This window comes from Catalinimonas alkaloidigena (assembly GCF_029504655.1).
In the GTDB taxonomy this organism is placed as follows: domain Bacteria; phylum Bacteroidota; class Bacteroidia; order Cytophagales; family Cyclobacteriaceae; genus Catalinimonas; species Catalinimonas alkaloidigena.
Map to the genome: position 1 here is coordinate 1,043,087 of NZ_JAQFIL010000001.1, position 57,671 is coordinate 1,100,757.

The 57,671-nt window shown below is 41.2% G+C and carries 43 protein-coding genes; 22 read left to right on the plus strand and 21 right to left on the minus strand.

Features of this window, described 5'->3' with window-relative positions:
• Positions 1 to 57 precede the first annotated feature (57 nt).
• Positions 58 to 984, minus strand: coding sequence for a ribokinase (gene rbsK, locus OKW21_RS04425; protein ID WP_277477693.1), 927 nt, complete (start codon positions 982 to 984; stop codon positions 58 to 60).
• Between the two features lie 94 nt (positions 985 to 1,078).
• Here rbsK and OKW21_RS04430 point away from each other — a divergent pair, with 94 nt between their 5' ends.
• The 7 genes from OKW21_RS04430 to OKW21_RS04460 all read left to right on the plus strand — a co-directional run bounded on the left by OKW21_RS04430 (position 1,079) and on the right by OKW21_RS04460 (position 7,564).
• Positions 1,079 to 2,425, plus strand: coding sequence for an MATE family efflux transporter (locus OKW21_RS04430; protein WP_277477695.1), 1,347 nt, complete (start codon positions 1,079 to 1,081; stop codon positions 2,423 to 2,425).
• Between the two features lie 104 nt (positions 2,426 to 2,529).
• Positions 2,530 to 3,132, plus strand: coding sequence for a GTP cyclohydrolase II (gene ribA / locus OKW21_RS04435; RefSeq protein ID WP_277477697.1), 603 nt, complete (start codon positions 2,530 to 2,532; stop codon positions 3,130 to 3,132).
• Positions 3,133 to 3,210: 78 nt separating this feature from the next.
• Positions 3,211 to 4,176, plus strand: coding sequence for a RibD family protein (locus OKW21_RS04440; protein WP_277477699.1), 966 nt, complete (start codon positions 3,211 to 3,213; stop codon positions 4,174 to 4,176).
• Entirely contained in the window at positions 4,169 to 5,188 is a 1,020-nt protein-coding gene (locus OKW21_RS04445; RefSeq protein WP_277477700.1) for a zinc-dependent alcohol dehydrogenase, read from the plus strand. The genes OKW21_RS04440 and OKW21_RS04445 overlap by 8 nt, the downstream gene beginning before the upstream one ends.
• Before the next feature lie 68 nt (positions 5,189 to 5,256).
• Positions 5,257 to 5,637 (plus strand): 6-pyruvoyl trahydropterin synthase family protein, encoded by a 381-nt coding sequence (locus tag OKW21_RS04450; protein WP_277477702.1) that lies wholly within the window; start codon positions 5,257 to 5,259, stop codon positions 5,635 to 5,637.
• A gap of 12 nt (positions 5,638 to 5,649) precedes the next feature.
• Positions 5,650 to 6,684: a glycosyltransferase family 4 protein gene (locus OKW21_RS04455; protein WP_277477704.1), complete on the plus strand. Its 1,035-nt coding sequence runs from the start codon at positions 5,650 to 5,652 to the stop codon at positions 6,682 to 6,684.
• Positions 6,685 to 6,688: 4 nt separating this feature from the next.
• A complete protein-coding gene (locus tag OKW21_RS04460) occupies positions 6,689 to 7,564 on the plus strand; it encodes a hypothetical protein (protein WP_277477706.1) in 876 nt (291 codons plus the stop codon).
• A gap of 3 nt (positions 7,565 to 7,567) precedes the next feature.
• Here OKW21_RS04460 and OKW21_RS04465 read toward each other — a convergent pair whose 3' ends face one another.
• The 6 genes from OKW21_RS04465 to OKW21_RS04490 all read right to left on the minus strand — a co-directional run bounded on the left by OKW21_RS04465 (position 7,568) and on the right by OKW21_RS04490 (position 17,451).
• Positions 7,568 to 8,140 carry a CDP-alcohol phosphatidyltransferase family protein gene (locus OKW21_RS04465; RefSeq protein WP_277477708.1) on the minus strand — a complete coding sequence of 191 codons (573 nt, stop codon included), beginning with the start codon at positions 8,138 to 8,140 and terminating at the stop codon, positions 7,568 to 7,570.
• 351 nt (positions 8,141 to 8,491) lie between these two features.
• A complete protein-coding gene (locus OKW21_RS04470; RefSeq protein ID WP_277477713.1) occupies positions 8,492 to 13,372 on the minus strand; it encodes a DNA repair ATPase in 4,881 nt (1,626 codons plus the stop codon).
• A 96-nt stretch (positions 13,373 to 13,468) separates the two neighbouring features.
• Positions 13,469 to 15,637, minus strand: coding sequence for a flotillin family protein (locus OKW21_RS04475; RefSeq protein WP_277477714.1), 2,169 nt, complete (start codon positions 15,635 to 15,637; stop codon positions 13,469 to 13,471).
• Between the two features lie 32 nt (positions 15,638 to 15,669).
• Positions 15,670 to 16,293, minus strand: a complete 624-nt coding sequence (locus tag OKW21_RS04480; protein WP_277477717.1) for a hypothetical protein — start codon at positions 16,291 to 16,293, stop codon at positions 15,670 to 15,672.
• Between the two features lie 2 nt (positions 16,294 to 16,295).
• Positions 16,296 to 17,009: a PspA/IM30 family protein gene (locus OKW21_RS04485; protein WP_277477719.1), complete on the minus strand. Its 714-nt coding sequence runs from the start codon at positions 17,007 to 17,009 to the stop codon at positions 16,296 to 16,298.
• A 31-nt stretch (positions 17,010 to 17,040) separates the two neighbouring features.
• Entirely contained in the window at positions 17,041 to 17,451 is a 411-nt protein-coding gene (locus OKW21_RS04490) for a YbjN domain-containing protein (RefSeq protein WP_277477720.1), read from the minus strand.
• A gap of 64 nt (positions 17,452 to 17,515) precedes the next feature.
• Between OKW21_RS04490 and OKW21_RS04495 the strand changes: the two genes are divergently transcribed.
• The 4 genes from OKW21_RS04495 to OKW21_RS04510 all read left to right on the plus strand — a co-directional run bounded on the left by OKW21_RS04495 (position 17,516) and on the right by OKW21_RS04510 (position 26,032).
• A complete protein-coding gene (locus OKW21_RS04495) occupies positions 17,516 to 18,292 on the plus strand; it encodes an XRE family transcriptional regulator (protein WP_277477722.1) in 777 nt (258 codons plus the stop codon).
• Between the two features lie 320 nt (positions 18,293 to 18,612).
• Complete coding sequence (locus OKW21_RS04500) at positions 18,613 to 21,723, plus strand: PAS domain-containing hybrid sensor histidine kinase/response regulator (RefSeq protein ID WP_277477724.1); 3,111 nt, start codon at positions 18,613 to 18,615, stop codon at positions 21,721 to 21,723.
• Positions 21,724 to 22,359: 636 nt separating this feature from the next.
• Positions 22,360 to 22,860: an NYN domain-containing protein gene (locus OKW21_RS04505; RefSeq protein ID WP_277477728.1), complete on the plus strand. Its 501-nt coding sequence runs from the start codon at positions 22,360 to 22,362 to the stop codon at positions 22,858 to 22,860.
• Between the two features lie 292 nt (positions 22,861 to 23,152).
• The gene (locus tag OKW21_RS04510) at positions 23,153 to 26,032 is read left to right on the plus strand and encodes a M16 family metallopeptidase (protein ID WP_277477730.1); all 2,880 of its coding nucleotides are present in this window, start codon (positions 23,153 to 23,155) and stop codon (positions 26,030 to 26,032) included.
• 175 nt (positions 26,033 to 26,207) lie between these two features.
• Here the strand turns inward: OKW21_RS04510 and OKW21_RS04515 are convergent, their stop codons facing one another.
• The 3 genes from OKW21_RS04515 to OKW21_RS04520 all read right to left on the minus strand — a co-directional run bounded on the left by OKW21_RS04515 (position 26,208) and on the right by OKW21_RS04520 (position 27,545).
• A complete protein-coding gene (locus tag OKW21_RS04515) occupies positions 26,208 to 26,840 on the minus strand; it encodes an ISAon1 family transposase (protein ID WP_420870093.1) in 633 nt (210 codons plus the stop codon).
• A complete protein-coding gene (locus OKW21_RS32670; RefSeq protein WP_420870092.1) occupies positions 26,813 to 27,121 on the minus strand; it encodes a transposase in 309 nt (102 codons plus the stop codon). Before OKW21_RS32670 ends, OKW21_RS04515 begins: the two co-directional genes overlap by 28 nt.
• Before the next feature lie 61 nt (positions 27,122 to 27,182).
• Positions 27,183 to 27,545, minus strand: a complete 363-nt coding sequence (locus OKW21_RS04520) for an ISAon1 family transposase N-terminal region protein (protein WP_277476278.1) — start codon at positions 27,543 to 27,545, stop codon at positions 27,183 to 27,185.
• Positions 27,546 to 28,570: 1,025 nt separating this feature from the next.
• Between OKW21_RS04520 and OKW21_RS04525 the strand changes: the two genes are divergently transcribed.
• Positions 28,571 to 29,206, plus strand: a complete 636-nt coding sequence (locus OKW21_RS04525; protein WP_277477732.1) for a hypothetical protein — start codon at positions 28,571 to 28,573, stop codon at positions 29,204 to 29,206.
• 506 nt (positions 29,207 to 29,712) lie between these two features.
• Here the strand turns inward: OKW21_RS04525 and rocD are convergent.
• The gene (gene rocD / locus OKW21_RS04530) at positions 29,713 to 30,954 is read right to left on the minus strand and encodes an ornithine--oxo-acid transaminase (protein ID WP_277477734.1); all 1,242 of its coding nucleotides are present in this window, start codon (positions 30,952 to 30,954) and stop codon (positions 29,713 to 29,715) included.
• Between the two features lie 308 nt (positions 30,955 to 31,262).
• On the opposite strand from rocD, the gene rpmB reads away from it, so the two are divergent.
• The 4 genes from rpmB (at position 31,263) to ftsY (ending at position 32,951) form a co-directional block, all read left to right on the plus strand.
• Positions 31,263 to 31,502 (plus strand): 50S ribosomal protein L28, encoded by a 240-nt coding sequence (gene rpmB / locus OKW21_RS04535; RefSeq protein ID WP_277477737.1) that lies wholly within the window; start codon positions 31,263 to 31,265, stop codon positions 31,500 to 31,502.
• Between the two features lie 52 nt (positions 31,503 to 31,554).
• The gene (rpmG, locus tag OKW21_RS04540) at positions 31,555 to 31,743 is read left to right on the plus strand and encodes a 50S ribosomal protein L33 (RefSeq protein WP_277477739.1); all 189 of its coding nucleotides are present in this window, start codon (positions 31,555 to 31,557) and stop codon (positions 31,741 to 31,743) included.
• A gap of 2 nt (positions 31,744 to 31,745) precedes the next feature.
• The gene (locus OKW21_RS04545) at positions 31,746 to 31,901 is read left to right on the plus strand and encodes a DUF4295 domain-containing protein (protein WP_277477740.1); all 156 of its coding nucleotides are present in this window, start codon (positions 31,746 to 31,748) and stop codon (positions 31,899 to 31,901) included.
• An 87-nt stretch (positions 31,902 to 31,988) separates the two neighbouring features.
• A complete protein-coding gene (gene ftsY, locus OKW21_RS04550; RefSeq protein ID WP_277477741.1) occupies positions 31,989 to 32,951 on the plus strand; it encodes a signal recognition particle-docking protein FtsY in 963 nt (320 codons plus the stop codon).
• 9 nt (positions 32,952 to 32,960) lie between these two features.
• On the opposite strand, the gene OKW21_RS04555 is transcribed toward ftsY, so the two are convergent.
• Together OKW21_RS04555 and rpoN are read right to left on the minus strand one after the other, a co-directional pair.
• Complete coding sequence (locus OKW21_RS04555) at positions 32,961 to 33,560, minus strand: phosphatase PAP2 family protein (RefSeq protein ID WP_277477742.1); 600 nt, start codon at positions 33,558 to 33,560, stop codon at positions 32,961 to 32,963.
• Between the two features lie 36 nt (positions 33,561 to 33,596).
• On the minus strand, positions 33,597 to 35,045 hold the full coding sequence (rpoN, locus tag OKW21_RS04560; protein WP_277477743.1) for an RNA polymerase factor sigma-54: 1,449 nt from the start codon (positions 35,043 to 35,045) through the stop codon (positions 33,597 to 33,599).
• 197 nt (positions 35,046 to 35,242) lie between these two features.
• Between rpoN and asnS the strand changes: the two genes are divergently transcribed.
• Together asnS and OKW21_RS04570 are read left to right on the plus strand one after the other, a co-directional pair.
• On the plus strand, positions 35,243 to 36,691 hold the full coding sequence (gene asnS, locus OKW21_RS04565) for an asparagine--tRNA ligase (protein ID WP_277477745.1): 1,449 nt from the start codon (positions 35,243 to 35,245) through the stop codon (positions 36,689 to 36,691).
• A gap of 28 nt (positions 36,692 to 36,719) precedes the next feature.
• Complete coding sequence (locus tag OKW21_RS04570) at positions 36,720 to 38,126, plus strand: ATP-dependent DNA helicase (RefSeq protein WP_277477746.1); 1,407 nt, start codon at positions 36,720 to 36,722, stop codon at positions 38,124 to 38,126.
• 56 nt (positions 38,127 to 38,182) lie between these two features.
• On the opposite strand, the gene OKW21_RS04575 is transcribed toward OKW21_RS04570, so the two are convergent.
• Entirely contained in the window at positions 38,183 to 39,139 is a 957-nt protein-coding gene (locus OKW21_RS04575; protein ID WP_277477747.1) for an FKBP-type peptidyl-prolyl cis-trans isomerase, read from the minus strand.
• A gap of 235 nt (positions 39,140 to 39,374) precedes the next feature.
• On the opposite strand from OKW21_RS04575, the gene OKW21_RS04580 reads away from it, so the two are divergent.
• Positions 39,375 to 39,794, plus strand: a complete 420-nt coding sequence (locus OKW21_RS04580) for a DUF1573 domain-containing protein (protein WP_277477749.1) — start codon at positions 39,375 to 39,377, stop codon at positions 39,792 to 39,794.
• 487 nt (positions 39,795 to 40,281) lie between these two features.
• On the opposite strand, the gene OKW21_RS04585 is transcribed toward OKW21_RS04580, so the two are convergent.
• The 5 genes from OKW21_RS04585 to ruvA all read right to left on the minus strand — a co-directional run bounded on the left by OKW21_RS04585 (position 40,282) and on the right by ruvA (position 49,791).
• Positions 40,282 to 40,956, minus strand: coding sequence for an energy transducer TonB (locus OKW21_RS04585; RefSeq protein ID WP_277477750.1), 675 nt, complete (start codon positions 40,954 to 40,956; stop codon positions 40,282 to 40,284).
• Between the two features lie 92 nt (positions 40,957 to 41,048).
• Positions 41,049 to 41,420 (minus strand): VanZ family protein, encoded by a 372-nt coding sequence (locus OKW21_RS32675; RefSeq protein WP_420870096.1) that lies wholly within the window; start codon positions 41,418 to 41,420, stop codon positions 41,049 to 41,051.
• A 43-nt stretch (positions 41,421 to 41,463) separates the two neighbouring features.
• Positions 41,464 to 41,844 (minus strand): glycine cleavage system protein GcvH, encoded by a 381-nt coding sequence (gcvH, locus tag OKW21_RS04590; protein ID WP_277477752.1) that lies wholly within the window; start codon positions 41,842 to 41,844, stop codon positions 41,464 to 41,466.
• A gap of 102 nt (positions 41,845 to 41,946) precedes the next feature.
• Positions 41,947 to 49,113, minus strand: a complete 7,167-nt coding sequence (sov, locus tag OKW21_RS04595) for a T9SS outer membrane translocon Sov/SprA (protein WP_277477753.1) — start codon at positions 49,111 to 49,113, stop codon at positions 41,947 to 41,949.
• Between the two features lie 27 nt (positions 49,114 to 49,140).
• On the minus strand, positions 49,141 to 49,791 hold the full coding sequence (ruvA, locus tag OKW21_RS04600; protein WP_277477754.1) for a Holliday junction branch migration protein RuvA: 651 nt from the start codon (positions 49,789 to 49,791) through the stop codon (positions 49,141 to 49,143).
• A gap of 262 nt (positions 49,792 to 50,053) precedes the next feature.
• On the opposite strand from ruvA, the gene OKW21_RS04605 reads away from it, so the two are divergent.
• On the plus strand, positions 50,054 to 50,587 hold the full coding sequence (locus OKW21_RS04605; RefSeq protein WP_277477755.1) for a hypothetical protein: 534 nt from the start codon (positions 50,054 to 50,056) through the stop codon (positions 50,585 to 50,587).
• A gap of 108 nt (positions 50,588 to 50,695) precedes the next feature.
• Positions 50,696 to 52,996 (plus strand): tetratricopeptide repeat protein, encoded by a 2,301-nt coding sequence (locus OKW21_RS04610; RefSeq protein ID WP_277477757.1) that lies wholly within the window; start codon positions 50,696 to 50,698, stop codon positions 52,994 to 52,996.
• 56 nt (positions 52,997 to 53,052) lie between these two features.
• On the opposite strand, the gene clpB is transcribed toward OKW21_RS04610, so the two are convergent.
• Positions 53,053 to 55,665 (minus strand): ATP-dependent chaperone ClpB, encoded by a 2,613-nt coding sequence (clpB, locus tag OKW21_RS04615; RefSeq protein WP_277477759.1) that lies wholly within the window; start codon positions 55,663 to 55,665, stop codon positions 53,053 to 53,055.
• A 332-nt stretch (positions 55,666 to 55,997) separates the two neighbouring features.
• Here clpB and OKW21_RS04620 point away from each other — a divergent pair, with 332 nt between their 5' ends.
• Complete coding sequence (locus OKW21_RS04620) at positions 55,998 to 56,996, plus strand: Hint domain-containing protein (RefSeq protein WP_277477761.1); 999 nt, start codon at positions 55,998 to 56,000, stop codon at positions 56,994 to 56,996.
• A gap of 85 nt (positions 56,997 to 57,081) precedes the next feature.
• Here the strand turns inward: OKW21_RS04620 and OKW21_RS04625 are convergent, their stop codons facing one another.
• On the minus strand, positions 57,082 to 57,636 hold the full coding sequence (locus OKW21_RS04625) for an EF-hand domain-containing protein (protein ID WP_277477763.1): 555 nt from the start codon (positions 57,634 to 57,636) through the stop codon (positions 57,082 to 57,084).
• Between the last annotated feature and the right edge of the window lie 35 nt (positions 57,637 to 57,671).

Here is a 57,671-nt window from a genome sequence, read left to right on the forward strand (position 1 = left end):
GGTGAATGATTAATGAGGTTTACCATTTGTCATCAATCTTTCCTTATCCATCATTGGTTAAAACTCATATTGGTCAAGAAAGGCTTTGATTTCCAGCTGAGTGGGTGCCGAAGGTTGTGCCCCCAGCTTGGTCGTAGACAGGGCTGCAGCGGCATTGGCATACTTGATCGCTTCGGCTAACTTCTTGTTTTCTACGAGTTGAGAGGCCAGCACCCCACAAAATACATCTCCGGCAGCAGTAGTATCTACCGGCTTCACCGGATAGGCTTCTATCATCTTTTGCTCTCTTTTGGTCATGTAAAAGACCCCACGGGAGCCCAGGGTGATGACGATCATTTCTGGCCCCATCTCCAGCAGTTTTTTAGCGGCTGCTGTTACCTGCTCTGGTGTTTCTACGGCTAATCCGCTGATCATAGCGGCTTCAGTCTCATTGACTGTCAGGTTGTAGAGCGGCTTCAGATGCTTTCTTTCCAAAGGCAGCGCAGGCGCAGGGTTAAGCATTACCTTTTTTCCCAGGCTGGCCGCCAGATCAATGATATATTCTACTGTTTCAAATGGTATTTCCAGTTGCAGCAGTATAAGCTCAGCAGCTGACAATAGTATTCTGCATTCGTCAATATAAGCAGGGCTCAGCTTATAATTAGCGCCGGGGGCTACGGCTATGCTGTTTTCTCCCTGCTGGTCTACCCAGATCAGTGCGGTGCCGGTAGGCGTGTTTTTGTTCTCCAGTATATAGTCGGTATTGATGCCACTATGCTTAAAATCCTGTATCATACTTTTCCCGAAGGCATCGTCACCGAGGGAAGAAATAAAGCTGACTTCCGCACCTGCCCGTGCTGCTGCCACTGCCTGATTGGCTCCCTTACCTCCATGTGCCTGGCTAAACTCGGCATCGCCTACAGTTTCTCCCGGCTTAGGCAGGTGACTGACTTTGGCAATTAAATCAATGTTAGAACTGCCGACTACGACAACTTGCTTGCCCATGCTATTTCATTTTTAGGTTGTGAGATGGTAGCAAATTAAGAAAATCACTTCAATCATTTAGTCCATTCGTGAGTTTATTGCTTAATTGCATGCCATGTCAGAAGTATTGCAGGGAAATATTGCCACTTATATCCTCAAGCAGTCGGGAGTTTTACTCTTGGGAGTACTGATGATGGCTTCGTTTATGCTGGTAGATGTATATTTTATCAGTCAGTTAGGAAGTGATGCGCTTACTGCCATTAGTTATGCAACACCTGTCATGACTTTACTGGTGAGTATGCTGCTGGGGGTAGGCGCAGGAATGGTGGTAGTGGTTTCTAATGCAGTGGGAAGAAATAAAGCCAATGCCCTGCATTCATTAATCATCAGCTGTTTGACCTTTGCGCTCAGCTTTGGCTTGTTGCTGTGGGGTGTGCTTGTCTTGGGAGATCGCTTACTTTTTGTACAATTAGGTGCCAGAAAAGAAGTGCTCAGACTGCTATTAGCGTATTTTGAGGTACTGATCCCCGGCATGTTTTTCCTTTGCCTGTTGGTCGCTGTAACCAGCCTTGCCCGCGCCTTGGGTAACCATAAGCTGCTAACCTATACCATGCTGGTATTGGTAGCCATCAATGCCCTGCTGGACCCCTTGTTAATTTTTGGTTTTCTGGGTTTTCCCAGGCTGGGAATAGCCGGTGCCGCATGGGCTACCAGTATTGCGGTCTTTATCAGTATGTGGCTGCCAGTACCTTATTTGTGGAAATCACTAAGAGAAGGCAATAACATAGCCTGGAACAAGATACGTAGTTTTCGCTGGAGGCCTATTGTAGTCATGGCTTTTCCTATTGCCCTTACCAATATTATGGTGCCGCTGGGTAATACACTCTTTGTCAAGCTGCTGAGTCATTTTGGTAATGCGGCAGTATCTGCTTATGGTGCAGGCTCAAGGATAGATATGCTGGTGGTACTCTCATTTACCTCATTAACGGCAGTGCTGGCTCCTTTTATTGGGCAGAACCTGGGCGCTGAAAAGACGCAGAGAGCCCATAAGGGTTTGCAGTATGGTATCACTTACGCTTTTATGCTTGGCATAATTGCCGCAGGGCTTATTGGTCTTTTTAAAGAGGACATCAGTGGGGTTTTTGCTACTAATCCTGCTACTTTCAGCGCATTAAATAACTATCTGGCTATTGTTCCCTGGGGGTATGCCGTCAATGGATTTGTCATGATTAGTCTGACAGTGCTCAATGTTTATCAGCGTCCCTGGTGGGCTACAGCTTTAGGCTTGAGCCATTTGTTTTTATTTTATTTACCCATAGCTTATGCGGCAGTACTGATGGATAGCTTTGATCTTGTGCTTGCTGCCTATCCCGTATCCCATGTGTTGGCTACAATAGTATTATATGTTCTTGTCAATAAAGTGAGCGCAGTCAAAATGTTAGAGGTAGAAGTTTCCGGGTAAAGGTATTTAATGTATTTTGGTGAACTTTATGTTCAATATTTGTTAAAATTAAATCATTTGTACTTCTACAGATGTAGTAAGCCCTTGATGAGCTGAGAATCCTTATGACACATAAATTAATAAGACAAGCTGAGACAAATCTACCGACGCGTTTTGGTACTTTCAAAATGATTGGATATGCTGAAGAATCAGATAACCCCATGCCTCACCTGGCAATGGTGAGCACGCAAACAGATCTGACAAAGCCTGTCTTGGTACGCATCCATTCTGAGTGTATGACAGGAGACGTATTTGGTTCTTTACGTTGTGATTGCGGTGAACAGCTGGATCAGTCCATGATGATGACCGGTAAAGACGGTGGGGTAGTGATCTACCTCAGGCAGGAAGGGCGTGGTATTGGGCTGATCAATAAAATGAAAGCCTACAATCTACAGGATCAGGGGCTTAATACTGCTGAAGCCAATGTGCATCTGGGTTTTGAGATAGATGAAAGAGACTACAGCATCGCTATTGAAATTTTAAGGGATCTGGGAGTAACTTCAGTGCTGCTCATGACCAACAATCCTGATAAGCTGGAAAGCCTCAAAAAGTCCGGAGTAGAAGTGTTAGGAAGAGTACCTATTGAGATAAAGCCTCATCAGGAAAATCTGGATTATTTACAGACCAAACAAAATCTTATGGGGCATCTTTTAGATATTAGCAAGTAAGTTTAAAGTTGAAGGTTAAAGGTTGAAAGTTTATAAATCTTCAACCTTTAACTTTTAGCCTCCAACCTTTTACTTAATATGGAAATTGAAGACTATTGGTCAGGTTTACTTTTACTTTCTGAAGCCATCAAAAATTCAGAAGAAACGATTGACTATTGCTTTCTACAGCTGGGTGCTGAACCTGAGGTGCGTATCAATCATCTGCCGGTACCGGTTAAAGGGAGCTTGCTCCTGATGATAATCACTAACCCTGAATTGGAAATCATGCACGAACAAGCCAGTATATTTAAGCTTGATGCCTTCTCTGTACAATTGGTTCAGAATATGGGCCTGCCAGATGATGTCCTTAATTTTATCAATGCCTATTTGCCTTACTGTTTTTTGTCATTACGAGCGAGGCAAATGCAAAGGGCCGTAGCTATTTCACATTTTGCTCAGACACTGGATGGAAAAATCGCTACACTGAGCGGGGACTCCAAGTGGATAGGTAATCAGGAGAACCTGACACATGCCCACCGGATGAGAGCGTTAACTGACAGTATTCTTATAGGAGCCAATACACTGAATTATGATCAGCCGGCGCTCACGGTAAGACTGGTAGAAGGTAAGAATCCTCAGCGAATTGTTATCTGCTCTTCAGATGCTGACTTCAGCAGCTTACAAAAACAATGTAAAGATGATGTCATCATTGTAGGTACCTGCGAAGATCCTCAGATTCCGCAAACTGAATTTTTTGCTTTCAAGGCTAATGCTAATGGCAGAGTAGATTGTCATGAACTGCTTCGTTTCCTTTTCAAACGTGGTATTTACTCTGTCTATATAGAAGGCGGAGCCACAACTACCTCCGGATTCGTAGAAGAGCGGGCTACAGATATCGTTCAGCTTCATATTTCACCCCTGATCTTCGGCTCGGGCATCAACAGCTTCAGCTTGCCGCAGATCGCTCAGGTAGAGGAAGCCATACATTTTGATAGCTTCTTTTTCCGTCCTATGGGTGATACTTTCATGTTCGTAGGAGCAATGAATATCCCAAAACATGGATAAGCCCAGCTTGGATAAGCCCAGCTTGGATAAGCCCAGCTTGGATAAGCCCAGCTTGGATAAGCCCAGCTCGCTATGGCACATCGCTGCTGACCAATCTGTTATTAAGAAGTCAGAATCAATTCCCGATAAGTCTGAATGTGTGATCAAAAGTCTTTACAGCCTTATAAGTACCGGAACGGAACGCCTGGTGGCCAGTGGGAAAGTACCAGTGGGTTTGCAGGAACATATGCAGGTGCCCTATATGGAAGGTAACTTTGGTTTACCGCTTAAATATGGATATTCACTGGTGGGCGAAGTTGTGGAAGGAACAGCTGAATTACAGGGCAAGACTGTGCATCTCATGCATCCTCACCAGGACGTATGTTACGTAAAGGCTGCTGATCTGTGTATTGTTCCTTCTGACATTCCGCCTGTACGTGCTACCCTGGCCAGTAATATGGAAACGGCACTTAATGCAGTCTGGGACTCTGAAGTAAGCATAGGGGATAAGGTGCTACTGGTGGGCTTTGGCATCATCGGTTCACTCACGGCAAGTCTGTTAAAGGACATCCCGGGTGTTGAGCTATCTGTTTTTGATAAAAATCAGCAGAGATGTGAAATGGCAGAGACGATGGGGTTTCGTGTGGCAGATGCTTTCCAGCCTTATGATATCGCTTTTCATTGCAGTGGTAGTGGAGAAGGTCTGCAGCTTTGTATTGATCAGGTGGGCAAAGAAGGAAAAGTCATAGAACTGAGCTGGTATGGTGAGCAGGAGGTCAGGCTTCAACTGGGGAAAAGCTTTCATTATCAACGTAAACAGATTATCAGCTCGCAGGTTTCTCAGATTCCTGTGAAGAAACAACATCGCTGGGATTATCAGAGGCGTAAAGCGGTAGTCATGGAATTACTAAAGAATTCCGAATATGATCAATATATTGGGGCTGTCATAGCTTTTGAAAAAGCTCCTGAGCTATTTGACAAATTAAAAAAAGGTGAACTCAGCGAACTAAGCTGGGCCATTGATTATACATAGCTTATCATCAGCTGAACTCTTTTTTACGAATATAGAACAACTTTTAACTCATAACTTTTAATTTACTCATGTACACTGTCACGATTCGCGACCATATGATGATTGCCCATTCTCTACCTTCCAAAGCCTTTGGGCCTGCCCAGAATCTGCATGGAGCTACCTATGTGGTTGATGCTGAGTTTAAATCTGCGAAACTTGATGAAAACAATATTGTGATAGATATAGATATAGCCACTAAAAAGTTACAAAAAGCTTTGGAGCCTCTGAAATATCAAAATCTTGATGAGTTGCCTCAGTTTCAGGGGAAGCTGACCACTACTGAGTTTCTGGCAAAGTACGTACATGAAGTAATTAGTAGTGAGATCAGAGATAGTTTCAAGGGTAGCCTTAAAATTACACTGGGAGAATCTCATGTAGCATGGGCAGCTTATGAGGGAGAAGTTGTTTAAGCCAATCTCGCTATGGGTGAGCCTCAGCCTTTAAACCAAAGCCTCTATTTTGTGCTCCCTCATGACCGGCATTTGCCGTCCGGGGGTAATGTTTATAATGAACAGCTGATGGCGGCACTTCGAAGGTATGGTCAGGACGTGGAGATTATGGAATTTTCTCATTATCGTAAAGCGATACTTCGTGACCAGGCAGGTTTTTACGCTGTTGACAGTCTTTTTGTAGAAGATATGAAGCCCTTACTGAATCATAATCCTCAGAGGGCTTTTTCTTTTTTTATACTACATCACCTTCAAAGTCTCTTTCCTCCTGCTGACTTAGATGCAGAACAGTATTTTGAAACCTATGAAAAGGAAGTGCTCAACTTCTTCCAGGGCTTTCTGTTGACAAGCGAATACTCCAAAAAATATCTGTTGGACAGAGGAATAAAAGCTCCCCTAATGGTAGTGGAGCCCGCATTAAGTTCATCAGTACAGCCTGCTATTGCGCTGAATTACCCACTCAAAACCCTGATGGTCGCTAATGTAATAGAACGTAAAGGCATACTGGCTTTTCTACAAGCTTTATCTACGCAAGTGAAGGAAGAAGATGAGTTCAAATTACACATCATTGGTCGTACTGATATGGAGCCTGCTTATTATGAAGCTTGTCTGAAGTTAGTAGAGACATCTGAGCTAAGCAATAAGGTTTACTTTTTGGGAGAGATGAGCCATGAAAACACGCTGAAGCAGTATGCGCAACATCATCTGTTCATTTCCGCAGCCCGGATGGAGACTTTTGGAATGGCTATACAGGAAGCCAAAGCTTACGGTCTGCCACTTTTACTGTGTAAAGGAGGAAATACTGAGCAGCATTTGACAAAAAGGGGAGGGATGCTTTGTCCAAATATTTTCAAATTAGCCGGAAATTTCATAGAATTATGTAGGAATGATGCGCTGATGCGTGAATTATGGCAGTCAGCAAAAGCTGAAAAAAATACTACTAATAGGTATACCTGGGATCAGGCAGCTGCTCATTTTTTAAAGTTATTTTCAGATTTTTACATCTAATACTATGCATATCAACTACGACGATCCTATTATGTGGCTGGACCATCGCTATGCATGTGATGCCGAAGCGCGAAACGCCAGTATTGAAAAGAAGTTTCTGGAGTTTTTTACCGAAAAAGAGGCCCTTACTATTCTGGATGCAGGATGTGGTACGGGATCAAACTTTCAATATTATTTTGATAAACTCCCCAGTCAACAGGAGTGGATATTTCTGGACTGTGAAAAAAACCTGCTGGAAGCCTGCCGTTCCAAACTTCATGAATTTGCTAAAAAAAATAAATACCAATACAAAGAACAGAACGGCACTATTCGTATAAAAGCAGGTAAGAAGCAGGCCAACATCCGTACCGTTGATGGGGAGCTTGCAGAGGTTGAGCAACATACAGACCTTAAAGAAACAGATGTCATCACTGCCAACGCACTTTTTGACCTTTTGAGTTATGATCAGTTTGATCATTTTGCCTGTAAGCTCTCTGCTTACAATGTTTGTCTGATGGCAACGCTCAATTATTACGAGACCTCTTTTCTCCCTTACTCCGAAGATGATGGCCGCTTTGTCCGGTATTTTCATACCCATATGACCCGTCCTCAAAAATTTGGTGCGGCTATGGGACCCAATTGTACCGAGGAGATGCTGGATCTGCTGGCTGAACATCAGATGATGATAGAGCAGGAGGGAAGTCAGTGGCATCTGAAGAGGTACGATACTACCATGCACCATTATCTGCTACACTTTTTTGAGCATGCCGTTCGCGATCTTAGCCTAAGCGATACTGAAATTTCAGAACTGGAAGCCTGGCTGGAAAATAAAAAAAGAATGTCACAGGATCATAAACTGGAGATCATTGTAGATCATAGTGATATTTTTGCTTTTCCCTGATGGCTAAGCCTGATAGCGGTTCTTCTTCAGCATTAGGTAAATATCTTTCATGAAAGAATAAGCGAGCATCGTAGTGGCGAAGAGCATCCCGGCGGTATAGACAGGGCGGGGGAGCACAAAACAGCCCATGATGGTGCCCATAAACCACATACCGATAAACCTTCGCCGGTAAGATTTGCTGAGACTGATATTTTCAATGTTAAAAAGATAAAGGATAAGTACAAAAGCATATCGCATGAGCCCGGGTATGATTACCCAGGCACCGGCAAGCGATTGTTCCATCAGAATGATACAAAAGGCCAATACAAAAAAAGCATCAGTCTCTTTGTCAAAAAAATCGCCGAATTCAGAAACTGTATTATGCTTTCGGGCAAAATAACCATCTAACCCATCTGCGATCAGAATCAAGATGCCCAGTACGAAAAAAGCAAGGGCAGGTAAATCATGCTGAAAGAATAGTAACAAAAGTATTCCAATTACTCGTGCAGCGGTGATTTGATTGGCTAGTCCTCCTGCTATTCCTAAGCTTTTCCAGAAAGGTCTGCCACCGTAGATAAAACTAGTGAAAAGCAGCATGCAAAGTACAGTAAATAAAACTACTGATTCCCAATAGAGAAAAAGAGCTACAAAAAGGCAGGCCGCAACAGCAAAGTATCGCGGCCATCGGCTGAAAAAACGATTGGTTAGAAAGTTTAAGCTAGAGTCTGCCTGCATATGTGTTAAGTGTAAACAAACTTAACCAATCAGGCAAATAATTGTGTTGAATGGTTTCTTACTTTATATTTTTGCTCATACAGGTAGGTAAATACTATCTCTCTGTAAAAGTACGGAACTAAGTTCCTCACTAGAGTACTGGGCCTGTTCCTGTGGCGGAACTTAGTTCCATAAATTTCCATACAAGATTTGCGAACTATTCACCGAGTTGTACTACTGCTTTGACAAATACTCGGCAATTGCTTTTAGGCTTTGTGAAATGTCATCCATTTTGGCTACGGCATGACCCATGCCATTATCACCATAGCCTTTACTTTGCTGGTTTTTGAGGAAAATCTTTTTGATCTCCTGCCAGCGTTGTACTTCTTCTTCAGAAATGCGCTTCGTCATTTCTTTGAATTTCAGCAAATTGGCTTCTGCACCAGTGGTGAGTGTCTGTGCTTCATTTTCGTAGTGTGACATGATCAGGGTGTGCAATTCTGAGTCGTTCATGATCGGCTGCACCTTCTCGGCAATTTTGTTCATATCACGATAAGAGCCCTGGAGCTTGAAGGGCGGTTCAGTACGATACGCATCCGCCTGAGCAGCAGAATGTATGTACTCCATATTGACTCGCAGTACCGTATCTCTGACTAGCAAAAGCTTTTTGAGTACAGCTACATACGCATTGACCTCTTCCGCAGCATGATTGGCTTCAAAGCTGATGTCTTCCCGACTGTCGCTTTCAGCAATTTTGATCATGGCATGGATATCTTTCTGGCTTTTACTGGACAGTTTGTGCAAAACGGGATTGGCAGTCAGGCAGTTTTCCACATAACTCAGCTTAAAGTCTTCGGCTGCATCTCCGGTAATATCCCCCAGGTTGTAAATATCAGCCCGGTTGGAAAGCATATCCGGTATCTGAAATTTTTCACCACTTTCAGTATAAGGATTCCCTGCCATCACAACACAGACTTTCTTAGCCCGGAAATCATAGGTTTTGCTTCTGCCTTTATAGACACCTTCTATTTTGCGTTGCGCATCACAGAGAGAAATGAACTTCTGCAGAAACTCTGGATGACAATGCTGTATGTCGTCCAGGTAAATCATCACATTATCTCCCATTTCAAAAGCCAGATTAAGCTTGTGTAACTCTTCTCTGGCAGCCGCATTAGGCGCAGCCTCAGGGTCAACCGATGTCACAGCATGTCCGATGGCCGGTCCGTTGATTTTCATCAAAATGATACCCAAACGATTGGCGATGTATTCCATCAGCGTGGTCTTGCCATAACCTGGAGGAGAGATTAAAAGCAGCATGCCCATACGGTCAGTACGTTTGTTCTCTCCTGCGGCACCGATCTGCTTGGCAAGGTTGGTCCCAATCAATGGAAAGTACACTTTATCAATCAGGCGGTTGCGTACAAAAGAACTCATCACCTTGGGTTTGAAAGATTCCAGTTTCAGCGCTTCTTCAAACTGATGGCTAAGTTGTTTCTTGAGCGTTTGATAATGAGTAAAGGCAGGAACATCTAGGGTGCTAAAGTTTTGCAGCTTTTTCATGAACCGGATGTAGTGCAGATGGTAATTTCCTTGCTCAATCAGGGGATGACTACCTTGCATTTCGCTCAATTCAGTTTCCAGGCTGGCACTTTGAGTTGCATAAGGATGCTTTCCTTCCGCAAACAGCAGATAGGCTGCCTCCTCCGCATAGATTTCAGCGTGCTTGCTGTTCTGGTTCCAGGAAAGTACCCATTTTCGGATCAACTCAAACTGGGTGTAGGGATGATCTTTCAGGCTTTTTACAGAATTACGATAGGCCTCCTGACTTTTGCTTCTTTCAAGGTGTTTGAGAAATGCTTCTTTCTGTGTAGCTGCTTCTTCTACGAAGGTAAACTCATCGTCACTCGCCAGTTCTTCAAACAAATAATGAGCAGCTTCCTCTGACAGACTTATGTCAAACAAGCGGATTTCTTGTATAAACTGGCTGAGTTCGTTAGCGATCAGGGCGATCAGCTCAGCGAAAGCGGAACTGTTGGGAAACACTTTCAAAATGGCACCCGCCCCTTTTAGCTGATGGTTGATAAAATTCTTTTGCTCAGCTTTAAGATAGTAGTTCCAGCACAAGGCAGCACAGATGCGGGCAGGTGAGGCGTAGCGCAACAGTCCCGCCTGTTGGTGGATATTGAGCAAATTTTTGAGCATCAGGCTGGCATCCTGATCATGTATGCCTTTGACATAAGCTTCTTCATAGCGGGAAGTCATGAACTGTTGCACATGGACTTTCAGCTCATCATCAGAAAAAGCAGTGAGTTCGGGGAGAGAAAGCGTCTTCCTTTCCTGGGCTGCTTTGAAAATCTGATATGCCAGATATTCTCCCCGGTACACGCTTTCATTCTCCGATACTAGCGATTGTTCCCAGTAGGGACGGTAACTCAGTAGCTCTTTATTCTCAACTGGCTCATAAAAATTGGTGCCGGTAAGATGGTAAAATAACTTTTCATTTTTGATCAAAGTGGTCAGTGCCAGGCTGGAAGTGGTGACCAGAAAAGTATGGTTGCCAAAACGAATGGTATTACCACCTTCGGCAAAAATCTCCGAACGATCACGAATCTGCCGGATGGTATCTTCTTTCAAGCCTTTGAGTTTACTCTGAATATCCTCTGCCTTGGTGGTATCTTCCAGGGCTTTAAGTTCTTCAATGAGACTGTTCACTTTACCCACCATCAGGTCAGAAGCAAAGTAACCGTTCAATTCATTGACTGAGCCGATATTTTGTGCCCGATTGGCAATGGCTTTCAAAATGCGCTCAGCGGATTGGGCCAGGGCATTGGCTCTTTTGTTTCTGGCTTCTACCAACTGTACTTTACGGGCTTCAAAGGCATTATAAAGTTCTTCTCTAAGGTCATTGATCTGCGCAATGAACTCTTCAAACTCAGCAAACTTCCCCTCCAACTCTTCCAACTGTACCATGAGTTTGTTGAGGTATTCATCACAGCGTGAAGGCGTGTCTGCGACATCCAGATAGCTAAGCATGGCCTGGCTGACCAATTTCTTTTGTGCCTCAAACTCTGCTTTACCTTCTACACTCAGCAGTGCTTTCTTTTTGCGTTTCTGGAAAGCTTTAACCTTGTTAAACTCAGCAAAGAGTACCGAAATACGGTCAATGATCCGGGTGGTGAGTGTGGCATCTTCAATTTTCAGGTTGCTGACAATTTCCACCAGCATCTCCAGGTCGGTAGAGCTTTGCTGAATATCCTGCTCAATCTTGTCGGCATCTACTACTTTGTTGAGATTATCTATCGCCTGCTGTATTTGCTCAATTTTCTTCTGATAGGGAAGCAGGGCGTTTTCTTTGGATAAAAAGCGGATGCAATCATGGGCTACTTTCTCAGTGATTTCCTGAAGTTGAATTTCATATGCTTTGACAACCTTGAGGTCAATAAAGCGCAAATCTGCCAGGGAAACCATTTCACCTCGTACTTGCCGTAGCGCATTCAGATGACTGACAAAATCATTGATATGCTCATAACGGGTGAGCTTTACTTTTTTAAGCAACTGCTCGGTAGCCCGGGCGGTTATTGTAAGCTGCTCATTCGTTTGTCTGCGGATGCTGATGACTTTTTCATATTCCTCAATAGCCGCCGCCGCCGTATCCCTGATCTGACTGATGGGCTCACCCACTTGAAAGGCATCGGCTTTGTCCAGCCAGTAATAGGCTTCCAGAATGGTAGAAGCCTGCTTCTTCAGGTCTACGTAGAGGTTTTCATAGTTTTCTCCTTTGTCTATCAGCTTGATCAGCAACTGGCTTTCGGCCATCAGGCGGACAATATCTTTGTTACCTACTTTGTAGAGGTAGGAATCGTTTTGCTGAGCAATGGCGAAATCCGGTGCTACAAAAGGAGTCTGCCAGATACGGATAGCATGGTGTTTTTTGGGGTCCTGATCCGCATTAAAATAGCACAGCTCACCATTGTCAAAGATGGCGTAGCCGTGGCAGATGATAGGCGTACTGATCTGTTGGGTAATTACGTTGTAAAACAACAGCTGGTAAATGCCCTGTGCCCGATTATAAAAAACGTACAGAAAATCTTCTCCATTGGGCGAAAGAATCTTTTTCTCAAAGCGCAGATTAGTTAGGTCATTTTCAAAGATCCTGATGGCTCCGGTTTGGAGGTAGTAGCCATTAGGAAATAAAATTCCCTGATCATCTGGTAATAACAGGCAGGCATCTTCCAGCGCATCTATTCTTTTGACTTCTTGTAACTTGGCATTGAAGACCAGATAGCGGTACTCTTTTTCCTGATACGGTCTGATTTTGAGCAATACCAGATTCTCGAGTACAGCATAATAAATTTCTACATCATCTAAAGTCTGGTCAGGGTCTTCCACTTCTTCGTGGTAGATACCCTGTCCACTATCGGTATTGTCTTCTACTTTGATGGTAAGATCGCCATGCAGGGTTTCCACAAACACTTTATCCTCAATGGAAATATGGGGGAATTTCCCTTTGCGGTGGGCATCCCGGGAAACGCGTCGCCAGCGAAATTCATGCTGCTCCGCCGGTTTGATCTCCAACTCACTGCGATCATCCAGATACACCAGCTGCCTGCCTTGTATCTGCCACTTGAAAGCTTTAATATCATCCAGCCCCTTGCTGATGCGGAATACCATGTAGAGGTAGGGACCTGATAATACAAAGCGAGTGAAAATGGTATCTTTGTAATACTTATACAGCTTCTGAAAGTCATCTGCAAAGCCTGAGTGATTAATCAAGTCATACCCCTGCTCCTGGAAGCTATGCTCATGATAACTGTAAATACTGAATACATCCGACAGTTCCACATGCGTTTTTAAACCCAGGTGGACATTATATCCGAAAATAAAGTTATCGCCCAAAGCTACCATATCGTGGGGAACACAATTATTAGCAGTATGTATTCGCTCGGTGGTGAGTAGGGTGGTTTCCAATGAGCCGAAAACTTCTTTTCGGGCTTCATTGAGCTGCTCCAGCCTTTTCTGAAGCTCGTTTTTGCTTTGGTTGAGCCGATTTTGCAGTACTTCGTAAGCACCGTTTTCTATCTGGGCTTCTGCTGTAGTAGTTGTAGGGTTTTGCATAACTGGAGCAGTGTTGGTGTACAGGTTAAAGGCTAAAAAAAGTAGAACGACTGATCTCATTTGAGCCTGTCGTTCTACTCACACTTCATTTATGGGTCAGAGCTTAATGCTTTGCACCGGCTGATCGGCCATACCGGCTGATTGAGCTACTGCAAGTAGCTTGCTCAGCTCATCCTTGACACCTGGCTGATCAGCTTTGTTCATCATTTTGTAGAGCAGTGCCGACACCGTCAGGTTTTTCAGGTCTTCTGAGTTCATGCCGAATTGCCCGATGAACTTTCTGAGGTTTTCACCAAAAGAGGTACTTCCGTTACCATTTCCCAGCAGATTATTTTTGAGTCCGGTAAGGGCCTGGCTGTTGCCGATCATGCCGTCAATGGCTTTGCCTTTGGCAATGGAGCCCATGATCTGGTCAAAGAGCATAGTTTCTCCACCGATGATGTCAATCTTAGCGGTTTTTAAAGCATCACCGATGACTTGAGCCTGGGCATCGGCAATGTCTTTCTGTATATTGATCTTCGCCATTTCCAGTATCTTTTCGGTTTCCAGTCTGAGCCTGAATTCCTCATGATCTTTACCGGCACCATCCAGTGCCTGCATGGCTTGTGCTTTTTCTTTGATACCACTCGCTTCGGCTTTCATTTTTTCCTGTAGTACACGTGCTTCCGCCATGCCGTGCTTTTCTTCGGCAGCGGCTTTCTCCTGAATCACATCAGCATCGGACTTGCCTTTTTCACGATTTATTTTGGCGGCAACAAGTCCGAGTTTTTCGTCGGCTTCTGCCTGTGCCTGAGCACGCATGCGTATTCCTTTAGCATCAGCTTCTGCCTGCGCCTCAATGACGCCGGCTTCTGCTTCTCCCTCTTTCTCACGGGCGGCGGCTTTGGCTTCCATGACCTGTGCCTCAGACAAACCAATGGCTGCTTTCTGAGCGGCTTCAGCTTCGGCCATGGTTTTGATGGCCTTCGCTTTATGCGCAGCAGAATCTTCTTCAGCCTGAGCATCAATCATGAGTTGCCTGGCGCGGTGTTCAGATGCCTCCTTGGCCGCTTCAGCAGATTTGATTTCTTTCACCAGCGCTTCCTGAGCGTCACGCTCGGCATTCTTGATGGCTACCAGTTTGTTTCTTTCCGCTTCTGCCATCGCACGGGTGTCTTTGATCTTTTCTTCTTCTTCAACTGTTGCTTTTTCTACGATCACCCGTTCACGAATCACATCCTGAATATTTTTGCGCTCTTCTTCCAGTGCTTTTTCTTTCTCTATTCTGGCCAGTTCTACTACCCGCTCACGCTCAGTAGCCTCCAGCATACGGGCCTGCTCTACCCTTTCCTGTTCTATGGCATCAGCACGTTCTTTGTTGCGCTGGGCAACTAGTATCTGACGTTCTTTATTTTGCTCGGCTACACCGACTTCTTCTTCGGTCAGGATGCGAGCACCTTCAGATTTTTTGTGTTCCTCCTGTCTTACTTTTTCTCTTTCTGCTGCTTCTCTCGCTCTGATATTAGACACCTCACGCTGCTGTCTTTCCTGCTTTTCTATTAACTGCCTTTCTAACTCCAGTATGGTTTCTTCTGCTTCTACATCCTGCTTCTTCAGGGTCTTTCTTTTCTCATTCTCAATCAGGTTGGATTGAACCTTCTGCTGGGCAGTCAAGTCTATGATCTTTTTGATACCTTCAGAGTCCAGGATATTTTCAGCATTCAGATGCTCTATGGGCGTTTGCTCCAGATAGTCTATGGCGCAGTCGTCCAGAATGTAGCCATTTAAGTCGGTGCCAATTTCTTCCAGAATTTTTTCCTTGAATTTGGCACGAGAATTATACAGTTCTACAAATTCAAAGTGCTTTCCTACTGTTTTGAGCGCTTCAGAGAATTTGGCGTCAAACAGCATTTGCAATTGTTCCTGGTCAGAAGCGCGGGCACACCCGATAGACTGTGCCACATGGATTACGTCTTCGGTGGTCTTGTTAACCCGGATGAAAAAGGATACCTTGATGTCGGCACGCAAATTATCTCTGCAAATCAGGCCATCTCTTCCCAAGCGTGATATTTCCATGGCCTTCAGGGTGATGTCCATGAATTCCAGCTTGTGCAGAACTGGCACCACAAAAATACCAGAGAAAGAGACTTTTACGTCACCCAGTCCTGTCCGCACCAGGGCTTCCCCCTGTACGGCTTTGTTGTACATTTTGATGACAAAGGCGATGAGGCCGATGATGAAGACTGCGCCAATAATAAGTAGCGCATAGAGCATTTGTTGTTCCATGATGGTTCGTTTTTAGGGTGTTATGAATAGCGCTAAGCTATATATGGTTCTATGAGGTAGACATTACTATCTGGTATGTATTCTAGTACGATGGCAGTATCTCCGCTAAACAAATTGACACCATCATCGGTAACGACATTCAATAATAGAGGGGCTCCGCTGGTGTTGATTCTGGCTTGTCCGGCTTTGATATTCGTTGCATTGGTCATCAGAGTACAGATTTTACCAATTTGCCTTTCCCCCTGGTCATAATTACTATCCAGATGACTGAAAAGCTTAACAAAAGGCTGGGTAGCAAATTTCGCGATAAACGCACTGACAATCAGTATGGGAACTAAGAGCACAAGTGACAACATGAAAGACTGATTTTCCAGATAGTAGTTAGTCATCACTGAGATAGCCCACATCGGGACGATCAGAAAGGTCATAAAAACCATGAAAGGTAGCTGGCCCAGGTTGAAAAAAGCCAACACATGGTTGAGCCAGGATACCGAAATTTCTCCATCAACGTCCGTCTCCATATCCACATCTATGTCAATGGAATCTACATCTATCGCTCCTAAAATCACTACGATCCAATAGACCAGCACAAAAATGAGCAGGGCAGTCGGGATAATGTTGGGTGCGGCGACAGCGGCGTTGAAAAGATCATTCATGACTAAGGGGTGTTAGGGTTAATACCTAATTTTTGTTTGAGTTCCTGTAATTTCTGCGAAGAACCTGCCTGATCATCACCTATGGCTTTGTCTATTTCATCATCAATAGTCTTAGGTTCGGCAGCGATTTCCCCATAAGACTGTGCCAGAGCTTCTTCCTGTTCGACTTTGTTCTTCATACGCTCCAGCATAGATACAGTACCTGAAGTGTCAATTTTGGCCAGTTGCTTGTTCATCGTCTTGGTGGCAGTACTTACTTTCATGCGTGCTTTAAGTGTGCGCAGTTCATTTTCCCACTGACTGATATTAGATTTGAGCGAATTGATATTATGTTCCAATTTTAGCACGGATTCATCATATTTTTTCTTTTCAGTAGTCAGATTTCTTACCTGCTGCTCAGCCTGTTCTTTTTTATTCAAAGCTTCAGAAGCCAGGCGGTCAGCTTCCTGCTGGTTCAGTTCTCCGCGCTGTGCTTTCTGCAGTAAAAGAATGGCCTTCTTTTCGTACTGGCTGTTGACCTCCTGCTGCTGTGTCAACTCTCTCTGGGTACGAATGGATAAGGCTTTTACTTCAGCTAAAGCGTGCAAAGCTTTATCCAAATCTACTCGCATGTCGCGTATTCCCTGCTCAGTGAGCTTGATTGGGTCTTCCAGTCGATCTATGGCTGAATGAGTTTCAGCTTCTCCTACTTTTAAAATTCTTCTAAAGATGTTCATGTCTATAATGATTAGTGTTAATAATTTTGAGTTACTTTTTTGTTGAAATTTCTATGATTTGCTGCGTAAACTCACTGAGTAAAAGGCCCAGGGAGTTGAAGGTAGATTCCAGTTCATCCAGATCCAGGGTTTCCAGTACCAGCGTGTCACGGAAAATCAGTTTGGTGCCCGAAATATCCAGGGCAAAAGCGCCATGGATAATGTCACGATTCTTCTGCAATAACATGCGGTATGTTTCCAGACTCAGCTGTTTGATTTCGCAGAGATACTGCTCCATAATCAGGATAGGATCTGCGCAGCATAATACCATATGGCTGACTCCTGTATCTTCATTGTCAATGATCAGGATGCCTTCTTTCTCACTTTCCTCAACTATCTCATAGTTAAGTTCGGTCAGGTAGTTTTTAACTTTGGTAAATGAAGGGTTCATTGTATTTGTCATTTACATAGTGTTTACGTATAATTGCTAATAAAGTTAGCATAACTAATATAATTTGCAAAAAAAAATGTCAACGATTGGAAAAAATATTAAAAAGATAAGAGCTGTTAAAAAGATCAGCCAGGCTGCATTCGCGGAAATGTTCAATTTATCTAGAGGGACAGTAGGTTCTTATGAGGAGGAGAGGGCAGAACCTAAAATAGAAACGATTATACAAATTGCTCAAAAATTTGGCTTGTCTATTGATATATTGCTTACCAAAGAATTGACAGTTAATGAGCTCTTTAAATTTGATTTGTTCAAACACGAAAAAAACAATCAAAAAATTCAACTGGAAGTAGATAAAGATGAACAGGAAGAAGCTACACCTTTAGTGAAAAGTGCTCAACGCATTGAATACATAGTTAATTATCAGAATAAGGATTTTATCAATCGTCTCCCTTTTATAAGACTGCCTAACACCAGGCAAAAAAAATCCAGAGCTTTTGAAGTTGGAGGTGATGCCATGAACTGGCTTGATAAAGGTTTGCAAGCCGGTGATATTCTCTCTTGCTACCCCATATCTCAGCCCTTTGGGAAGCAACTGAAGGGGGGATTTGTATATGTTGTGGTCACAGAAAAAGACATTTACATAAGACGTTTTAGCCGGGCTGATAAACAGTTACATTTTAGTCCGGATAACCCTCAGGCAGAAGTTTTGAAGTTAGAAGAAAAAGAAATTCTTGAGCTATGGCAGGTTGAAGGCTTTTATAGTACAATCTTAACTCCCCCTATACTTATTGAGGAACGTATTTCTTTACTGGAAAAAAAGGTAATTGCCATTGAAAGGAAGCTTAACCTTTGAGGTGCATAATTTCCGTGTAACCATAATAACTAAGTATGTATTTTTAAAGCTGTACCTAACCATATTCAGGGTGAAATTACTTTAAATTTGAAGTATTAAGATTTACCCACACCACCGATTACAGTCTTTTGAAGGTATCTGAAGGTTGTAGTTTTGAAAGTATAAAATCTGGATTTTTGGAATCTATTTTGAACTATTACCCTTTTTTTGTTAATAGCTGCTAAGTGATGCTATTTCTAAATTGATATATTAGCCGCATCAAGTAAATGAAAATAAATTTTACCTTTCACATTTTCAGTTCGCATGAAAGATGAGGAATTATGAATAATCAATTTGATCATCTTAATCAACTCTCCAAGAAGCAACTTATCAGCTTACTTCAGCAACAAAAAGAAGCAGCTTCTGCCAAGCTCTCAGAAGGAAAAAATACAGACTTATTTTATCAACAAATCTTTGAAGCCACTCCTGATGCATTATTACTTGTTCTGCAAGAAGACAAGATCATAAAAGAATGCAATGAGCGTGCAGTACGGCTGTTTGAACTGGATTGTAAAACTCAGCTTATTGGTGAACAGGAAAGTTTATTCATTCATAAAAAGCAGCTGATATTTAATGATGAAAGGCCTGAAGAGGTTGAATATCTTAGCAAAAAGAACAACTGCTTTTGGGGCGTCAGAGAAGCAAGAAATATACATCTGCATGGTCAGGATTATCAGCTGGTCAGGATTACCGACATAACAGCAAAAAAAACAGTGGAAAAGGACTTAGCCTTTGATAAAGCAAGGTTAAAGATGCTGATTGAGTACACTGACGATCTGGCTTGGTCAATTGATAAAAATCTCGTTGTCACAGAATTTAATGCCAAAGCAAAGGCAATTGCTCAAAAATTTGCAGAGGTACATCTCCAATTAAATGAAGCTTTTTTCCCTCCCAATACTAAGCAAAGATCAAGAAAAGAGGTATGTTGGCGAAATTATTTTAGCAGAGTATTGTCAGGAGAAAAATTTACGGTACAATATTATTTTCATCATGCAGGCAAAGACCATTATTATGAGTTTCATTTTCATCCTATAAAAAATAAGCAGGAAGTAATTGGTGCTACGATATTTGGTCGGGATATTTCTGAAAGAAAAGAGCAGGAAGAAAGACTCAGGTATACCGAAAATCTGTTCAAAAGTGTTGTAAACACACAGCATGAAATGATTTGTAGGTTCAAACCAGATACTGAAATCACCTTTGTTAATCATGCCTGTGTCAGGCATTTAGGTAAACCGGTGATGCAACTGTTAGGCAAAAAGTTTCTGGAACTGGTACCTGCAGAAGAGCAGCAGACATTTGCCAAAGGGCTAAAGCAAACTGCCAAAGAAGGTAAGCCCTCTTCTTACAAATACATCAAGGAGAGTTCAGAAGGGCAGCGTTGCTGGCACCATTGGACTATTATTCCGGTATACAGTCATGATGGTATTCTTGAAGAATATCAGGCAGCAGGGCTGGATATTACTTCCCGGATGATAGCTGAACATAAACTTAAAGCGAGCGAAGAAAAGTTTCGCACACTCGTACTTGCAGCGCCAGTAGGTATTTTCTTAACTAACAAAAAGGGGTATTGCACCTGGACAAACAAAAGGCTACAGGAAATTGGTGGTTTTTCATTTGAAGACGCGCTAGGTGATGGTATTTTCCAAAATTTGCACCCTGAAGACAAATCACAGATTTTTCGGCTGTGGTATGAGTATAAAGATAATGATGTACTGTTTCATAAAAAGGTAGAATGCAGGTATCTGCATAAATCGGGGGAAATGCGCTGGATATTTGTGACCTTCACACCATTAACCTCAGAAGATGAAAGAGTAATAGGCTTTGTAGGTATAGTAGAAGACTTTACTGATAGAAAGAAATACGAAAATGAGCTGATAAGTACCAAGCGTGAACTTGAAGAAGCACTTAGTGCGAAGGATGAGTTTTTATCTGTGATGAGCCATGAGATAAGAACTCCCCTAAACACGATTATTGGCTTGTCACACCTGCTAAAAGAAAAAGATCACCTGCAATCACAGGAACAAGAGCTTGCTACCCTTAGTTTTTCTGCAGATCACTTGCTTACATTAATCAATGATGTATTAGATTTCTCAAAGCTGAAGGCTGGAAAACTAGTACTCGAAAATATTCCTTATGATATCCATGATCTGGTAAAACAAATAGTACAGCTATTTCAGGTACAGGTTAATGATAAGGCAGTTTCTTTAAATCTTGAGATTGATGAGAAGCTACCTGTAATGATGTCTGGAGACCCTACTCGTATAAGTCAGATCCTCAATAACTTATTAAGTAATGCCGTAAAGTTTACCGAAGAGGGAGAAATCAATGTTCGCTTGAAGAAAAAAAATAATGATAGGTTCAGCATTACAGTACAGGATAGTGGGATCGGTATGTCTGATAAAGAGCAAAGCCAGATATTTGAAGCCTTTACACAGGCAAACTCAGCAACGAACAGAAAATATGGTGGCACAGGCTTGGGTCTCACCATTACAAGAAAACTGATAGCATTACTGGGTGGAAATTTGAGCCTAACCAGTAAGCCTGGAGTCGGTACGACTTTTATTCTTGATTTTCCATTAACCCAGTTGCACTCAAGCAAGATAAGTGATGAAGAGCTGATAGGAGATGAAAAACAATTAAAAGGCTTACGTATTCTGTACGTAGATGACATTCAGGCCAATCAGTTTTTGATGAAAAGCTTTTGTAAACATTGGGGCATTACATTAGTGTTGGCTTCAAGTGGTCATCAGGCAATAGAGATCATGAAGTCAATCCAGAAGTTTGACGTTGTTTTGATGGATATTATGATGCCGCTTATGGATGGTTATGAAACCTCTCAACGAATCAGGAAGATTAATGGGGACTATTTCAAAAACATACCGATTATTGCTGTAACCGCTTCGGTTTCCAATAAAGAGGCAAAAAAATATTTGCGGTTTGGTATGAATGATTTTTTAGAGAAACCAATAAAACCTCGCGACTTACTTAAAAAGCTTAATACAAACCTTCCAAAAGGGGAAAAAAAACTGCCCGATGCCTATGAAAATGGCAATAAAAATATGTTTATGCTGCTGGAAGAGTATCATGCTCAAAACCCTGAAGAGTATGTCAACCTTCTGGAGACTTCACAAAATAACATTCAACACTACCGCAAGCTGATTTTATCTACGCTTGATAAAAAAAGAGAGGAAGAGTTCCGAAATCAAAGTCATAACCTCATCAATTTATTGGCTCCTTTCGGGCAGGATGACTTTATAGCATTGCTAAGAAACAATGCGCATAGAGTTAAAAATGATACTATTAGTTTTAAGGAAGAACTGGAGCAGGCATTTCAGAAATTGTTTATAAACTTGGAGCACAAAAGCCTGAAAAGTAAAAACCTGCTCAAATGAGCAGGTTTTACTCCTAAACTACCTAAACTATGAGAAACAATTCTGTGTGCTCTGTTCATATGGGATATGAACTTGAGTACCTTACAAAGGTGGCTTGGTTTTTAGGAATTTCATATTAACGAAAACACATAATAGCACGAGTGTAAGGCATTGTCGATATTATGTGTTTTTCTAAATGTGACACAAAATTACTGGAATGGAAAATTTCCTATAGGTTCATTAATTGTTCTGCTCTTAGACCGGTTTGAAATTTATTTCGGCTCTTCCTCAATTTTTCTGTACATTTTAAATGGCAAAAACCTGTTTTTTTATCATTGTATTTGACTACAAATTACGCTAAGCTGTTATCAAGGAATAAGTTGAGTTCCTGCTTCATTATAGGTAATTGATGTAATTTTTTGACTGAACGCGTCATTAAATGATGTTTTCGTACAAATGCGCGACTTCGCCATCAATTTAAGGCTCTGTAGCAATGCCAAAGTGGCCCTGTAAATCAAAAAAATTGAATTGGTAAGACTGAAAAGTTTTGCTAACTCTTTCAGTGAGTCGTAGTTATCATACACAAAATCAAATTAATGTTAAACTGTTAAATGAGGTATACAAATCGATTGATTACCTCTTGATAAATTTTTTTAAATGAGTAATATATCAGAAGTCAAAATACATCAATCTGTTGCGATTTTAGTAGATGGGAATAATATTGAAATCAGCTTGCACAAGCTGTTTAAGAGTGATGACATTATGATCAATTTTGACACGCTTATTCCAAAGCTACTGAGTGAGCGCGGTCTCAATCGCTTGATTTACTTTAGAGAAGGAGAGAGTATCTCTTCCAAGCTTGCCGAACGGCTGCATAAATACTACTACGGTTCAGTAGTACCCTGTTATAAGGGAGCCGATATACCATTGAGCATCAAAGCAACACAACTGGCCCATAAAGTGGATACAATAATTATACTTTCCGGAGATGCTGATTTTGTAGAGTTGGTACGACATCTCAAATCTGAAGGCGTGAGGGTAGAAATCGCGGCTGTTGAGCAGACGACTGCGGAAATCCTCATAGAAGAAGCAGATTATTTTACCCCCATCACTAAAGAAGACTGTTTTGAGTATAAACCTTTAGGAAAAAAAGGTTAGCAGATACGTAATGGTCCATGTATGTTTACCAGAAAATTTGATGCATTAATTGGTGAAATAGTATGAGTCATGCTAAATATTAAAATAATGCATCGTTTTATTGTGAAATGCTTATAATAAATTTTATCGTTTTGTATTTTTTATTTCTTCTTTTTAAAGTATCTGGAGTAAGTTTTTTGAAAAAAAATCATCATATTGAATAAGCTTCCTTTCTGACCATTCTATCTGCAAGAAATAAGATTTCGCACTTACAGATTTGAATACATTAACTATACATATTAATTCTATTATCATGAAGCAACGCATTAACCGTAACCCAAGTATTTTGGCCTTGCTCCTGAGTATTATCTGTAGCTACTCATGGGCACAGGAGTTTCCCGACAATATAGAAGCAGACATACCTAATGACTTAAGTACTGAAATACCGCTGGATTCCAAGATCATCAAGGGTAAATTAGATAACGGACTTACCTATTATATCCGTCAAAATAGCCGCCCTGAAAACAGGGTAGAATTAAGGCTGGCAGTTAATGCCGGATCACTGATGGAAGATGATGATCAGTTGGGCCTGGCACACTTCACTGAACATATGGCTTTTAATGGTACAAGGAATTTTGAGAAAAATGAACTGATTAACGTACTGCAAATGGCAGGAGTGAAGTTTGGTGCTCACTTAAATGCCTATACCAGCTTTGACGAAACCGTTTACATGTTGACGGTGCCTACTGCCGATACCACTTTGGAGAAGTCACTTCAGATATTGGAAGATTGGGCAGATGGTATTTCTTTTGAAGACGAGGAAATTGACAAAGAGAGGGGAGTGGTGATTGAAGAGTGGCGCATAGGTCAGGGAGCTCAACGTCGTATGTTAGATGAATACCTACCCGTATTACTTGCCGACTCTCGTTATGCTGAACGTTTGCCTATTGGTACCAAAGAAATATTAGAAAACTTTGATTATCAGACTCTGAAACGCTTCTATGAGGAGTGGTATCGTCCTGATCTCATGGCAGTAGTGGCAGTAGGGGATATAGATCCTGCTGAAATGAAAGCTGAAATTGAGCGTCGTTTTGGTGACCTTAAAGCGCCTGATAAAGAAAGAGCAAGAGAAGTATTTGATGTGCCTGCGCATGAAGATAACAAAGTTGTAGTAGTTACCGATAAAGAAGCAACGTTTAATCAGATTCAACTCTTTTACAAAGAAGAGGGCTTACCTGAACCAGAAGAGACTTTCAGAGATTACCTGGAAATGACTAAGCATAATCTTTTTACCGGCATGTTGAGTCAAAGGTTGAATGAGCTAACGCAAAAAGCTGACCCTCCTTTCATGAACGCCGGGGCCTACTATGGCAATATAATAAGGACGAGTAATGCCTTTCAGCAGTATGCAGTGGTCCCTGAAAATGGAATAGAGCGAGGTTTGCAGGTCTTGTTAGAAGAGAATGAAAAAGTAAAGCGCTTTGGATTTACTGAAACTGAATTTGAGCGTTATAAAAAACGTATGCTCACCAATTATGAAGCTTCATACAAAGAAAGAGAAAAAACTGAATCATCAGGCTATGCTGCTGAGTATGTGCGTAACTTTCTGGAAAATGAACCTGTTCCGGGTATAGCATTTGAATACAAATTCCTCCTGCAGTTTTTATCGGAGATAAGTTTGGATGAAGTAAACGCTTTGGCTGAAGAATGGATGGCAGAGGGTAACATGGTTGCCGTAGTGATGGCTCCTGAAAAAGAAGGTGTTCAGGTGCCGAATGAAGCAGCAATTGAGAATATTATTCAGCAGGTAGCTGAGTCAGAAGTTGAAGCGTATGAAGATGAGGAAATAGCTTCCACACTGATGGAGGATGTACCTGCTCCGGCAGAAATAACCAGCGAAAAAGTAATTGAAGAGATCGACATAACTGAGCTTACTTTTGCAAATGGCGTAAAAGCTGTCGTAAAATCTACCGATTTTAAAGATGATGAGATCTTGATGACAGCTCATAGCCCAGGAGGTCATTCTGTATATAGTGATGAAAAGTACTTTTCAGCCGCAAACGCAGATGGGATTGTACAGCAAAGTGGTGTCAAAGACTTTTCAGGTATTGCACTTCAAAAGTTTTTATCAGATAAAAATGCAGCTGCGAGTCCATTCATTGGAGAACTGAAAGAAGGTGTTTCGGGAAGTGCTGCTCCTGAAGACTTAGAAACTATGCTTCAACTTACTCATTTATATTTTACTTCCCCACGTGAAGATCAGGAGACCTTTCAGTCGTATATCAGTAAATACAAATCCTTATACCAAAACTTGTTGTCAAATCCTCAGTATTACTACCAGGATAAGGTGATGCGTATTATGTCGCAAAACAACCCGAGAGGTGGAGGTTTTCCTACACAGGAAGATTGGGAGAGCGTCAGTTTTGATGAGGCTATGGACGCTTATAAAGACCGTTTTGCAGATGCCAGTGATTTTACTTTCTTTTTTGTTGGAAATATTGATTTAGAAGAAGCTAAGCCTTTGCTAGCTACATACCTGGGTAATCTGCCTGCAACAGGTCGGGAAGAAGACTGGAAAGACGTGGGTGTAAGACCTCCGGGTGGAATAGTAGATGAAAAAGTATACAAAGGCACTGATCCTAAAAGTATGGTAAGAATTTCTTTTACTGGTGAAATGCCATATAGCAAAGAAGAGGCTTATGAACTGAACTCTCTTATTCAGGCACTAAATATCAAACTGATAGAAGAGATTAGAGAAAAGAAAAGTGGCGTTTATGGCATAGGCGCTAACGCAAATGCCTCAAAGTATCCTTACGAACATTATACTATCACCATTTCTTTCCCCTGTGCACCTGAAAATGTGGAGGATTTGAGTCAGGCGGTATTTGATGAGATTAAAAAGATTCAGGACAACGGGCCTACTCAGGAAGATATCATGAAAGTGAAAGAGACCCAGAGAAGGGAAATGGAAACGAATCTAAAACAAAATAATTATTGGCTTCAGGCTCTGGAAAGAGCTTACTTTACACAGGTGGACCCCAAAAACATAGTAGAGTATGAAGATGCTATTGAGGACCTGAATGCTGAAGATTTAAAAGAAACAGCTAATAAATATTTCAATTTTGATCAATACGTAAAGGTCGTACTATATCCTGAAGAAACTACAGAGTCAGCAGATGAGTCAGGAAAATAATAAGAATTGATATCCGGACGATTAAATAGAATTAAGTTGTTAAAACCCTTCGTGAATTCATTCATGAAGGGTTTTGTATTTTAATCTAAAAGATAATACTTGATACATAATGTCCTACAGATATATTTTATGTGAGTTAATGCGGATCAAGCAACAAATCTGGGGGACAGTAGTACTAAGCATAGATTTTGGAAAGTCTGTAGAGGAAGAAGCTAATGTTTCTCACCCCTCTGAACTGTGACCTGAAAGCTTTGATTTTGGCATTGAAAGATTCAGCAGCAGCATTAGTACTTCTTCTATCAAAGAAGTTTAAGATAGTTTTATAGTGTTGCTGAATGGTTCTAGAGACTGTATTGAAAGATTTAAAGCCAGCTTTTTCTACCTGATCATACCATCTGGCCAGTCTGGTGAAAGCGACACCTTTCTCTTTAGTGTTTTGGTATATATGTCCTAGCTTTTGAGCTAATTCATAAGCTTGCTCAAGCTGTGGATAGAGTTTGAACAGGATTTCTGCCCTGTGGACTTGGGAAGACGTCCATTTGCTTTTGTCCTTGAAGAGCAGGTACCTGCTCCTGACCAGTAGTTGTTTAGGAGTATCACCATTTTCTAACCTGTTGGCAACGAAGGTTCTGCCTACTTCTTTGCTCAATTCCATTTCTTGGTTCTCTTGCTCAATAGCTTCCCAGCGATAAGCTATCCTCATTTCCTGAACTGCTTCATAAGCCAGTTTTTGCACATGAAAACGATCGGTGACTAAAACAGCTTTGGTAAATGTCTTAGTCACGATCTGTTCCATACTGGCCCCCATGGAATGGCCGCCATGTCTAAGGTGACTTCTTTGACCAGCCTCCTTTTTTCTAATGGGATCTTTCTAAGCAGGATAGACTTTACTCGTTCACTGTTAGTACCCTTGATCATTGCAATAAGGCAGCCTTTATTCCCCCTGGCCGCTTTGTTGGTGATCACTGTGTAAAGTTCACCCTGTGAAACTGCTGTTTCATCAATAGTGATATATTCACCAACATTCTCAGGAAAAACAACATAATCCTCGGCATGCTCTAACTGATCCCAATGCCTGTAGTCACTCAAATGAGCAGCATATTGCTCTTCTAATAACTTGCCGTTTATATGGAAGTAGTTGCCTAAGCTTTTACAGCTTACCGGTGTGGTATCGATGCAATGCTTTTAAAAAAGACGCGAATTCCATAGTCATTCGCGTGCCCTGAGCCACCAATTCCCAGTTTCTAAAAACTACCTTTCCTGTATCTTCATTCCACCACCTTCTGCGTTTTACTTTCAGATAGCAGGCTTTACCGCGTATGGGAAAATCTTTTACAGTAATTTCTGCAAAATAGCCTTTGGAGATGAGGTTCTCACCTGCATATTCCTCCGGATGCTGGTTCTTCTCTGCTAAACTAATAGTGTAGCTCTCTTCTGTCTTTTCTACTGAAGTAACTTCAAAATAGTCAAGCATCCCATCCGGTAGAAACAAAGAAATGATAGCTTTATCCAATGATTCTTTTTGACGGCTAAATTATACCCTAACAACTTACCCCACAACTTTTAAGCTTGATCCGTTAATGCGCTGTATCCTCCAACTAATATATCAAAACAAACTCACGGTGTATATAAATAAAAAACCCACCTAATAGGTGGGTTAGTGGTTTGGTCTAGACTACTCTTTTCTCGGAGGAGTCTTAATCTGATCTTTTGGCGGCATTGCACTGGGATCTACTGCATCTTCACTGCAACTACTGAACATAAATGTTACAGGAACTAACAAGGCCAATGACAATTTTGCCAATCCTTTAAAGGAAACTCTCATAATTAAGGTAGTTTGGTAGTTAAGAAAATTTATAAGTATCAATTACAAGTTTGCGTGTGTAAGGTTCCCTTGAATTAATACTCTCACAATATATAACAATAAATATATAATATCAATTTTTTGTGATATTTTAGTCTGTAATGTATATTTTTTGCTTAAAAATTACATAATAAGCTAGGGGAAACCTACTTGTCTACGTAAGTATATATTTTTTCAATTATAGGCTTAAGTTTAATTATTCTGATATAGCAAAGGTTGAATGAGGTAAATTGCCATTCATACTTAACTACCAATTGTATTTAATTTTTCCAGTAAGTTATTTAATTAGTCCACTTGTTTAACTGCTTATTAAATAATAGTAGAAGTTTCTATGGTGATAATATATGCGCATAATAACGCCAGTTACACATAACTAGTGGGCCTAGTTAAATTGTACTAATTAGTTAGAGTGTATTTACTAGTCAACTTTCGGCATAAGTATATAGAAGTTAATCTTACACGATTGTATAGAAGTAAGGTTTTTAGTGAGTATTTAGCTTTTTGTGATAATATATGAGCTTTTTTATTATTAGATTGGTTGTATTTGCAGTTAAAGGATTAGATTTAAGAAGAAAACCTTTCACTTTATAACAGTATAATACATACAGTAATAAGCTATATTATTATTTGAAGAATAGTATTGTTATATTTGAATATTGGGTAGCTAGTGAAGTATGTATACAAAAATTATTCAGTCACCAATTTTAGAGCTTACTGCTAAAGGGATACAGTTTACTTTCAGAGATGGAAGAAAATTAGCAAGCTTGATCATTGTTATATTGTTACCATTTATTGGTAAGCTGTGGGAAATGGTTCCACAGAACATTGAGTTCCCTTATTACGGATATTTACATCTGTTTCTCTACCCCTTCTCAATCAATTTTATTTGTGTGCTCATCTCTGTTGCCTGGTTCTTGACAATACACCGAAAAGATTTTGCATTACAGATCATCGCATTGGCCTCCATTTTCTACTCAGTCTTCATGACTTACGATACTTTACCATTTACCCAAAGGACACCTTTATGGATAGACCTTTCAGCTATATTCTGCATTTTTAACGGACTGGTAATTTATCTCTTTTATATATATAGAAATTATTTGGATCGATTTTCAGATTATAAAGTCCTCCATGATGGCATAGTACACGATTTACATCACCAGCGTTTTCTTAGTGATATTAGCAGGATTGAAGGGCTAATTGAGATTGCTGAAATGGAAGAACCATACAGAAGTATGTGCAAAAAAGAAATCAGCAAACTAAAAGAATCAGTAACCTATATTGCTGATAAGTATAGTGATCTCAAGTGATGATGCTCTTTTTCCAGGAGGAAACCATATTTCTTAAAGATTTTACCCCTTTCAATTATTAATTTTTTTGCGCTTTTTCTTTTATCATTATAAGTGCGGTAGCGTTAAAAAGTCAAAGACTGATACGCATATCGGCTTAAATTTTGATTGAGTTTCTTACTTCAACTGTATTCTGCACTGAATTACTGAAGAGGGTAGTTTTTGCATTGCCAATCAAGCAGATCAGTATATTTTGGATACAAACCAACTATTCTACTTTTAGTGAATTCATGAATGACATGTTTAATATCCTGCCTTAACTTTACAGCTAAATTAGTATTCAGGCCAGCTAAAACTCCAGAAGAAAACGGGGAGCACTATTCACATCTATGTTTTACATATATGAGTAAATATTTTTGAGCAAGCCATTTTGTGTTTAATTAACAAAGACACCTGATAAAAAAAACGGTAGATGAGAGATCACCTACCGTATTATAGCTTTTTTGTGAGAAACTAAGTTACAAAGCTCAGTTAGCTTGATACTTCATGATTGTACTTTCAATAATATCACAGCAATCATGTAACTGTTCTTCAGTAATTATTAATGGAGGGGCAAAGCGGATAATATTTCCATGGGTAGGTTTTGCCAGCAATCCATTTTCTTTTAGTTGAAGACAAATATTCCAGGCGGTGTCGCTATCTTCACTATCATTGATTACTATAGCGTTCAGTAAGCCTTTACCACGAACAAGAGAAACCAGGTCGCTCTTGGTTACCAATTGTTCCATCCTGTTGCGGAAAACCTGGCCTAAGCTTTCAGCATTTTTAGAAAGTTTTTCATCTTCCACTACCTGTAAAGCAGCCATAGCTACGGCACACGCAAGCGGGTTTCCACCGAATGTGGATCCATGTTCGCCGGGTTTAATACATAACATGACTTCATCATCAGCAAGTACTGCTGAAACAGGCATTACGCCCCCTGAAAGTGCTTTACCCAGAATCAGTATATCGGGACGAAAATCATCATGCTGGCAGGCATATAGCTTGCCAGTTCTTGCGATACCAGTTTGTACTTCATCAGCAATAAAGAGTACATTTTTTTGCTTACAAAGTTCGTAAGCTTTCTTTAGATAACCAGCTTCAGGCACAACTACACCAGCTTCACCTTGTATAGGTTCTACCATAAAACCGGCTACGTTGGGATCTTCTAATGCTTTTTCCAGTGCTTGCAGGTCATTATATGGTATCAATTCATAACCAGGCATATAGGGGCCAAATCCATTTCGGCTTGAAGGGTCAGTAGAGGATGAGATAGCGGCTAGGGTTCTTCCCCAGAAATTACCGTGGACAAAAACAATTTTTGCCTGATTTTCAGGTACTCCTTTTATAGTATAAGCCCACTTTCTACAAAGCTTAAGCGCCGTTTCTCCACCTTCTACACCGGTATTCATCGGCAGTACTCTGTCAAAACCGAAGAGTTCGGTGATGTACTTTTCGTAATTACCCAATACATCATTATGAAAAGCACGTGAAGTTAAGGTAAGTTTTTTGGCCTGTTCAGTCAGTGCATCTAATATTCTGGGGTGACAGTGCCCCTGGTTTACAGCACTGTAGGCTGAAAGAAAATCATAATATTTTTTCCCTTCCACATCCCACAAAAAAACGCCCTCTCCTCTGGACAAGACAACAGGTAAGGGATGATAATTGTGGGCTCCAAATTTATCCTCCAGAGCAATTGCTTCCTGACTTGTAGTAATATGATCAATCATTTAATCTGTGTGTTTCTATCATAAAATAATTAAGTCACCAAATGTGACATTGAAATCTAAATGTTCATGTGAACAAAGGCAAAATCTAGTTAGTTTAATGTTAAATCCATAGTGCTATCCTTATAAACTGTGTCAAGGATATTTTAATATTATTTGAACTGTCAACTGGTGAATACAGTTATATTTCAGTCAATGCAATTAACAACATAATATGCTGTTCAAAAAAGCCTATGTAACTTTTTTGAATGTGGAATATTTTATTGATATTTGCAACCTTAAATATCTGGAAGAAGAAATATTGAGATAAAATGGCTAAAGTTTGTCAGATCACCGGTAAAAGACCTAGGGTTGGAAACAACGTTTCCAAAGCAAATAACAAGACCAAGCGTAAATTTTACCCTAATCTTCAGAAAAAACGTTTTTACCTACCTGAAGAAGATCGCTGGGTAACATTAAAAGTATCTACCTCTGTATTGAGAACCATCAATAAAAGAGGAATTACTTCTGTGCTGAAAGAGGCTAGAGAAAAAGGTACAGCTTTAGTATAAATAACAGAACCCAAGTCAGTTTATACTGATTATCAAAAATATTATTTAAACAATGGCTAAGAAAAGTAAAGGTAATCGTGTACAGGTAATACTGGAGTGTACAGAGCACAAAAATAGTGGTGAGGCTGGTACTTCTCGTTACATCACTACCAAAAACCGTAAAAATACTACTGAAAGATTGGAGCGAAAAAAGTACAATCCTGTTTTAAAGAAATATACTGTTCACAGAGAAATTAAATAACCATGGCAAAGAAATCCGTTGCGTCAATGCGAAAAGAAGGTGGTAAAACCGTTGCTAAGGTAATCAAAGCGGTTAAATCACCTAAAACTGGTGCATACACATTCAGAGAAGAAATGGTACCAGTTGATTCAGTAAAAGATTATTTGACAAAGAAATAATCACAAATTATTTCTTGAAAATTTTAATTAAGCCCATTTAGGGCTTTTTTTGTATATTATTATTTCACTTTTTATCTAATCGGTCTTATGGCACTGTTTGGTTTCTTCTCTAAAGAAAAAAAAGAATCCCTGGATAAAGGGCTCGAAAAATCAAAAGAGAGCTTTTTCTCTAAAATGGGGAAGGCGATAGCCGGAAAGTCAACGGTAGATGATGAAGTTCTTGATGAGCTGGAGGGTATACTGGCAACAAGTGATGTAGGAGTAGATACGATCATTAAAATTATAGATCGGATAGAAGCCCGCGTGGCTAAAGATAAGTATCTGAGTACCTCAGAGCTTGACAAGCTATTACGGGAAGAAATCGCTGGTTTATTGGCTGAAAATGATGACTCTTCTACTGCCAAAGCTACTGACTTCTACGTTCCGGAAGGAAATAAGCCACATGTAATACTTGTGGTTGGCGTTAATGGAGTAGGCAAAACCACTACAATCGGTAAACTCGCTTATCAATTTAAAAAGCAAGGGAAAAGCGTTTTACTCGGAGCAGCCGATACATTCAGGGCTGCAGCAGTTGATCAGATTAAACTCTGGGGAGAAAGAGTTGATGTACCTGTAGTTGCCCATGGTATGAACACAGACCCCGCCTCAGTAGCATTTGATACTGCTAAGCAGGGTAAAGAAAATGGGGTGGATGTTGTTATTATTGATACTGCCGGCCGTTTGCATAATAAAGTGAACCTGATGAATGAGCTTTCAAAAATTAAAAGAGTCATTCAGAAATTTATTCCTGAAGCGCCTCACGAAGTCCTTTTGGTTTTGGATGGGAGTACCGGGCAAAATGCTTTTCTTCAGGCCAAAGAGTTCACCAAAGCGACTGAAGTAACGGCCTTAGCAATTACTAAACTAGATGGTACAGCCAAAGGCGGAGTTGTCATTGGAATTTCTGATCAGTTCAATATACCTGTCAAATACATTGGCGTAGGAGAAAAAATGGAAGACTTGCAGGTATTTAACAAAATGGAATTTGTAGATTCACTTTTCGGCAAATAGACTCAGAAACTACAAGAACAGGACGATTGAACTTAAGCTGAGGGTTAGCCCCAGCACACTTCCAATGAGTACTTCTACCGGCCGGTGGGTATCAAGGTAGAGCCGGGCTGACATGACCAAACCTCCAAACAATAGTATCAATAAAAGTGGCCAGACTAATTTTTCCTGAGGGTACTTAAGCCCTAAACCAAGCAGAAAGCCAATAAATGCTGATGCGCTTGCACTATGTGCACTTACCTTGATAAAAAGTGTTAGCAGACTTACCGATAGAATAATAAGGGTAATAGCGGCCAAAATTATTACCAGCACCTGGCTTACCTTGAACTTCGAGAAGAACATATAAGTCGTAATAATGTAAAAGAGCGACGTAAAAAAGAAAGGGATAACCCTGTCTTTTCGGCGTGGAATGCTGAAGGCATTAAGCTTACCTTTATGTAGAAAGTCAGAAAAGCGAAGCGCGGTAATGCTTACCATCGGTAGTAAAAAAGTGGTGATAAATACTGCCAACAACAGATAATTAGCCGCCTTGCTATTAATAGGCTGGGTTATTACAGGAGAGTAATAAAATAGCAAAGCGAACAGAAACGTTGGCATTAGCAATGGATGCATAAGAACGGATATGGTAATAGAGAGTTTTCTAACCATTTATAGTTCCTTTCTTAACCTTGCTACCGGAATCTGTAACTGCTCTCTATATTTTGCAACGGTTCGCCTGGCAATACTATATCCTTTATCCTTTAAGAGTTTTTCTAATTTGTCATCCGACAGAGGCTTCCGCTTATCTTCATTGTCAACCAAGCCTTTGAGGTAGTTCTTAACCTCACGACTACTCACATCTTCACCTGATTCAGTTGCGATACCTTCAGAGAAGAAATATTTGAGTGGGTATACTCCAAATTCAGTCTGCACAGATTTACTGTTAGCTACCCTTGATACTGTAGAAATATCCATTCCAATCTCGTTAGCAATGTCTTTAAGGATCATTGGTCGTAGTTTACTTTCGTCTCCGGTGAGAAAAAAGTCGTATTGGTATTTAATGATAGTTTCCATGGTGGTGAGCAAGGTTTGCTGCCGCTGGCGTATGGCATCAATGAACCATTTGGCTGAATCCAACTTCTGCTTCACAAAAGTAACAGTTTCTTTTAATTTTTTGTCTTTCTTATTTTTATCATATGCTTGAAGCATATCAGAGTATGATCTGCTAATCTTGAGATCCGGAGCATTTCTGGAATTCAGAGAAAGCTCTAGCTTTCCACTGTTGTTGTTCAGGATGAAATCAGGAATAAGGTATTGGGTGCGAACATTGCTATCCACGAAACCTCCGGGCTTGGGATTAAGCTTAGTAATGATACTGATAGCTTCACGCAATGCATTCTCATCCACCCCTTGTTTACGGCATATCTTATCGTAGTGCTTTTTAGTAAATTCTTTAAAGTGGTCTCTAAGAATTACTATAGCAAGCTTATGGTACTTATCAGGGTCTTGTTTCCGTTCTAACTGGAGAAGCAAACATTCCTGTAAGTTACGGGCAGCGATTCCGGGAGGATCAAAGAGCTGTATTTTTCTCAATAGATCTTCAACCTCATCCAGATCGGTGTCTATATTCTGGGAGAACGCCAGGTCATTAATAATCGCCTCCAACTCTCTTCGTATGTAGCCATCACTTTCAATACTACCAATGAGCTGCAAAGCAATTTGATGCCTCCTGTCGTCTAAACCCAGAAAATTGAGTTGAGAAATCAGTTGCTCGCCGAGCGTAGTATTTGTAGGAATGGGCATATCACGGTCTTCCTCCTCAGAGTAGTTTCCGTCCCCATACATTTTATATCCACCGAACTCATCTTCAGACAAATAATCATCTATACTTAACTCATCATTAAGTTCATCTCTTTCAGACTCCCCCTCAAAATCGTCTTCATTGTTTGTGATTCCTTCATCTTCGTCTCTACCTTCTTCCAAAGCTGGATTCACTTCTAACTCTTGTTCTATCCTGGCGTCAAGTTCGGCCGTCGGGATTTGTAAGAGCTTTATGAACTGAATTTGCTGAGGAGAAAGCTTCTGACTTAAGGTCTGGCTTAAACCTAGCTTCTGCATGTATTTTCTCCGTTAATCATCTTTACCAAACTGTGTCCAAATTTATTATATTCTATCAAATCTTTGATAAAAAGAGCAAAATATCGTTGTTTTGCAAACACTATTTAGTACACTAGTAAGATAATATTTCATTATATCAAAAGTTATCTACCGCTATTTATTTTTGACTATTCTGTCTTAAATTTTTGCCACAGCTTATGCGATTAACGAGGACCAAAATCAATTTATTATTGCAGGAAATGCCACTCAATCAGGAGGTAATAGTAAAGGGTTGGGTTAGGACAAAACGGGGCAGCAAAAATGTTGCATTTATTGCGCTCAATGATGGATCTACTATTCACAATTTACAGGTTGTGGCAGATCCTGATACTATCGGTGAAGAAATACTGAGAAAAGTTACATCAGGAGCATGCATATCTGTGAAAGGTAAGCTGGCCGCCTCTCAGGGGCAAGGGCAAAAAATTGAACTTCCTGCAGATGCTATAGAAGTATTAGGAGAGGCAGATCCTGAAACATATCCGCTTCAACCTAAAAAACATTCTTTTGAGATGCTGCGTAAGCATGCGCATTTACGCCCCCGTACTACTACTTTTGGAGCTATCTATCGTATTCGTCATGCAATGACTTTCGCGATCCATAAGTTTTTTAATGATCATGGTTTTTATTGTGTTCACACCCCTATCATTACAGGATCTGATGCGGAAGGAGCAGGGGAGATGTTTAGAGTAACTACGCTAGATTTAGAAAAACCTCCTCGTAATGAAGAAGGAGAAATAAATTATAAAGAAGATTTCTTCGCCAAGGAAACTAACCTTACTGTTTCCGGGCAGTTAGAGGCAGAACTGGCAGCGCTAGCTTTATCAGACGTATATACTTTTGGCCCAACTTTCAGGGCTGAGAACTCTAACACTTCTCGCCATCTGGCCGAATTCTGGATGATTGAGCCAGAAATGGCTTTCTATGACATCAATGATAATATGGATTTGTCAGAAGCCTTTCTGAAATATCTGGTCCAGTATGCTTTGGATAATTGTAAAGACGACCTTGAGTTTCTGAACAAAAGAGCGCTGGATGAAGAAAAAGATAAGAAGAAAGAAGAAAGAAGTGACATGTCTCTTCTTGAGCGCCTCAACTTTGTCGTTGAACACGAATTTGCCAGAGTCACCTATACTGAAGCTATTGATATTCTGCGGAACTCAAAGCCAAACAAGAAGAAAAAATTTCAGTATTTAATAGAAGCCTGGGGGGCAGATTTGCAGTCTGAACATGAGCGTTTTTTGGTTGAGAAGCATTTCAAGCGCCCGGTCATACTCTATAATTATCCTAAAGACATCAAAGCATTTTATATGCGTAGCAATGAGGGTGAGGATACAGTGGCAGCCATGGACGTATTATTTCCCGGTATCGGAGAAATTATCGGTGGTTCTCAGCGTGAAGAACGTCTGGATAAGCTGACCCAAAGAATGGAGGAGATGAATGTTCCACAAGAAGAAATGTGGTGGTATCTGGATACTCGCAGATTCGGATCCACTCCGCATAGCGGTTTCGGGCTTGGTTTTGAACGCTTATTGCTTTTTGTAACCGGAATGGGCAACATCCGTGATGTGATTCCTTTTCCCAGAACACCGGAAAACGCAGAGTTTTAGCAGATCAGCATGCTTATAAATATCGGCTTTGCCTAAACCTTCTCAAATTATTCAGAAAAAGTTTCCCCATAGTCCTACCCAGGGACAGAGGAAGCTTTTTTTGCTTTTTGACCACTTCCTGAGTAGTGATCAGGAGCCCCGTATGACCATTTTGCTTAGAGGATATGCAGGTACAGGAAAAACCAGCGTATTAAGTGCCCTGGTAAAAGCTTTGCCATCTTTTGATTTTCGTTTTGTTTTGCTTGCGCCTACGGGGAGAGCGGCAAAAGTCATGGCTAGCTATACCGAGCGTAGCGCATTTACCATTCATAAGATTATTTACCAGCGTGTCGCTGATCCGGGTACTGGTAAAATTCAATTCAAGCGCAGGAAAAACTATTACCAAAAAACACTCTTCATTATTGATGAATCTTCCATGCTTTCTGATGAAGCCGGGATGGACAATAAAAGCCTGCTGGCCGATGTCATTGACTTTGTATTTGAAAATGATACAAACAAATTAATGCTTATTGGTGACGCCGCGCAACTTCCTCCTGTAGGTCAGGTACTTAGCAGAGGATTAGATGCTGCATACCTTGCTTCTTTTTTCCGACTGTCAATACAGGAAATAGAACTTAAAGAAGTAATGCGTCAGGACTTAGCTTCTGGTATTCTTCACAATGCCACTTCTATCCGCGAAGAAATAGATAAAGAAGAGTTTAACATTGCCTTTCAGACACGCAAGTTTAAGGATATCTTTCGTATGACGTCTGAAAAGCTGGAAGATGGCTTGAGGTATGCCTATGATAAGTTTGGAAGAGAAAACACAATTGTAGTCTGCCGCTCTAACCGGGAAGCTGTTCAGTACAATCAGTATATCCGTAGAAATATTTTTTTCTACGATAATGAGCTGGAAGCAGGAGATTACCTGATGATTGTTAAGAATAACTACTATTTTTTAGGTGATGATGCGCCAGCAGGTTTTCTCGCAAATGGCGACTTTGTTGAAGTTTTACGGATTGTTGACTTTGAGGATCAATACGGTTTAAGGTTTGCCACGCTGGAGCTGAAATTACTTGATTACCCTGAACAGCTACCATTTGAAGCTAAAGTGATTTTAGATACACTGCATTCTCCCGGACCAGCCCTGGCGGAAGAAGATTATCATAAACTTTATCAACAGGTATTCGCTGACTATCAGGATGCTGAGACAAGAAAAGAGCAGTTGGAAATGGTACGTAGTGATATGTACCTTAATGCACTACAGGTCAAATATGCTTATGCACTTACCTGTCATAAATCACAGGGAGGGCAATGGGATGTTGTATTCGTAAGTCAGGGGTATCTGAAAGATGAAATGATCAATCAAGAATATTTAAGATGGCTATATACAGCAGTTACACGTGCCAAGTCAGAGTTATACCTCATGAATTTCAAGTCTGAATTTTTTATATAATAAAACGACCAGATTGTAATCTGGCCGTTTTATTATATGATGCTATCTTAATTTAGTTACTCCACTATCTCCAACTCAAAAATAAGTGTCTGAAAAGGGGGAATATCCCTCAGTTGAAATGTTTTCATAAAATCTTCCCTGATAAATCCAGGGATGACTTGCGTACCTTGTGCGTAAGCTAGTTCAGATGGAATAATAATCCTTCCTTTTTCACCTTTTTTCATGAGTTTTATTCCTTCTTCGAAGCCTTTGATGACCTGGTCAATGCCCAGAACGAAGGTCAAAGGTTTATTGCTTTCAGATTTGTCAAAAACTTCTCCGTTCATAAACTCACCTTTATAAGCCACCTTTACTACTTGCCCGGTTTTTAAGGTTTCACCAGAACCCTCTTGTAATCTTTGGTAATAAATACCAGTAGATTTTTTAGAAACACCCTCTAATTCACGCGCGCTGATGTAATCTTCTATTGCCTCAATTTCCTCTTTCTGCACATCATCTAATGATTGTACCTGTACGATTTCAGCTTCAACATTAAGAATCGTTTCTGAAGGAATAAGTGTTTTGTATGAATAATTTTTAAATGCCTTATCAGAAGGGATATAAAACCTGAATTTTTCTCCTTCATTCATAAGTCTTACTCCCCAATTGAAGCCTTCTGGAAATATTGCTCCCGGAACATGCTGAAAGCGTACTACAGTATCTACTTCTGCCCCCATAGTTAAGCTATCAATCAGTTTTCCCCCTAAAGTTCTCATGATGTAGCGAATTGAGATTACATCTTCCTGTTCTACCGGTGTACCAGAAGTATTTTCTTTGAGTACCTCATAGTAAATTCCACTGTTATTATCTTTTGTAGCTGTAATACTGTTTTGCTCTAAATGTTGGGAAATGAGTTGGTCATCAAATTTTGCCTGTTTTTCAAATTCTGAGTCTTCATTGTCTAGACAGCCGCTCATTAGTATCACCAAGCCAGGGATGATAAGAAATTGCTTTTGTTTAAAAATCTTTTTCATAAAAGTTTACAATTCTTTAAGTTGATCTAATAATAAGTTGTGCGATTGTGTGTATCAGACTAGACACTAAGAAAAAAAGGAAGGTTGGAAAAGGGAATAAGTTTACTCTCGGCTTCTAAAAAATGCATAAACAAAAACATTATGCACTTGAGTGAACTTAAAGAGATTTAATTGCACTTCTTTAACAGGAATGGTTTTTGTATAATCAGCTTTAAATCTACATATATTGAGTATCATGAAAAAAATTTTCTTACTATCCACCGTATTACTTTTTTCTCTCCATCTTTTTGCACAAGATGAAACAAAAGATAATGGGCCTGTAGATGGACCTCAGGTTACTTTCGCGAAGAGTTCACACGATTTTGGTGACATACAACAGGGAGACAAAGTAAATTATGTATTTGAGTTTGAGAACACAGGGACTGAACCGCTAATTCTTTCCAATGTACTGACTACATGTGGCTGTACCGCAACTTCATGGCCTCGTGAGCCCCTTGCTCCTGGCGAGAGAGGAGAAATTGCAGTTTCTTTTAATAGTGCAGGAAAGATGGGCAAACAGAATAAAGTAGTGACTGTTGTCTCTAATGCTGTAAATGCACAGGAAAGGGTAAAGATCATCACCAATGTGCTTCCTAAGAAGGATAGTACGCAGTAAAAATTGCAGTAAACAGGTTTATTTATATAAATGCGTCTCTCCAGAGGCGCATTTTTTTTATTATAATAGAGGCAGGAGCTAAAAACCCTTCACCTTAATCTAACAGCTAATACGCTTAATGCATGATTAGAAATAAGTATTACAGCTACAGAATGCATATGACCTCCTTTCTTTCCAAATGAGTTACACCTAATTAAAATCCAAATGTAAGGTGGGGCAAGGACTAGAATTCGTCTTAGTATCCAGCCTTTTAAAATTCTGAATGCGCTTCTATGCGCTATATGTCTACTCAAACTAGGAAAGATGAAAGTGGGGGTAGGGCGTGGTTTATTTCAAAAATCTATGATTATTCTCGGTGAATTTTATGGCGTAAATAAAACAGAGGCTAGTGCAGGTTTAGGCTAAGGAGAAAAAGAAAAAAAAAGCCGGAACACTAAGTGAACCGGCTTTATTGCTAATAATCAATATTAACATCTAAATCAAATCTTTATCCAAGCTTGAAGGTAATAGGAAGTACCATTCTTACTCTTACAGGTCTACCCCTTTGCTTACCAGGTTTCCACTTAGGAGCGTTTTCCAATACACGAACAGCTTCAGCATCACAACCTGCACCAATACCTTTAATGGCTTGTACTTGCGTGATAGAACCGTCAGTGTTTACTACAAACTGAACAAATACTTTTCCTTCAATACCCATTCTACGAGCCTGAGAAGGATATTTTAAGTTTTTCCCTACATATTCGTAGAAAGCCTGCATACCACCTTGTGGCTCAGGTTGATCCTCAACAACCATGAAGATTTCATCAGAAACTTCTTCTTCGGGTGCTTCTTCAAACACCATCTCTTCAATCTGAGTATCTTCGGTTATCTCTACATCAAGGTCAATTTCAATTTCCTCTTCAATCTCTTCCTCATCAGGAACCTCAATAATTTCGGGTTGTTGGATTTTTGGTGGTGGCGGCGGTGGCTGCTCGGTAGGCGGTATTTCCATCACATCCTCAAAGTCATCTTCCACAACACCTAAGTCAACAAGAGATTGATCGTCGTAAGACTTCCATTCAAATGCAAGCGTCACAACGGCCAAACTGATCACTAAGCCTATGCTTAGGTGAAGTCCGGTCCTATTGTTCAGATCGGCTTTGGGTGTTTTCTTAGATTCCATAAACAAGTTTTTATTATTATTACTATGTAATATTAGCACTTAAATTACAAAATTGAAACCGGATGTACAAGAAAATTGAATGAACAACCAACTTAAAGTCTGTAAATCAACAAAAAAATCAGATAACCGGAAATACATCCAACAAGATTTGCAGTAGCATCCAAAAATTCAACCATTCTTGCGTTACTTAAAAATTGAAGTATTTCAAGAATGATTGCATATATCATCGATATTAACAACGAATATTTTGCTGCATTGTTTCGGAGCACCGGATACGTATATTGTTTAGTGAAGCCAATGATCATAAGTAATACTAAAACACAAAACACGAATGCGTGTGCAAGTTTATCTATGCTTAAGAAGAATTTAACACTTATTTCAGGCATCTGCTGGCCGGGTAACAGGATTAACGCTAAGATGATTAGCGCCCACACCATTGTGTAAAAATTAAATCTGAAAAACATAGAAAGCAGATACACAGGCCACTAAAAAGTACGTTTGATCAGGCTAACCTCCGATAAGCTCATTATAAGCTTCTGCGTCAAGGAGTTCATTAAGCTTAGAGGTATCATCCAGGCTGATCTTTACCATCCAGCCCTTATCATAAGGGTCCTCATTGACAAGTTCAGGGGATGATTCCAGTTCACTATTAAATTCAAGAATTTTAGCATCAATAGGCATGAAAAGGTCAGAAACAGTTTTGACAGCCTCTACAGTGCCGAAGACTTCGCCCTGGCTCAACTCTTCACCTTCAGTTTCTATTTCTACAAATACAATATCGCCCAGTTCACCCTGAGCAAAATCGGTGATTCCCACATAAGCTTCATTTCCCTCAACCCTTACCCACTCGTGGTCTTTAGTGTATTTCAAATTATCAGGTAGATTCATAGTATTAATTTTACTTTTGGTCAAAAGTAAGTGCTTTTTTAGCAAAGCGCAAAGCCAGTGAATACAATAATAAGCGGGGGCTCGGCTTTAAACCTATCCCGGCTATTGTGCAAGGTTAAAGCGTGCCTGTACGCCAAACTCTGTAGTGGTACGTTTGAATGAGTTTGTTACCCGGGGATCATTGAGCGTACGGGCAAAATACAGCTGAATATTTAACTTTTCATTGACATTATAGTCCAGCGTAGGTCTCAGCTGGAAATTGATATTTCCGTTGGTTACCGTGCTTTCTTCATCCAGCTTTCTTTGCACTGTTTTGGTATCTTTGAAAGTCATACCCAGGTTGAAAGTAAGGTCGTTTTCCAGTGTAACTGCTCTGCCTTCTACCCTGAATGGAAGCGTTAATTCTGACTTTGTAAAACCAAAATTAACATTAATTGACTTACTGTTCAGCTCAGTAACCTGAGTATTGGACATATTTAAGGCAAGGCTTCTTTCAATATCATAAGAGATTCTACCAGTGAGACGACTACGGGTACGAACATTTAAGCCTATGAGCGGTGAAAATCTTTCGGTGATGGTAACCTGTTGTATGATGTACACTGGTGCAAATGTCCCCTGATCGTTATCATTGAGCTGACTGGCCAAGGGGTAGTCTTCTACATTTCTACTCAGTAACAATAAACTTTCATCTCCATAAAGCAAATTGCTGGTATAATTACTTACCGCATAGTTTGATATGTATCCATGAGAAATATTGAATGATAAAAAGACATCACTCAGCTCAGGAATCAAGCGGGGAAGACCGGCGTAATCAATCCGCCAGTTGGGTAAAGGAATTTTCGGGAATGGACTTAGATTGACATCACTGGCATCCTGACCTGAATAAGCAGCCAGAAAAGCAGGGATGAGTACGTCCTGAGAGTTCAAGTCATAGCTTCCCGGATTAGGATTCTCACTTTCCAGTCGAGACTGAATAATAGCTCTGTTCTGTTCAAACTCTCTGAAGATCTCAGAGTTGTTTTCCGCATCTTCTTCGGCAAAGGCTGTTCTCAGCGTGAGGGCCGAGATATTGTAATTACCAATACGGGCAGGGTTTTGTGCGGTATAATCATAAGTAACCTCACCGGTACGTGGATCTACGATAGAATCCAGCTGATAAATTTCCTGGTAAGTACCGGTTTTGGTTTTCTTAAAATCCACCTGAATCCGGAAATCCTGGAAAGGTTCTATGTCTGCCCTGACGTTAATATTTTCAACTCTTGACTGCTGAAAGGGCATGGTAAGCGCGCTGCTGGTAGTAAGCCAGCCATTACTTACTGCTTCATTCCGTATTTCAGGATCCTGGCTACCCAACAGAAAGGGCAGGCCGGGCGCGCTGAAAGTACTATCCATACCAAAAAAACGAGCTTCTGGCATATAACCGGGAAGAAGCGTACCCTCGCTTAGATTATAGGTGGCATTGATAGAACGTAATGACATCAATAATCGTAAAAATCCTTTGGCAAATTTAGCCTCACGCTGTGGTTTTTCCTGAGCCGTAGAATCAGCTTCATTTTGAGGGTTTGTGGCAGGTTGCGGGCGTCTCGCTCGTCCTCGGGACGGAGGACTGTTAATGTCTCGCAATAGGGCGATTTTATTGTATAAACCTACCATATCCACCCTGCCGTTTAAGCTTTGGTCACGACTGTTTTCAATAGTATTTCCCAAAGTGTCCGCAATTCCGAGGGCCCCTGCCCGCCAGGTATAATTCGCAGCATAGCGTACATCAGCACTGATCCAGTCGGTTAATGGAAGCTTGTCAAAGGGGAGGGTATAAGTAGCTGTGATGTTTTGGTCAAAGTTTTTCATGCGGCCAAACTGCTTCAGGTTTGTAAATACCGTATCTTTTTTTTCCTCGGAATCCAGCTCTCCAAAAGGTTCATCAATGATGGCAAACGCTCTCGCCCCATAGTCTACCGATAAGCTTTGGGTCAGATTCCAGCGCATATCGTAGATACGATTAAAGGTGAACGCTTTTTCGTAAAGTGCTTCTCCCAATGGATTCAAGTCTACGCCGCGGTAGAGCGTTTTCACAAAAGTACGGTTAAGATCTCCGCGTATACTGATCGTAGAAGGAAGAGGGGAGAAGTTGAAGTCTTTGATCAGGGCCAACCAGGGAGAGTTCAGAAAGTTAATATTTGCGAAAGGCTGCACATTTGTATCCGGGAAACTATAGTTGTATCCGATGCCACCCCTGACTATTTTTTGTGAGTATAGAGCTGTGTTAAAATTAGTCCTTTCAATATCGCTGTAGGAGTACGAGAAGGAAAAGTTAGAAAGGTCAAAAAAGTTTGAGCGCGCGTTTTCATTGAGCTTAATCTTACGCACGTTGGTAAAGTTAAGGCTTCGCCGGGTCACCTGATCGGTTACAATCTGCCGGTATTCTGCTCTTTCGGAAGGTGGTAAGGCAGAAAGCGCAGCGTCCAGGGGGATATCAGGGTCACGGGGGTCAAACTGGGGTTCAATTTCACCTTTTTCGTAACTCACAAACATAGGAATACTTAAGCCTAACTTCTGGGGCAAAAACTTATCTACTGTAACATTGGCAGACACATCATATTCGGTAGCTTCTTCGCGTGAGCGCTCAGAGATACGGGACTGTACACCACCAAAACCAAAAGTCATATGACGGGCAGAGGCCGTGATGTTGGCCACATCTGCCAGTTGGGCATTTACTCGTGCGTTGGCAGCCCAGCCACTGGTACGATCAAAATCACCCACGCGCAACTCATTGGCCCAGATACAGACATCCTTGGGAGCACGGTCGGGTGTTTGTGGGTTTCGGATACCAATCATTACAGTTTGAACGGTACTCAACTCAGGACGTCCAACTACGGTAATAATATTTCTGCCTCTCTTTTCAGTATAGGGTAAGTTGATCGCATCTCCACTGTTATTTCTTCTGGACTTGACAGCATACAGGTCATTTAAATCAATATCCAGCTCATTCTCTTCCGGCCATACGACTCTTTCGTCAAGGACTCCAGGCTCTGACATTACCAGAGGGATGGCCACTTCGTAGTAATTTTCAGTGAAATCGGTACCCAATCTCAAAAATGCCTGAACAGTACTGTCCTCAGCCGTTTGGCTCTCTGCATGAAGGAACATACGGATCTTACCGTAGTTGATCAGGTCCAGTGTCATGTTTTTGTAGGCAGCACGTGCATCTCCATCTTGCAGGTCTTCTACGCAAAGCTGTAAAGACTGCTCATTTACACGCCGGTCAATAGGAGAAGTATTATCTCTGTCACGGATGACACCGGGAGGCACCATGTAGGGTGAGCCTTCTCCGTCATTGGTAGCGTTTTCCTCAATATTTACTACCGAAATAGTGAAGTTAGGATCATAGGGCTCAGTATATTCGCCGAGGCCTTTGCGGTTGAGGTCATCATTATACCTTCTCCACTGACTCCCTACAAATTGGAATTTCGCAATCCTGAGCGCGGCTTTTTGCCTCCAGCCTGTCATATAAGTTCGGATGTAGCGGATAGATTTAAAGCCCTGTATGTTCCCTATCTTCTTTTCGGGCTGACGAATTGGAATACGGAATAAGTACCAGGTTACGCCAGTGTTTTGCCCTTCTGTTTTGTCTACGATATAGTTCTGACCCACTCTGAGCTGCCCAGGGCGAAGGTTGATGGTATACTCATAATACTCTTCCAGGTCACTGAGTGTATTGTCACGGTTAAGATCTTCATTATCTGGTTTTTGAGTGCCGGAAGGAGTGTACCTTTCGTTATTACCAGACAATATGGGCGTGTTACCTTCCTGTCCGTTAAAGTTTTTATAACGCTCAATAATCTGGGCATTACGCTCATCAAAAGCTGGGTCCAGATAATACTGAAAGTTATCCGCGGAAGGGTCGTCCTGTATGGCTGTCTGAGCGGGAGCAGGCATTCTACTTATCAGGTCATTAAAGTAACTGGCTTCGTCATCATTGCGGATACCTTCAAAGCCGACATCCTGATTGTTTCTTACTTCCGCCGAACTGTTATTGAAAAAGTCTGTAAGAAATGGGCTGGCCGGTGTACGTCCCCATTGACCAGTATTTACGTTTTCTTCGTTATAGTCTTCCGGCAGGCCATTCTCAAAAAAGTGCTTGTCATCAGGGATCACATCTTCCGAAATACTTCCCAGGTTGAATACCAACTGGCCACCTGTAGTGTTATTTTCATCTATGACCTGACCATTTTCTCCGCTGATGAAAGGGTCCATGAGCCAGAACTCCAGATATTCAATATTGGTTTTGTCAAAGTCAACTTCAGAAGTAATTCCTCTGGTAATACCGCCCCAGTTGTCTTCCGGATTAGGGAGTTTCCCTTCGGGCGTCAGATTGGGGTTATAGTTATATGGCCCTCGTTCTTCAGGAAAGAATACCATATCAAACACAGGTAAGTTGAGATTGATTACCTCACGGTTCTGTTCAGGAAATATTTCCTGCGGAATAACGGGACGTTCATAATGATTGCCAATTTTATCTGGTATATTGGGTGGCTTTAAGTTTCCACTGTTTGCATAAAACGCGCTATTATCTACGACATACCAGGCAAGCTTTGCTCGTTTGTAACCTTCACCCAGATCATCATTAACAAAAAAACGTTCATCGTCAGTCGTTGGAGTAGCTGCCAATTGCCAGTTTTGCCATCCTCCCAGATTGAAAGGCGTATTGGTGTTCTCAAAATCGTCTATATAAGAAGTGCCATCGCCATCAACCACATTGGAAGTACCTGGGATCAACTGAGCAAACTCGGCATTTACCGTAATGCTGGAGGGCGCTTTGGTCTGAACGATAGGGAGCAGGTCTACCATTTTGGTCAGGAAGCGTGACTCCTTGCGGTAATTAAAGTCAAATCCATATTTGGTATTTTGGGTAGGCTCACTGCCAATGGCAACACGGGTAACTACCGGACGCTCATTGAGGTGAAGTACTGTCGCTCCCAGGTTAATGTCATCATTAAAGCGATAATCCAGGCGTGTACCCAGCAAGGTGCGTTGCTGAAAGTTAAACAGGTCGGCTTTCTCAAATTGTATCTGGATACGCTTCCCTGAACTCAATACACCTTCATTAATAATGGTTACTTTTCCTAAATTGTAATCAACGGTAAAGTCTACATTTTCTACTAGGGGAGTATTTCCAGCCAATACTTGTACTGAGCCCTCGGCGATATTAAAACCTGGCAGCATAATTTCATTGGCTGAGCCGGCTTGGAAACTTCCGGTAAGGAAGTACTTATTTTTTGTGGTAATCAGCTCGGCATCGGCTTTGGTAGTTTCATACAAAGCATCATAAACATACTTGTTTACCAAGTCTTCTTCCGGTGCCCCTTCACTGATCAATTCTTCCAGATGATTTCCAAATGGCTGAAGCACCGGGAAAATGACGATACCTAAGTCCGGGTTGATCGTGACACCTTCTACAAAGTCAAAGTTACCGTCGGGCTGGGTATCATTGTTTTGGTTGAGCTGGTCAAGGCCAAGCAGGCGTATCAGCGGTTCATTAGCGATCTCACCTTCCTGCAAGGCTGGGTTGTCAATACCGGTACGGTCGTCGCGATACACCACCCTGAACTGAAAGCCCAGAGGTTCTATCTGGGTAGCATTCAGCGAATAAATGTTCTTCATCATCAGGTCCCAGGTAGGCACTTCAGGATTGATCTTGCTGGGGCGCAGCAGTTTAAGGAAAATCACTTTATCGTCTCCCTGATTCTGATAGTCTTCTGTGAGTTCTCCTACTTTGTATCGCTGCCCCTGGTATGTGTATTCAAAAGAAACAGCCAATACTTCATCATTCTGCAACTTCCTGTTCAGAGAAATAAAACCCAGCTGGCTGTTAAAGGTATACTCTCGCTCAGTTAGTTTTCTAGCAGAAGTAATGATCTCAAAATCAGTGGCTTTTTGGAGGTTAAAATCTTCTGTAAGCGCTGTGTTCACCTGGTCAATATCTCTGGCGGCTGGAGAATTGATCAGGCTGTTGAATAGTTGGTTTGCGTTATTACGGGTTGGGCCGGGACCTTCAGCGGGTACAATATTAGAATTTTCGTCTCTATAAATAGTTTCACCTTCCGCCAGGTCCATAAAGGCTGCGATATTGCGTAGTGTTTCGGTATTGTTATTTCTGTTGAGCACATATACCTCAACCCTGGTTACATTAAGACCTGAAGTAATCTGGGGCAGGCGGCTGAGCCAGTTTTCGTAATTTTTTCTGAAGAAATGTCCCAGGAAGAAATGCCGGTTTTCATCGTAGTCAGAGGCTCTCAGTTCAAACTCCCTGTTTTGAGAGCCGCTTTCAATGGTGATGGCATCGGTCTGTCCACGCTGCACGGAAGCTACACTGGTAACAAACAGTTTTCCAAACTGAAGTTGAGTTTTCAGGCCAAACAGGCTTTGAGAGCCGGTAATAAGGCTATTGCTGACCGGTAAACTGACATTTCCCAGTTCTATTTTCTGGATGATTTCCTCTTCATAACCGGTATATTCTACCTTAACGTTGTTCTGAAAGTCAAAAGAGTTATTGTTATCAAAGTTGGCCGTAACTGCCAGCTTATCACCGATCTTACCTACTACGTTGAGGCTTATTTGCTGGTCAAATTCAAAATTACCGTTACGTTGCTGTCTCAGTGGTATTTGCGGGTTATCAATACGTTGAAAGCGGCCACCAAAATCCAGGGTTACAAAACCATTAGGACGAATATCTACGAAAGAGCCTCCGAAAAGCCGGTCAAAAATGGGCGTGGTATAGATGGGAGGGATTAGTCTTTTTCCACTTACTGCGCTTTCGCCATCCAGCCCGATAGAACGTGTTTTGAAGTAGTCTTTTTTAATCTGCTTGTTCTGATACTGAGAGTATTCATCAAAGCTCAGGTTTGTGGGAGCACGATAGTCCAGTCCATTGATTCTTTCATATAGAGAATAGTTAATGGTACTATCACCCACCTGAATGTCATAGTCTAGCTGTGCCGGTGTGCTAAGCTGGAAAGGAGAAGGTGTGGTGGGCGTAGCAAAAGGGTTCCCATAACGATCTTGCAAACGAAATGAAGGCTGTTTGCTCGGTTCATAGTCTACAATGGTAGAATCTGTCTGAACAGTATCCGCAGGAGGGTTAGTCTCCTGAGCCATAAGCTGACCGGAAAATAAGCACGAGAGGCCAATCAGGCACCAGAGTGAGTCCTTAAATATGCGTACACTTTCCTTGCTTCTGTGGACTAGCAGGAGTTTACGTAGGTTAATCAAGGTTTGCTTATGATTGATTTTTATTTACTAAGTGGTTTTTAGCGCTAGCTTAATCAATTCTTCCAGGCGAATTTCTGCTTCAGAGGTACCCGAATCTCCAGCTGGTAGGCTGCGTTGTTTTTTTTGCCATTCACTAAGCGCCTTGTCTATGCTTTTCTCAGCTGCTGAGCGGCTTACACCAAGCGTTATCAAAGCTGATAACGCTTCGCTTTTTACAGTATTGTATCTCCCTGAAATTGTAGTAGATCCTTGTCCTCCGGAAGATGTAATTAATTGTTCTTTTTTGACTTTATCCTGAAGCTCAAGTACAAGTCTCTGTGCCGTTTTTGCTCCTATTCCCTTCACGCGTTGAATTGTTTTTACTTCGCCTTCGGCAATTGCTATTTTTAATTCTTCTACCTGCATAGAAGATAGCAGCATTAATGCCAAACTTGGCCCAACTCCGGATATTGAAAGAAGATCAAGAAATAGTCTCTTTTCTTCCTCCCTGGCGAAGCCGAATAAGATTTGAGCATCTTCTCTTACATGTAAATAGGTATATAATTTGAATTTAGATTGACGCTCAAGGGCATCAAAAGTATTAAGTGATATTTTGATTTCATACCCTATGCCCTGCACATCCAGAACCACAAAGGTGGGGTCTTTGTATGTAATATTTCCCTCAATGTATGCAAACATAAATGTAGTTTAGGTAGTTGGATTGGGTTTCCGCAATAATAAGAATTTTTCGTAGTCACTTATGATAATACAGTTGCTTTTTGTCTCTTGTATCTAAGATATTTGAATGCTGAACGCATCAATGAATCTATAAAATTGTTATGCGCACATTGACTGGCAAGCCTACGCAGCCATTTATATCGGTAGAAAGCAGTTTGGCGATTAGCTAAACTGGAGAAAAATCATATAGTTCACTTTTCAATAAAAGAAATCAATCATCAATATGAAAAAAAAGCTTGTAATGATTGGCCTGCCGCTAATCGTGTTAATATTACTTATCTATTATTTTCTGGGAGGCTTCAATCAGGTTGAAATTCAGAGAGTGACTGTAGATGATTATTATTTTACAGGCCATCTTTATCGTGGGCCTTACCAAGAAGAAGAGCTAAAATCTCAATTTTTTCAAATGCATGAATATGTTGAAACAGGAACCCTTAACGGTATTGTGGGTGTGCTTAACTATGACATTGAAAATCTTTCTGAAGACAGTATTCAACAATTCATAGGAGTCATTTTGGATGAAAAAACTCAGCAGATCCCTACAGGCCTGGAACAAGATACGGTTTTCGCAAACGAAGCCTTGCGAGCTGTGATCAGAGCGCATCCTATTGTAATGCCAAATCCGGATCAGGTCGTGGATATGATCAGGTCGCAGGCAAGGGATAGAGGAATTTCACTTAAAGAATTTTCTATAGAACAATATGTTGGGGAACAGGAAATTTGGGTAGATATCCCCCTGGATATAACACTGAACTGAAAAAGTTTTGCTTAACTTTCTAATAATCAGTGTGGAACATTTGAAGATTGATGGATAAGTTCGTACGTTTAATATGTACTTATAGCTAAGCGTTGCGCAAAGATTTACATGAAGAGTAGTAGACCATATCGTGAGATTTTGAGTGTACGTAAGGGGGGCTTTTTTTTCCTTTTGTTTTTTATGCTCACTGGTCAGCTGCATGCCCAGCTTGACAGTCTGAACCGTGTTTATGAACAAGCCAATAGTCTTGAAGAGCAAGCAGACGCGCTTAATAACATATTTTATTTTTTTGAATATACCCAGCCCGATACTGCGAAATACCTGGCACAGCAGGCGCTTTCGCTTGCTCAAAAAGCACAATACCAAAAAGGGATTGCTAACGCATACCTACACCTGGCGGAGTATTACTGTCATAACAACTACTACGTATTCGATAGCGTAGATTTCTATCTAAATAAGAGTGTAGCGATTTATCGCACTCATCAGGATTCTGTGGGTATGGCTAACGCTTACTACAGTGTTGGAAATAGTTGTTATCAAAATGATAATTTCATTTTAGCCATGGAGTACTGTCAGACCTCAGCTGATTTGTATGAGGCAATAGGCGATAAGCTTAAACTGGCTCATGTTTTATCGCTTCTCTGCGATATACATAACTATATGGGAGAAAATGAGCTGGCTACCCAGAAATGTGTTCGCTCCCTGACCATATACGATGAGCTGGGTATTGAAGAGCATAAGCCAGCACTCCTGAATACCATGGGCAGTATCAATTATGACTTACGTGCATTTGAAAGAGCACGTGAGTATTTATTGCTTTCAATGGAGTTGTCCCGTAAATACAACAAAGATTATGAGTTATCCTCGGCTTATATCAGTATGGGAGAAGTACTCCGTGAAACAGAAGACTACGAAGGCGCGCTGGACTTTTTCAGAAAAGCGCTTGCCTTAGACCGTTCCAATGAAGACGACAGAGGCATGAGCTATGCCTATTACAACATAGGTAGAACAAGAATATTACAGCAGGAAAACGAGAGGGCCATCAGCCTGCTGGAAGGCGCGCTTGATTTAGCAGAAGATTTTGATGATTTGATGCTTCAGACCAAAGCGACGCTGGAATTAGGCAGGGCCTATATGAGCCTTAATCAGCTTGACAAAGCTTTTGAGTATCTAAACCGCAGCCTTGGTCATGCCAAGAAAATAGGTGCCAGTCCGATTCTTAAAGATTGCTATCTGAACATTGCAAACTATTACAGCCGGGTGGGTAATCTGGAGCAGGCGATGGTCAACTTCAAATTTTACGATCTGGAGCAGCAACGGCTTTATGAGTATGAAAGCGCCAAGAGGATAGCAGAGATTGAAACAGTATATGAAACGGATAAGAAAACGGCCCAGATAGAACAGTATCAGAAAGAAAAGGAAATTCAGGAATTGCAGGCCAATGAAAGGAAAATGGTTAACTATGGCCTGATTATCGGTATTATCCTCTTTGGCGTCATGGGAATGGTGCTTTACAGTAAATACAATCTCAAAAATAAAGCAAACCTTGAACTGGAAAGGCAAAAAGAAGCGATCAATGTTCAGAAAGTAAAAATTGAAAAGCAAAGAGATGAGATTGTCAACAAGAGTAAGCTTCTGGAAGAGAGTAAACAGGATATTACAGACAGCATCATGTATGCTAAGCGTATACAACTTTCTTTACTCCCCGAGAAAAATCAGCTAAAACACCTCTTCCCTGATTCCATGGTTTTCTTTCGCCCAAAAGACATTGTAAGTGGCGATTTCTACTGGATACACGAAATAGGGGACAAGGTTATCGTAGCAGTACTGGATTGTACCGGGCACGGTGTACCGGGAGCTTTCATGACAGTTTTATCAAACTCAATTTTGAATGAGCTTATCCTTGAAAATTGTGTAAACAGCCCTAACGTGATTCTGTCAGTAATGGACACCAAGATCAGAGAGGCGCTGCATCAGCACCAGGGGCATGAAGAAGCTACCAGTGATGGCCTGGATATGTCGGTATGCATTATAGATAGAAAAACACTGGAAATTAGTTATAGCGGTGCACAGATGCCAATCTATGTTACTCAGCAGGGAAAGTTAATTCAGTTGGATCCCAATCGTTATTCACTTGGAGGGTCGTTTTACTCAGACAAAAACTTTTCTAACCAGTGTATCAAATTGAATCGCAATGATATGATATACATGGCTACCGATGGCTTTCAGGATCAGTTTGGTGGGCCTAAGGACAAAAAATTCATGCGCAGAAACTTTATGGCTTTGCTGGAGAATATACAGGAAGAGCCGGTTACCTCACAAATTGCCTTGATTACAGAAGCTTTCGAAGTTTGGAAAGGAGATCAGGTCCAAACCGATGATGTACTAGTGATAGGATTAAGAATATAAAATAAAAAAAGGTGCGGATTGTGATCCGCACCTTTTCGTCTCAGTTACAACCTAATCTAGATTTTAACCTCATCAAGGTTAATAAAATTAATATTTTTGTTTCCATCAAGTTCAATCCCCACGACCGCATCCTTGTCAATCTTCCCTGAAAGAATATCTTTAGAAAGCTTGTTCAGTACCTCTCTCTGAATCACTCGCTTCAGAGGACGGGCTCCAAACTGAGGGTCAAAGCCAAGGTCTCCCAGGTAGCGCAGTACTTCATCGGTAGCTTCCAGCTTGATACCATTCTCTTCCAGGCGATGCTGAATAAGTTTAAACTGTATGTCCACAATCTTCCGCATATCCTTTTTAGACAATGGACGGAACATGATGGTCTCGTCTATACGATTGAGGAACTCAGGGCGCACTGATTTTTTCAGCATTTCATAAACTTCCAACTTGGTTTCTTCAACCACCTCATCTTCATTGCTTTCATTTATATTCATGAAGCGCTCCTGTATCAATCCGGAGCCAATATTGGTCGTCATGATGATGATGGTGTTTTTGAAGTTGGCTACCCTTCCTTTGTTGTCAGTAAGGCGTCCATCGTCCAGCACCTGAAGCAGGATGTTAAATACATCAGGATGTGCTTTCTCAATCTCATCCAGCAGGATTACTGAATAAGGTTTGCGCCTTACCGCTTCAGTCAACTGTCCCCCTTCATCATAACCTACATATCCGGGAGGGGCGCCGATAAGTCTACTCACCGCATGTCGCTCCTGATATTCCGACATGTCAATTCTCACCATATTGTTCTCATCGTCAAAGAGAAATTCAGCCAGTGCTTTGGCAAGCTCAGTTTTACCTACCCCGGTAGTTCCAAGAAAGATAAACGAGCCGATTGGTCGCTTAGGGTCCTGCAAACCGGCACGGCTTCTACGTACCGCATCAGATAATGCTTCAATGGCTTCTGCCTGTCCCGCTACGCGCCTGCCTAGCTCTTCTTCCAGATAAAGCAGCTTCTCTCTTTCGCTTTGCAGCATTTTGGAAACAGGAATTCCTGTCCATTTGGCTACCACATCGGCAATGTCTTCGGCATCCACTTCTTCTTTCAGTAACGAACTGCCGCTTTGCATTTCTGTAAGCTGTTTCTGCAGTTCCTGCAGTTTGCTTTCGCTCTCTCCGATTTTTCCGTAACGGATTTCAGCCACTCTACCGTAGTCACCACTACGCTCAGCCTGTTCAGCTTCTACTTTCAGGTGGTCAATCGCTTCTTTCTGCTCGCGAATGCCTTTGATCACTGCTTTTTCATTTTCCCACTTGGCTTTCAGGTCGTTTCTCCTCTCAGAAAGCTCAGAGATGTCTTTGTTAAGCTGTGTTTCTTTTTCTTTGTCTTTTTCACGGCGGATAGCCTCACGCTCAATTTCCAGCTGCATTATCCGTCGGTTCAGTTCATCCAGTTCTTCCGGCAAAGAGTCAATCTCAATGCGGAGCTTGGAAGCCGCCTCATCCATCAGGTCAATGGCTTTATCCGGTAAAAAGCGATCAGAAATGTAACGGTTAGAGAGCTCTACCGCAGCGATTACCGCATCATCTTTAATCCGTACCCCGTGGTGAAGTTCATAACGATCTTTGATACCTCTCAGGATGGAGATTGAATCCGGTAAATCAGGTTCGTTTACCATGACAGCCTGGAAGCGCCTTTCCAGTGCTTTATCTTTCTCCACATACTTTTGGTATTCTTTCAGAGTAGTAGCTCCGATAGCATGGAGTTCACCTCTGGCCAGCGCTGGCTTCAACAGGTTAGCCGCGTCCATAGCGCCTTCCCCACCGCCTCCGGCACCGATCAGCGTATGGATCTCATCAATGAAGAGGATAATCTCACCATCAGAATCAGTAACCTCTTTGATGACTGACTTCAGCCTTTCTTCAAATTCACCTTTGTATTTGGCTCCGGCCACCAGCAATCCCATATCCAAAGCGATGATGGTTTTGGTCTTGAGGTTTTCAGGCACGTCACCATCCACAATACGCTGAGCCATACCCTCCACGATGGCGGTTTTACCAACGCCCGGCTCCCCGAGCAATATGGGGTTATTTTTAGTACGACGGGCAAGAATCTGCAATACCCGACGGATTTCGTCATCTCTACCGATCACAGGGTCTATTTTTCCGGCTTTGGCCAGTTGGTTCAGGTTTTTAGAATACCTTTCCAGAGACTTGTACTTAGCTTCGGCATTCTGGTCAGTTACTCTGTCGTTTCCTCTAAGTTCTTTGATGGCGAGTTTCAGCTCCTTTTCAGCAAATCCCTGCTGCTTCATCAGCTTGGCAGTTTTATCATTACCTGCCAGGACACCTAGTATCATATGCTCAATGGTGATAAACTCATCACCAAACTCTTTCAGATGAGATTCAGCTTTCCTCAGCGCGGCGGCAGCATCATTGGATAAATACGGCTGCTGGCCACTTACTTTAGGATAAGCGTTAATGATATCATCTAAGCCCTGCTCAATGGCATTTCTGTTTACACTCAACTTATTGAGCACGAAGGAGATGATATTCTCATCGGACTGGAGCACTGCTTTCAGCAAATGGGCTGGCTCAATTGCCTGCTGGTTATTGCTTCCGGCAATCTCAGTAGCTTTTTGCAGTGCTTCCTGTGCTTTTATAGTATAATTATTAAAGTTCATAGGGCTAATGCGATTTTGATTTTCTTTACTACTATAAGATGAATCAAATCTGAAACCAAGTGCAAAATCGGAAATTTTTCAGACATAATGTCACAAAAATCCAAATTTATGGTAAAAATAGTGACAATATGTCTTGTTAAAATGAAATTAGCGCCTGTTTCTGGATAGCACAATTATCAGGTGAGTTAAAATAATAGTAATAAAATTGCGCATTTATTAAATGATTCAGCATAATATTCTATTAATAATTGAAAATAAGTTATAATAATTCGTTATTTGCCAATTATAAAGTAATTATGATTGATCAGGAACAAAAATCTCACACACGACTTATGAAAAGGACTTTTTACCCTTTATTTATCGCCGCGCTAATGTTTTGCAGCATGACGAACTTACTGGCGCAGGATTCTCCTCGTGGCATGACCAAAGAGGAATATGAATTAGCAATAACCGCCACAGTAGAAGATCTGGACAATGATACTTATGTCAAAGTAGGTTCAGGTGACTATGTACTGGATCGTTATGAAATGAAACCTCCTTATTTTATCACCGGAGATAGTGGAGTGAAGAAAAGGTTAGATGTATATAAACTCATTGACCGTGCAAGCATGGGAGAATTGGGTTTAGTAGTGTTCTTTACCAATACCGAAGCGAATGAAACGTTTAACCTGGTTATCCCTAATATGGCTACTACAGGTGATGTCTGGAATATGTACTTTGATGATATCCACCAGCATGATCGTGAGGAAGGCGATGTGGCGCTCAAAATGTCTTATGTACTCTCTAAAGAAGTAGCATACCTGATGCAGAAAAGCAGTGGAGTAGACATGAGTGTTATGGATCAGGAAAACTCAGATTATGATTTTTGCTTTGCCGCTGATGCATTGGTGAGTATGGCAGATGGATCTGCTAAAACTATAGAAATGGTAAATCCCGGAGATCAGGTTTTGGCATATGAAAACGGACAGTTTTCTCCGGTGACAGTAGAAGCTGTTAATGTACATCGCAAGCAGTCAATCGCGCTGTCAAAAGCTATTTTGTTTCCACTGGAAAATATCACAGCTTCAGCAGCTGACCTGGCTGCTACCGAAGAAATGACTGAGCTAGTAGCTACTGCAAATCATCCGGTGATGACCGAAAGTGGCGTAAAAGCATTGGGAGACTTACAGTCAGGAGATGTACTGTATAAATATAATGCTCAGACTCAATCCAGCAGAGCTTATCAGGTGCATTTTATTACCAACCAGTACGCTTCTGTGCGTGAAGTCTATAGCCTGGAGGTAGCAGGTGAAAGCTATCTGGTTAGCGAAATGGTAGTAATGGAAAAATAATAAATATCATATTTCTCATGATCATAAAAATACCTTGTCTGTTGTTTGGACAAGGTATTTTCTTTTGAAGAAAACTAATAACTATCTAAAAGCCTGAATCATACCAATCGGCGTATTCTTCAGCCTGAACAAGGCCATCTCCATCGGTATCCCAGGTAGAGAAGGTGCCTTTCGCAAATTCTTTTTCACTAAGCTGCTCATCCCCGTCAGAATCCCACTCGTCAAAATAATCGCTTTCGGCTAAGGAAGATGTAATTTCCTCTTTGGAAAGATTTCCATCACTATTTTGGTCCCATTCTTCCATCAGGTTTTCTACTTTAAAATCGTATCCGCTGAAGTAGGAGTTGACAGCGGCATCCCATTCCTCATTACTGATATTCCCATCTTCATTCTCATCTATCATAGCTGCATAGCTCTGATAAAACTCATTCTCACTGATATATTGATCCCCATCCTGATTCCAATTGTCAAAATAGGGTGAGTTGGTAAAAGCATTATCAAACTCATTATTGTCAAGTAATTCGTCCTGATTGGAATCCCAATCCTGAAAAGCAGTGCCTTCATTGTTGGAACTGTTGCAGGCAGAAAAACCTAACATCATGATAAATCCTAATGCAAAAAATACTATGTGGTGTCTCATAAAATATAATTCTTTAGTTCAAAAAATGTGATTGT

Excerpts from the sequence above, each read along its gene's own strand:
- rbsK (WP_277477693.1), bottom strand. The coding sequence starts at position 984 with ATGGGCAAGCAAGTTGTCGTAGTCGGCAGTTCTAACATTGATTTAATT.
- OKW21_RS04430 (WP_277477695.1), top strand. The coding sequence starts at position 1,079 with ATGTCAGAAGTATTGCAGGGAAATATTGCCACTTATATCCTCAAGCAG.
- ribA (WP_277477697.1), top strand. The coding sequence starts at position 2,530 with ATGACACATAAATTAATAAGACAAGCTGAGACAAATCTACCGACGCGT.
- OKW21_RS04440 (WP_277477699.1), top strand. The coding sequence starts at position 3,211 with ATGGAAATTGAAGACTATTGGTCAGGTTTACTTTTACTTTCTGAAGCC.
- OKW21_RS04445 (WP_277477700.1), top strand. The coding sequence starts at position 4,169 with ATGGATAAGCCCAGCTTGGATAAGCCCAGCTTGGATAAGCCCAGCTTG.
- OKW21_RS04450 (WP_277477702.1), top strand. The coding sequence starts at position 5,257 with ATGTACACTGTCACGATTCGCGACCATATGATGATTGCCCATTCTCTA.
- OKW21_RS04455 (WP_277477704.1), top strand. The coding sequence starts at position 5,650 with ATGGGTGAGCCTCAGCCTTTAAACCAAAGCCTCTATTTTGTGCTCCCT.
- OKW21_RS04460 (WP_277477706.1), top strand. The coding sequence starts at position 6,689 with ATGCATATCAACTACGACGATCCTATTATGTGGCTGGACCATCGCTAT.
- OKW21_RS04465 (WP_277477708.1), bottom strand. The coding sequence starts at position 8,140 with ATGCTGCTTTTCACTAGTTTTATCTACGGTGGCAGACCTTTCTGGAAA.
- OKW21_RS04470 (WP_277477713.1), bottom strand. The coding sequence starts at position 13,372 with ATGCAAAACCCTACAACTACTACAGCAGAAGCCCAGATAGAAAACGGT.
- OKW21_RS04475 (WP_277477714.1), bottom strand. The coding sequence starts at position 15,637 with ATGGAACAACAAATGCTCTATGCGCTACTTATTATTGGCGCAGTCTTC.
- OKW21_RS04480 (WP_277477717.1), bottom strand. The coding sequence starts at position 16,293 with ATGAATGATCTTTTCAACGCCGCTGTCGCCGCACCCAACATTATCCCG.
- OKW21_RS04485 (WP_277477719.1), bottom strand. The coding sequence starts at position 17,009 with ATGAACATCTTTAGAAGAATTTTAAAAGTAGGAGAAGCTGAAACTCAT.
- OKW21_RS04490 (WP_277477720.1), bottom strand. The coding sequence starts at position 17,451 with ATGACAAATACAATGAACCCTTCATTTACCAAAGTTAAAAACTACCTG.
- OKW21_RS04495 (WP_277477722.1), top strand. The coding sequence starts at position 17,516 with ATGTCAACGATTGGAAAAAATATTAAAAAGATAAGAGCTGTTAAAAAG.
- OKW21_RS04500 (WP_277477724.1), top strand. The coding sequence starts at position 18,613 with ATGAATAATCAATTTGATCATCTTAATCAACTCTCCAAGAAGCAACTT.
- OKW21_RS04505 (WP_277477728.1), top strand. The coding sequence starts at position 22,360 with ATGAGTAATATATCAGAAGTCAAAATACATCAATCTGTTGCGATTTTA.
- OKW21_RS04510 (WP_277477730.1), top strand. The coding sequence starts at position 23,153 with ATGAAGCAACGCATTAACCGTAACCCAAGTATTTTGGCCTTGCTCCTG.
- OKW21_RS04515 (WP_420870093.1), bottom strand. The coding sequence starts at position 26,840 with ATGGGGGCCAGTATGGAACAGATCGTGACTAAGACATTTACCAAAGCT.
- OKW21_RS04525 (WP_277477732.1), top strand. The coding sequence starts at position 28,571 with ATGTATACAAAAATTATTCAGTCACCAATTTTAGAGCTTACTGCTAAA.
- rocD (WP_277477734.1), bottom strand. The coding sequence starts at position 30,954 with ATGATTGATCATATTACTACAAGTCAGGAAGCAATTGCTCTGGAGGAT.
- rpmB (WP_277477737.1), top strand. The coding sequence starts at position 31,263 with ATGGCTAAAGTTTGTCAGATCACCGGTAAAAGACCTAGGGTTGGAAAC.
- rpmG (WP_277477739.1), top strand. The coding sequence starts at position 31,555 with ATGGCTAAGAAAAGTAAAGGTAATCGTGTACAGGTAATACTGGAGTGT.
- OKW21_RS04545 (WP_277477740.1), top strand. The coding sequence starts at position 31,746 with ATGGCAAAGAAATCCGTTGCGTCAATGCGAAAAGAAGGTGGTAAAACC.
- ftsY (WP_277477741.1), top strand. The coding sequence starts at position 31,989 with ATGGCACTGTTTGGTTTCTTCTCTAAAGAAAAAAAAGAATCCCTGGAT.
- OKW21_RS04555 (WP_277477742.1), bottom strand. The coding sequence starts at position 33,560 with ATGCATCCATTGCTAATGCCAACGTTTCTGTTCGCTTTGCTATTTTAT.
- rpoN (WP_277477743.1), bottom strand. The coding sequence starts at position 35,045 with ATGCAGAAGCTAGGTTTAAGCCAGACCTTAAGTCAGAAGCTTTCTCCT.
- asnS (WP_277477745.1), top strand. The coding sequence starts at position 35,243 with ATGCGATTAACGAGGACCAAAATCAATTTATTATTGCAGGAAATGCCA.
- OKW21_RS04575 (WP_277477747.1), bottom strand. The coding sequence starts at position 39,139 with ATGAAAAAGATTTTTAAACAAAAGCAATTTCTTATCATCCCTGGCTTG.
- OKW21_RS04580 (WP_277477749.1), top strand. The coding sequence starts at position 39,375 with ATGAAAAAAATTTTCTTACTATCCACCGTATTACTTTTTTCTCTCCAT.
- OKW21_RS04585 (WP_277477750.1), bottom strand. The coding sequence starts at position 40,956 with ATGGAATCTAAGAAAACACCCAAAGCCGATCTGAACAATAGGACCGGA.
- OKW21_RS32675 (WP_420870096.1), bottom strand. The coding sequence starts at position 41,420 with ATGTTTTTCAGATTTAATTTTTACACAATGGTGTGGGCGCTAATCATC.
- gcvH (WP_277477752.1), bottom strand. The coding sequence starts at position 41,844 with ATGAATCTACCTGATAATTTGAAATACACTAAAGACCACGAGTGGGTA.
- ruvA (WP_277477754.1), bottom strand. The coding sequence starts at position 49,791 with ATGTTTGCATACATTGAGGGAAATATTACATACAAAGACCCCACCTTT.
- OKW21_RS04605 (WP_277477755.1), top strand. The coding sequence starts at position 50,054 with ATGAAAAAAAAGCTTGTAATGATTGGCCTGCCGCTAATCGTGTTAATA.
- OKW21_RS04610 (WP_277477757.1), top strand. The coding sequence starts at position 50,696 with ATGAAGAGTAGTAGACCATATCGTGAGATTTTGAGTGTACGTAAGGGG.
- clpB (WP_277477759.1), bottom strand. The coding sequence starts at position 55,665 with ATGAACTTTAATAATTATACTATAAAAGCACAGGAAGCACTGCAAAAA.
- OKW21_RS04620 (WP_277477761.1), top strand. The coding sequence starts at position 55,998 with ATGAAAAGGACTTTTTACCCTTTATTTATCGCCGCGCTAATGTTTTGC.
- OKW21_RS04625 (WP_277477763.1), bottom strand. The coding sequence starts at position 57,636 with ATGAGACACCACATAGTATTTTTTGCATTAGGATTTATCATGATGTTA.